This is a genomic window from Pseudoxanthomonas koreensis, from assembly GCF_010093225.1.
Classification (GTDB): Bacteria; Pseudomonadota; Gammaproteobacteria; order Xanthomonadales; family Xanthomonadaceae; genus Pseudoxanthomonas; species Pseudoxanthomonas koreensis.
On sequence record NZ_PDWM01000002.1, the window covers coordinates 1 to 56,985 of the forward strand.

Annotated in this window: 48 protein-coding genes and 2 pseudogenes (1 of these 50 only partly in view); 31 read left to right on the plus strand and 19 right to left on the minus strand. The window is 69.4% G+C overall.

Going from position 1 to position 56,985, the window contains the following annotated elements; all coding sequences use genetic code 11:
* Positions 1-126 precede the first annotated feature (126 nt).
* Positions 127-300: pseudogene (locus CSC64_RS00945) on the minus strand (transposase); the annotation flags it as partial.
* Positions 301-769: 469 nt separating this feature from the next.
* Between CSC64_RS00945 and CSC64_RS00950 the strand changes: the two are divergent.
* The 8 genes from CSC64_RS00950 (at position 770) to CSC64_RS00985 (ending at position 5,918) form a co-directional block, all read left to right on the plus strand.
* On the plus strand, positions 770-1,504 hold the full coding sequence (locus CSC64_RS00950) for a hypothetical protein (protein ID WP_162433458.1): 735 nt from the start codon (positions 770-772) through the stop codon (positions 1,502-1,504).
* Positions 1,505-1,575: 71 nt separating this feature from the next.
* Positions 1,576-1,980, plus strand: coding sequence for a hypothetical protein (locus CSC64_RS00955; RefSeq protein WP_162433459.1), 405 nt, complete (start codon positions 1,576-1,578; stop codon positions 1,978-1,980).
* 441 nt (positions 1,981-2,421) lie between these two features.
* Positions 2,422-2,808: a VOC family protein gene (locus CSC64_RS00960; RefSeq protein WP_162433460.1), complete on the plus strand. Its 387-nt coding sequence runs from the start codon at positions 2,422-2,424 to the stop codon at positions 2,806-2,808.
* Positions 2,809-2,946: 138 nt separating this feature from the next.
* Positions 2,947-4,149, plus strand: a complete 1,203-nt coding sequence (locus CSC64_RS00965; RefSeq protein ID WP_162433461.1) for a serine hydrolase domain-containing protein — start codon at positions 2,947-2,949, stop codon at positions 4,147-4,149.
* Between the two features lie 44 nt (positions 4,150-4,193).
* The gene (locus CSC64_RS00970; RefSeq protein WP_162433462.1) at positions 4,194-4,583 is read left to right on the plus strand and encodes a VOC family protein; all 390 of its coding nucleotides are present in this window, start codon (positions 4,194-4,196) and stop codon (positions 4,581-4,583) included.
* Between the two features lie 19 nt (positions 4,584-4,602).
* On the plus strand, positions 4,603-5,121 hold the full coding sequence (locus tag CSC64_RS00975; RefSeq protein ID WP_162433463.1) for a hypothetical protein: 519 nt from the start codon (positions 4,603-4,605) through the stop codon (positions 5,119-5,121).
* A 70-nt stretch (positions 5,122-5,191) separates the two neighbouring features.
* Complete coding sequence (locus CSC64_RS00980; RefSeq protein WP_162433464.1) at positions 5,192-5,428, plus strand: hypothetical protein; 237 nt, start codon at positions 5,192-5,194, stop codon at positions 5,426-5,428.
* 64 nt (positions 5,429-5,492) lie between these two features.
* Positions 5,493-5,918, plus strand: coding sequence for an MAPEG family protein (locus CSC64_RS00985; RefSeq protein ID WP_162433465.1), 426 nt, complete (start codon positions 5,493-5,495; stop codon positions 5,916-5,918).
* A 12-nt stretch (positions 5,919-5,930) separates the two neighbouring features.
* On the opposite strand, the gene CSC64_RS00990 is transcribed toward CSC64_RS00985, so the two are convergent.
* Positions 5,931-6,893, minus strand: coding sequence for a LysR family transcriptional regulator (locus tag CSC64_RS00990; RefSeq protein ID WP_162433466.1), 963 nt, complete (start codon positions 6,891-6,893; stop codon positions 5,931-5,933).
* Between the two features lie 117 nt (positions 6,894-7,010).
* Between CSC64_RS00990 and aceB the strand changes: the two genes are divergently transcribed.
* The 4 genes from aceB to CSC64_RS01010 all read left to right on the plus strand — a co-directional run bounded on the left by aceB (position 7,011) and on the right by CSC64_RS01010 (position 14,182).
* Positions 7,011-8,705: a malate synthase A gene (gene aceB / locus CSC64_RS00995; protein ID WP_162433467.1), complete on the plus strand. Its 1,695-nt coding sequence runs from the start codon at positions 7,011-7,013 to the stop codon at positions 8,703-8,705.
* Between the two features lie 169 nt (positions 8,706-8,874).
* The gene (gene aceA / locus CSC64_RS01000) at positions 8,875-10,179 is read left to right on the plus strand and encodes an isocitrate lyase (RefSeq protein ID WP_162433468.1); all 1,305 of its coding nucleotides are present in this window, start codon (positions 8,875-8,877) and stop codon (positions 10,177-10,179) included.
* 360 nt (positions 10,180-10,539) lie between these two features.
* Entirely contained in the window at positions 10,540-11,577 is a 1,038-nt protein-coding gene (locus CSC64_RS01005; protein ID WP_162433469.1) for a GGDEF domain-containing protein, read from the plus strand.
* Between the two features lie 16 nt (positions 11,578-11,593).
* A complete protein-coding gene (locus CSC64_RS01010) occupies positions 11,594-14,182 on the plus strand; it encodes a putative peptide modification system cyclase (protein WP_238389700.1) in 2,589 nt (862 codons plus the stop codon).
* Here CSC64_RS01010 and CSC64_RS01015 read toward each other — a convergent pair.
* Positions 14,136-14,447: an NHLP-related RiPP peptide gene (locus tag CSC64_RS01015; RefSeq protein WP_162433471.1), complete on the minus strand. Its 312-nt coding sequence runs from the start codon at positions 14,445-14,447 to the stop codon at positions 14,136-14,138. The genes CSC64_RS01010 and CSC64_RS01015 overlap by 47 nt on opposite strands.
* A gap of 84 nt (positions 14,448-14,531) precedes the next feature.
* On the opposite strand from CSC64_RS01015, the gene CSC64_RS01020 reads away from it, so the two are divergent.
* Positions 14,532-15,704, plus strand: coding sequence for a putative peptide maturation dehydrogenase (locus CSC64_RS01020; RefSeq protein WP_162433472.1), 1,173 nt, complete (start codon positions 14,532-14,534; stop codon positions 15,702-15,704).
* A 74-nt stretch (positions 15,705-15,778) separates the two neighbouring features.
* Here the strand turns inward: CSC64_RS01020 and CSC64_RS01025 are convergent, their stop codons facing one another.
* The 3 genes from CSC64_RS01025 to ubiK all read right to left on the minus strand — a co-directional run bounded on the left by CSC64_RS01025 (position 15,779) and on the right by ubiK (position 19,812).
* The gene (locus tag CSC64_RS01025; RefSeq protein WP_162433473.1) at positions 15,779-17,866 is read right to left on the minus strand and encodes a S9 family peptidase; all 2,088 of its coding nucleotides are present in this window, start codon (positions 17,864-17,866) and stop codon (positions 15,779-15,781) included.
* Between the two features lie 145 nt (positions 17,867-18,011).
* Complete coding sequence (locus tag CSC64_RS01030; protein WP_162433474.1) at positions 18,012-19,526, minus strand: YifB family Mg chelatase-like AAA ATPase; 1,515 nt, start codon at positions 19,524-19,526, stop codon at positions 18,012-18,014.
* Positions 19,527-19,533: 7 nt separating this feature from the next.
* Positions 19,534-19,812 (minus strand): ubiquinone biosynthesis accessory factor UbiK, encoded by a 279-nt coding sequence (gene ubiK, locus CSC64_RS01035; RefSeq protein ID WP_162433475.1) that lies wholly within the window; start codon positions 19,810-19,812, stop codon positions 19,534-19,536.
* A gap of 192 nt (positions 19,813-20,004) precedes the next feature.
* Between ubiK and CSC64_RS01040 the strand changes: the two genes are divergently transcribed.
* Positions 20,005-20,343 (plus strand): P-II family nitrogen regulator, encoded by a 339-nt coding sequence (locus CSC64_RS01040; RefSeq protein WP_162433476.1) that lies wholly within the window; start codon positions 20,005-20,007, stop codon positions 20,341-20,343.
* Here CSC64_RS01040 and speE read toward each other — a convergent pair whose 3' ends face one another.
* Positions 20,344-21,195: a polyamine aminopropyltransferase gene (gene speE, locus CSC64_RS01045; RefSeq protein WP_162433477.1), complete on the minus strand. Its 852-nt coding sequence runs from the start codon at positions 21,193-21,195 to the stop codon at positions 20,344-20,346.
* 165 nt (positions 21,196-21,360) lie between these two features.
* On the opposite strand from speE, the gene speA reads away from it, so the two are divergent.
* Together speA and CSC64_RS01055 are read left to right on the plus strand one after the other, a co-directional pair.
* The gene (gene speA, locus CSC64_RS01050) at positions 21,361-23,250 is read left to right on the plus strand and encodes an arginine decarboxylase (RefSeq protein ID WP_162433478.1); all 1,890 of its coding nucleotides are present in this window, start codon (positions 21,361-21,363) and stop codon (positions 23,248-23,250) included.
* A gap of 75 nt (positions 23,251-23,325) precedes the next feature.
* A complete protein-coding gene (locus CSC64_RS01055; protein WP_162433566.1) occupies positions 23,326-24,006 on the plus strand; it encodes a MarC family NAAT transporter in 681 nt (226 codons plus the stop codon).
* 103 nt (positions 24,007-24,109) lie between these two features.
* Here CSC64_RS01055 and CSC64_RS01060 read toward each other — a convergent pair whose 3' ends face one another.
* The 4 genes from CSC64_RS01060 to radC all read right to left on the minus strand — a co-directional run bounded on the left by CSC64_RS01060 (position 24,110) and on the right by radC (position 28,217).
* The gene (locus CSC64_RS01060; RefSeq protein ID WP_162433479.1) at positions 24,110-24,859 is read right to left on the minus strand and encodes an SDR family NAD(P)-dependent oxidoreductase; all 750 of its coding nucleotides are present in this window, start codon (positions 24,857-24,859) and stop codon (positions 24,110-24,112) included.
* A 10-nt stretch (positions 24,860-24,869) separates the two neighbouring features.
* Positions 24,870-25,628: an SPOR domain-containing protein gene (locus CSC64_RS01065; protein ID WP_162433480.1), complete on the minus strand. Its 759-nt coding sequence runs from the start codon at positions 25,626-25,628 to the stop codon at positions 24,870-24,872.
* 31 nt (positions 25,629-25,659) lie between these two features.
* Positions 25,660-27,348, minus strand: coding sequence for an arginine--tRNA ligase (gene argS, locus CSC64_RS01070; RefSeq protein WP_162433481.1), 1,689 nt, complete (start codon positions 27,346-27,348; stop codon positions 25,660-25,662).
* A 194-nt stretch (positions 27,349-27,542) separates the two neighbouring features.
* A complete protein-coding gene (radC, locus tag CSC64_RS01075; RefSeq protein ID WP_162433482.1) occupies positions 27,543-28,217 on the minus strand; it encodes a RadC family protein in 675 nt (224 codons plus the stop codon).
* A gap of 95 nt (positions 28,218-28,312) precedes the next feature.
* Between radC and coaBC the strand changes: the two genes are divergently transcribed.
* From coaBC to CSC64_RS01090, 3 genes are read left to right on the plus strand one after another with little or no spacing between them, the layout of a single operon-like run.
* Complete coding sequence (gene coaBC, locus CSC64_RS01080) at positions 28,313-29,566, plus strand: bifunctional phosphopantothenoylcysteine decarboxylase/phosphopantothenate--cysteine ligase CoaBC (RefSeq protein ID WP_162433483.1); 1,254 nt, start codon at positions 28,313-28,315, stop codon at positions 29,564-29,566.
* On the plus strand, positions 29,563-30,030 hold the full coding sequence (gene dut, locus CSC64_RS01085; RefSeq protein WP_162433484.1) for a dUTP diphosphatase: 468 nt from the start codon (positions 29,563-29,565) through the stop codon (positions 30,028-30,030). The genes coaBC and dut overlap by 4 nt, the downstream gene beginning before the upstream one ends.
* Positions 30,031-30,050: 20 nt before the next feature.
* A complete protein-coding gene (locus tag CSC64_RS01090; RefSeq protein WP_162433485.1) occupies positions 30,051-32,375 on the plus strand; it encodes a phosphomannomutase/phosphoglucomutase in 2,325 nt (774 codons plus the stop codon).
* A gap of 145 nt (positions 32,376-32,520) precedes the next feature.
* On the opposite strand, the gene CSC64_RS01095 is transcribed toward CSC64_RS01090, so the two are convergent.
* Positions 32,521-33,210: a hypothetical protein gene (locus tag CSC64_RS01095; RefSeq protein WP_425501641.1), complete on the minus strand. Its 690-nt coding sequence runs from the start codon at positions 33,208-33,210 to the stop codon at positions 32,521-32,523.
* A gap of 40 nt (positions 33,211-33,250) precedes the next feature.
* Positions 33,251-33,910, minus strand: coding sequence for an orotate phosphoribosyltransferase (gene pyrE / locus CSC64_RS01100; protein ID WP_162433486.1), 660 nt, complete (start codon positions 33,908-33,910; stop codon positions 33,251-33,253).
* Positions 33,911-34,022: 112 nt separating this feature from the next.
* On the opposite strand from pyrE, the gene CSC64_RS01105 reads away from it, so the two are divergent.
* The 5 genes from CSC64_RS01105 to CSC64_RS01125 all read left to right on the plus strand — a co-directional run bounded on the left by CSC64_RS01105 (position 34,023) and on the right by CSC64_RS01125 (position 37,244).
* Positions 34,023-34,337 carry a type II toxin-antitoxin system RelE/ParE family toxin gene (locus CSC64_RS01105; RefSeq protein ID WP_162433487.1) on the plus strand — a complete coding sequence of 105 codons (315 nt, stop codon included), beginning with the start codon at positions 34,023-34,025 and terminating at the stop codon, positions 34,335-34,337.
* 14 nt (positions 34,338-34,351) lie between these two features.
* Positions 34,352-34,654, plus strand: a complete 303-nt coding sequence (locus CSC64_RS01110) for a helix-turn-helix domain-containing protein (protein WP_162433488.1) — start codon at positions 34,352-34,354, stop codon at positions 34,652-34,654.
* Between the two features lie 135 nt (positions 34,655-34,789).
* Complete coding sequence (locus tag CSC64_RS01115) at positions 34,790-35,608, plus strand: exodeoxyribonuclease III (protein WP_162433489.1); 819 nt, start codon at positions 34,790-34,792, stop codon at positions 35,606-35,608.
* Positions 35,605-36,942 (plus strand): AmpG family muropeptide MFS transporter, encoded by a 1,338-nt coding sequence (locus CSC64_RS01120; RefSeq protein WP_238389701.1) that lies wholly within the window; start codon positions 35,605-35,607, stop codon positions 36,940-36,942. Before CSC64_RS01115 ends, CSC64_RS01120 begins: the two co-directional genes overlap by 4 nt.
* 71 nt (positions 36,943-37,013) lie before the next feature.
* A complete protein-coding gene (locus tag CSC64_RS01125) occupies positions 37,014-37,244 on the plus strand; it encodes a hypothetical protein (protein ID WP_162433491.1) in 231 nt (76 codons plus the stop codon).
* A gap of 95 nt (positions 37,245-37,339) precedes the next feature.
* On the opposite strand, the gene CSC64_RS13895 is transcribed toward CSC64_RS01125, so the two are convergent.
* Together CSC64_RS13895 and CSC64_RS13900 are read right to left on the minus strand one after the other, a co-directional pair.
* The gene (locus CSC64_RS13895; RefSeq protein WP_238389709.1) at positions 37,340-38,320 is read right to left on the minus strand and encodes an isoaspartyl peptidase/L-asparaginase family protein; all 981 of its coding nucleotides are present in this window, start codon (positions 38,318-38,320) and stop codon (positions 37,340-37,342) included.
* 198 nt (positions 38,321-38,518) lie between these two features.
* Positions 38,519-39,280: pseudogene (locus tag CSC64_RS13900) on the minus strand (cyanophycinase); the annotation flags it as partial.
* 125 nt (positions 39,281-39,405) lie between these two features.
* Between CSC64_RS13900 and CSC64_RS01135 the strand changes: the two are divergent.
* From CSC64_RS01135 to CSC64_RS01145, 3 genes are all read left to right on the plus strand, one after another.
* Entirely contained in the window at positions 39,406-39,999 is a 594-nt protein-coding gene (locus CSC64_RS01135; RefSeq protein WP_162433493.1) for an RNA polymerase sigma factor, read from the plus strand.
* Positions 39,977-40,969 carry a FecR family protein gene (locus CSC64_RS01140; RefSeq protein ID WP_162433494.1) on the plus strand — a complete coding sequence of 331 codons (993 nt, stop codon included), beginning with the start codon at positions 39,977-39,979 and terminating at the stop codon, positions 40,967-40,969. Before CSC64_RS01135 ends, CSC64_RS01140 begins: the two co-directional genes overlap by 23 nt.
* A 104-nt stretch (positions 40,970-41,073) precedes the next feature.
* Positions 41,074-44,139 carry a TonB-dependent receptor gene (locus tag CSC64_RS01145; RefSeq protein ID WP_162433495.1) on the plus strand — a complete coding sequence of 1,022 codons (3,066 nt, stop codon included), beginning with the start codon at positions 41,074-41,076 and terminating at the stop codon, positions 44,137-44,139.
* Positions 44,140-44,283: 144 nt separating this feature from the next.
* On the opposite strand, the gene CSC64_RS01150 is transcribed toward CSC64_RS01145, so the two are convergent.
* Together CSC64_RS01150 and CSC64_RS01155 are read right to left on the minus strand one after the other, a co-directional pair.
* Positions 44,284-45,396: an anhydro-N-acetylmuramic acid kinase gene (locus CSC64_RS01150; protein WP_162433496.1), complete on the minus strand. Its 1,113-nt coding sequence runs from the start codon at positions 45,394-45,396 to the stop codon at positions 44,284-44,286.
* 85 nt (positions 45,397-45,481) lie between these two features.
* Positions 45,482-46,897 (minus strand): peptidoglycan DD-metalloendopeptidase family protein, encoded by a 1,416-nt coding sequence (locus CSC64_RS01155; RefSeq protein ID WP_162433497.1) that lies wholly within the window; start codon positions 46,895-46,897, stop codon positions 45,482-45,484.
* Between the two features lie 172 nt (positions 46,898-47,069).
* Between CSC64_RS01155 and tyrS the strand changes: the two genes are divergently transcribed.
* Complete coding sequence (gene tyrS / locus CSC64_RS01160; protein ID WP_162433498.1) at positions 47,070-48,290, plus strand: tyrosine--tRNA ligase; 1,221 nt, start codon at positions 47,070-47,072, stop codon at positions 48,288-48,290.
* 665 nt (positions 48,291-48,955) lie between these two features.
* On the opposite strand, the gene CSC64_RS01165 is transcribed toward tyrS, so the two are convergent.
* Both CSC64_RS01165 and putA read right to left on the minus strand, forming a co-directional pair.
* Positions 48,956-50,107 (minus strand): GGDEF domain-containing protein, encoded by a 1,152-nt coding sequence (locus CSC64_RS01165; RefSeq protein ID WP_162433499.1) that lies wholly within the window; start codon positions 50,105-50,107, stop codon positions 48,956-48,958.
* 334 nt (positions 50,108-50,441) lie between these two features.
* Positions 50,442-53,672 (minus strand): bifunctional proline dehydrogenase/L-glutamate gamma-semialdehyde dehydrogenase PutA, encoded by a 3,231-nt coding sequence (gene putA / locus CSC64_RS01170; RefSeq protein ID WP_162433500.1) that lies wholly within the window; start codon positions 53,670-53,672, stop codon positions 50,442-50,444.
* A 382-nt stretch (positions 53,673-54,054) separates the two neighbouring features.
* On the opposite strand from putA, the gene CSC64_RS01175 reads away from it, so the two are divergent.
* The 3 genes from CSC64_RS01175 to ctaD all read left to right on the plus strand — a co-directional run.
* Positions 54,055-54,537: a DUF2244 domain-containing protein gene (locus CSC64_RS01175; RefSeq protein ID WP_162433501.1), complete on the plus strand. Its 483-nt coding sequence runs from the start codon at positions 54,055-54,057 to the stop codon at positions 54,535-54,537.
* A 19-nt stretch (positions 54,538-54,556) separates the two neighbouring features.
* The gene (gene coxB, locus CSC64_RS01180) at positions 54,557-55,489 is read left to right on the plus strand and encodes a cytochrome c oxidase subunit II (protein ID WP_162433502.1); all 933 of its coding nucleotides are present in this window, start codon (positions 54,557-54,559) and stop codon (positions 55,487-55,489) included.
* 62 nt (positions 55,490-55,551) lie between these two features.
* Positions 55,552-56,985 carry the 5' portion of a cytochrome c oxidase subunit I gene (ctaD, locus tag CSC64_RS01185; protein WP_162433503.1) on the plus strand. Its footprint extends 180 nt past the window's final position, so only the first 1,434 of its 1,614 coding nucleotides appear in the window; its start codon is at positions 55,552-55,554; the stop codon falls past the right edge of the window.

A 56,985-nucleotide genomic window follows, 5' to 3' on the forward strand; every position in this document is an offset into this window, starting at 1 on the left:
GATCTCCAGATCGGTGATCGCCACGCCCGCTCCCGTCGAAGACGACAGCGGCCGAGGCTACGGGGTCGACCCGGAGGTGCGTAAATCTGGGTGTCGCCTTAGCGGAAAGTTAGGGTGTCGTCCTACAAGCTCCTTCAGTCGCTTGGCGTCGGGCACGCTCATGCCCCCGAACTTGCTCCGCCACAGGTAGTACGACGCCTCGCTGAAACCGTGCTTGCGGCACAGCTCCTTGACCGGCAGTCCGGCCTCGGCCTCACGCAGGAAGCCGATGATCTGCTCTTCGGAAAAGCGCTTCTTCACGTCCAATCTCCTCGCTTTGGGGAATTGGACTCCAGTTCGCCGTGCTACTCAAAACCGGGGGGACGTCGGTGGGTACCGCGGAGGGGCTCTATCGCGGCTGCAAAATGGCGCAAGAGTGGCGTCGCAGCGAACGTCCGTCCGAATCTAATTTGCCGCTCGCCTTTGACCTCATGAGCGACTGCACAAACTTCGTTGAAGGTGCTGCGGCAGTTACATTCTTAGAGGTCAAGTTCCTGAGCACATGCTCAACTGCAAGAACTCTAGATTCCGACGAGCTAATTGATGAGATCGTATCAATCGTAAAGAATGACCCGGTAAAGATCGGGCAAGGTCAAAGGCGAGAATGGCTTCTCAGGCTCGCAATGTTCAACTTGGCTGGCTGTAGATGAGGGTTAACGAATCATTCAAGCCGATGTCGCTTCGCGGCACGGATTAATTCCGGCGTTAGGCGTCATACGGGAGGTCTTCGATGCATCAGGTAGAGCAAGAAGGAGCGTCAAGAAGATTCGCGCTAGCGTGGCAAGCCGCCGGAAGACACCTTGGATCACTTGGTGGCGAAGGCCTGAATTGGCTACGTGCCGATCTTGATCCGCCGCTCGCAGAACATCTGTCTTTCAGAATCGGAAATCGCCTGTTCTTTGTCTTCGTGGAGCCGACGGACGGCACGCCTCCTCCAAGCTCAAAGCAACTCTTTCTGTCAGTAGCAGCAGAAGCAACTGCTATCCCAGTCATACTCAAGATGGAGCCCGCCCTATCTGGCTTTCGTCCAACTGAGAGTGATTGGGGATTGCGCCACGCAATCGATCAAACGAAAGTTGATCCATTTTTGATTGTCGATGACACCGATATTCCCATGTCTGCTTGGGAGCTTCATGATTTCGCCGTCCAAGTAGTAAAAGGACAACTCGAATCTTCCGGTAAGAAAATTCTGGCTTCACAACCTTCACCGCACATTGATCCTTCAGTTTGGTTTGAGGATACCAATGGGCCTGCCTTTATAGTAGTTAGGCATGCCCGCTATCCTGAGCCTCGGGCAACACCTCCAGCAAACTTGCACGAAATAGCAGAATCTTGCAGGAGACTGTCTAGCCGCGGTTATTTCTGCTCCGTATCGATCGCCAATGCAGATGACATTGAAGCACCGCCTCTGCGTGGACATGGTTTGTGGCCTAAGTTCTCAGGATTGCAGCAAATTGACGCCTAACAGTTCATTCAATTCGATGCCGCTTAGCGGCACGGCTTAACTCAGGTGTTAGATGCTGCTGGAGCGCTCCAGTGAACCCAAGAGATATTCCGGAAATCCGTGAAGCTGATGCCGCGTTGAAGGTTGCGGAGTCTAGTTTTCCGTCACGCGAATCAGCGGAAATGTTTAGGGATGCATTTGAGTCTCTGGATGACTTCGCTGAGTTCTGCTCGCCAAGAGCGGAAGTTGCGCAATTCATTGACAATCTGAAGCTGTCTTACGCAAGAACAATCGTCAAGCGCCTCAGTCAGATCGACACCAAGGACTTCGACCACTACATCTACTACACGATAATCGTGTTTGTTCGCATGCGACCTACTCTCGACAAGCTCTCAGTAATTGATCCTGAGATTGGCAATATGCTTGCCGAGTGCAAGGTTAGGTTTCGGCCGCAGATCGAAGATCTAGTTCGTCAGTTCCAGTGGGGCAGCGTCTAGCAATTCATTCAAGCCGACGCCGCTTTGCGGCGCGGCTTAACTCAAGCATTAGATGCCAGTGGTAGCAATGCGCAAAGTCCTGTCTCTAAGCTCTCTTACCCTCGCTGCCATCGGCGCCTCATTCGCCGCGACCGCAGTCCTCTTTACGTATCCCTCGAATCCGCTCATCTGGCAGGTGGCCACATGGACACTTGTGGCGGGACTGATCGGCCTACTGGTACTTGTTCCTGTCTCGGGCTACGTCCTTGCCAGGAACCGTGCGGCAAGGAGCTGGCAGCAAATCGCAACGTTTCTATTCGGCTTGGCTTGCCTGGTTGCGGTTGCCGTCGTTTCCTTGTAGACCGCACACTTGCGTGGGCGTCGCCAGCGTGAGCTGCGGTCGGCGCCTGGCGATTCATGCAAGCCGACGCCGTCTCGCGGCGCGGCTTGGCCCGGGTGTAGATGGCAGGAGAGATCATGGGCGCTCAGACAAGATCACTCGTCGCCTTCGCTCATGTCGCCAGCGTGCAGCGAAGCATCGAGTTCTACGCTGACCTTGGCTTCAAGGTGACAAACACTGTTGTCCCAGAAGGCCAGGCCGCTCCTGTTTGGGCTTGGCTCGAGAGTGAAAAAGCCAACCTCATGATCGGCTTGGCGGACGGACCGTTTGAGGCCTCCCGACAGGCCGTCCTGTTCTACCTCTACTTCGACAACATCAAGCAAACTCACGCTGCCCTGTCGGAGTCGGGTCACTCCCCGGGCGAGATCAGGTATCCGTTCTACATGCCCGGTGGCGAGTGCAGACTGGAGGACCCGGATGGCTACGTGCTCATGCTCGCTCAGATCTAGGCGCCATCCAACTGGCCTCGGCTCAGTAGTCGGTCGCTGGCTCGTTGGCCGTCGGGCGTGACAAGTTGGTCAAGCCGAACTGGCTTCGCCAGTCGGCCCACCGGGCGTCAGGTGCCGCGCCATGCATTGGAGGAGTCGATGAAGAAAGAGTGCTTCGCGTTGATTGGTGCCGCCCTGTTGGTCGCAAACCACGCCTTGGCCAAGGCTGGTGAAGCTGCTGAAGAGGCCGCGAGTCCGATGGCGGTGGCCCAGCTCGATGGATTTGCTTTGGGGCTGGCCCAGGCTGAAGCATTCTCAGGCGTACTGCTTGTAGCCAGGGATGGGGAGATCCTGCTTGAGCGCGCATACGGGAAGCGGGACTCGCGCGAAGACCATGAGAACACGGTCGACACCCGATTCAACCTCGCGTCCGCCGGAAAGATGTTTACTGCCGTGGCCATTCTGCAGCAGGTGGCGGCCGGACGAATCACGTTGGACACGAGCGTTGGCGAAGTATTGCGGGACTATCCGAACCAGGACTTCGCGACGCAGGTGACGATCCGTCACTTGCTGACGCACACTGCAGGCGCAGGGGATATCGATCTGTTCGGGGTTGAGAACGCGAAGAACCGGGATAGCGTTCATTCGGTGGCGGACATGATGGCACTGCACGCGCATCGCCCTCCCGCCTTCCCGCCAGGATCCAGCCAGGAGTATGGAAACTTCGGGCACGTCGTCCTTGGTCGCATCGTCGAGGTCCTGTCGGGCCAGTCATTCGAGGCCTATATACAGGATCATGTGTTCGGCCCATCGGGAATGAGCCGCACCGCCTTCGTCGACTGCCCCGACAACGCCGCGGACATCGCCGTCGGGTACGTCGAGCTCGATGGAGAGCAAAAGTTGAATTGCGAGACCCTTCCCCGTCGAGGCTTCCCGGCAGGCGGGCAGGTTTCCACCGCACGGGACATGTTCAAGTTCGTTGAGGCCTTGAGAGCGGGCAAGCTGCTGCCGGCCGCGCTGTTCAGTGAGGCCATCCGTCCTCAGCGGGAGTTCATGGGTCTGGGCTTTTTCGCGACCGAGTATGGACCGGGCTATCCGAAGAGAAATTTTCGTTGGGGACACGCTGGCTCCGCTGATGGGATCTGCACGGACGTACGTACATATCCCCTGACAGGAGAGACTGTTATCGCCCTCTCCAATACCGACGTACCAGGATGCTTCGAGGTCACCAACTTCCTGCACCGTCAGTGGGAGCTTCGGCATAAAGTGGGCGAGGATCACCGGCCGGATAATCAGCCGCAAGCACTCGAAGCGGCACCGGACAGTTCGTTTAGGCCGACGCCGGTTCGCGGCGCGGCTTGACTTGGGCGTCAGCTGTTTACAAGTGGAGTCCAGGAGGGAATGCGGTGAACTTGAATCAGGTGACGCTTCCTGTCGTCGATATCGATACGGCTGTCGGGTTCTATGAGGCCATGGGATTCACGCTCATCGTCCGATCGCCTCATTACGCCAGGTTCGAGTGTCCGGAGGGTGAGGCGACTTTCTCTGTCCACCTGTCCGATCCGCCCGTGGCAGTGAATGGATTTGTCGTGTACTTCGAGTGCGCCGACCTGGATGCACGGGTAGAGGAGCTCCGGGAACGAGGCTTCGTCTTTTCCCGGCTCCCGACTGATGAGCGCTGGCTATGGCGCGAGGCGCGGCTCCACGACCCGTCCGGCAACACGCTCTGCCTGTTCTGGGCAGGGCAGAATCGCAGGAACCCGCCCTGGCGGGTTCCTGCCGTGGCCTGGCAGTGACCTCTTGCAGGAGAAAAGCATGTTCGTGCCAAAGTGGCTTGTTGTGCTGGCGTGCCTGTTGTTCGTGACCCTTGCGGCGTGGACGTACCTGTTGGCGACCTCGCGCAATCCGCTGCCGTTCCCGGACCGGGGTTCGCGCATCTTCACCGCGTCCTCGCCCGAGGCCAAGGCGGCGATCGTGGAGCTTCTCGGGCGCCACGGAGTCAAGGAGCGGTTCCACGCCGACACCAGCGGGATACTCCGTTCGATCATGTGGGACGGGACGATCATCAACCACGCGCCGCCGGACGCCCTGCAGAAACTCGACCACGCCGCGGCGAGCATCGGGCTGGTGGTGGACGATCCTGTCGCAAGCGCCAACGATGCGGCCGAGTTCCTGCGGGCCCGGGGCTTCGAGGCGCGGGTGGTCCTGGACGTGGAGCCGGACCTGCCGATCGCGTTCGTCGTGACCAACGCGATGTCCGGCACGGTATTGAACTTCCGCAAGCACCTGATCCATTTCCCGAAGCCTGTTCCGGTCAGGGCGCAAGGGGAGTAGGTTGAGCGGGCCGGTGCCACGCCGCGTGCGTGGCGAACGGGTGATCCCCGGGGCGGGAGCAGGAGCAATCATGGGCGACGAGCGCACGAAACAGCCGTTCTATGCGGGGACGACCTATCGGCGGGTTTCGGCCGTGGTCGGCACGATCGTCGTCGTGGCCGGCTTCTATGCGCTCCTTTTCGCGGAGACCGATCCGGTGCTGCGGATTCCCGGCGGCATCGGCATCATCCTGATCGGCGGGAACCTGGCGTGGTCCGCCTGGAAGGCAAGGGAGTCATGGCTGTCCAGGATCGGGCCGTTGCCGTGAGCCATGCGCCGGCCCGGCGACACGGGGCGGCTTCATTCCAGCATCGGGTGACAAGGAGGGTTCCATGAGTCCTGCGCAACATCTCGTCGCGGCCTGCACGGCGCTGGTTCTGCTCACTGCGCTGGTCGGGCTGCGCATGCTCTCTGTCCGTGTCGCGGAGATGCGCGCCCGGCGGATCCATCCCCAGGCCGTCGCCCTTTCCGGCCAGCGCGCCGGAAAGTTCGAAGACACCCGTGCATCGGACAACTACAACCACCTGTTCGAGCTTCCGGTGGTCTTCTATGCCCTGTGCCTTGCGGCGATCGGCACCGGCCACATCCCGGCCTGGCTGCCGGCGACGGCATGGCTGTTCGTCGGTCTGCGCGTCGTCCACAGCGCGATCCAGTGCAGCTACAACAAGGTCATGCACCGGTTCATGGTGTTCCTGGCCGGATTTTTCCTCGTTGTCGCGATGTGGCTGGCCTACGCGGTGTCGTACATCGCCGCCTGACGGTGCCGCGGCTCAGCGTTCCGAATGCCCGCTCTGGTCGTATTCGCGCGGCGCCATCAGGTCCGGCTTGATCAGGGAGACGAAAGCGCGCGCCTGCGGCGACAGCACGCGGCCCTTGCGCACCACCACGCCGTAGCTGCGCGAGGGGAAGAACGAGGACAGCGAGCGTGAGCCGAGGCGGTCGCGGTCGGCCTCGCCCAGGCAGACCGAGGGCACGATCGACACGCCCATGCCCATCGCCACGTACTGCTTGATCACGTCCCAGCCGCTGACTTCCAGCGCGACCTTGTACGGCACGCGGTTCTGCTGCAGCACCAGGTCGACCAGGCGCCAGGTGACCTGTCGCTTCGGCGGCAGGATCAGCGCGTGTTCGGCCAGGTCGTGCAGTTCCAGCCGAGGCTTCTTCAGCAGCGGGTGCCCGGGCTGGGCGATCAGGCGCTGCTCGAAGCGGTAAGCGGCCTCGTAGCTGAGGTCGGCCGGCACGTCGAGCAGGGTGCCCACCACCAGCTCCACCGCGTCCTCGCGCAGCAGGTCGGTGCCTTCGCCGGTGACCACGTTGTGGAGGGTCAGGCGCACGTCCGGATGGCGGGCGCGGAAGGCCTCCACGATCTTCGGCAGCAGGTAGAGGATGGTCGAGCTGTTGGCGGCGATCTTCAGCTCGCCGGCCTCCAGCCCGCGCACCCGCTCGCGGAAGCTGGCCTCCAGCCCGTCCAGCTGCTCGACCAGCGGCAGGGCCATCTCGTACAGGACCTCGCCCTCGCGGGTGGGGCTGAGGCGGCGGCCGTTGCGCTCCAGCAGGGCCATGCCCAGGTCCCGCTCCAGGGCCTGCAGCTGCAGGGTGATGGCCGGCTGGCTGACGAAAAGGGCGTCCGCAGCCCGCGAAACCGACCCCAGGCGCACCGTCTGGCAGAACGCGCGCAGCGGCTTGAGCCGGTCGGACTTGTAGGAAAAACGCGGACTTGCGCTCGGCACCACGGAATAGTTGTGTCTGCGTATTAGTTGATCTTATGCAATACATTGCAAAATCTAAATTGTCAAATATTTTGCCGCAGCGCAGCGTGGCTCTCGATCCCGTGCAGCCAGGAGCCTGCCATGTCCGCCACCGCCGCCACCGCAATCCCTCCCTCGTCCCGTCCGGCCAGCCGCCCCGCGTCCGTCGCCGCGGTCGCCCCGCGCGCGGCCGCCGGGCTTGCGTTGACCGAGCGCGTCGCCGGGCAGGAGCAGTTGTTGCCGGCGCCGCTGCTGGGCCTGCTGGTCTCGCTGCACCGGGCGATCGAGCCGGAGCGCCGCGCCCGCCTGGCCGCCCGCCGCGAGCGCCAGGCCTTCTTCGACGCCGGCGGCCTGCCGGACTTCCGCCAGGACACCGCCGCGATCCGCGCCGGCGACTGGAAGGTCGCGCCGATCCCGCGCGCGCTGCAGGACCGCCGGGTGGAGATCACCGGCCCGACCGACCCGAAGATGGTGATCAACGCGCTGAACTCGGGCGCCAACTGCTACATGGCCGACTTCGAGGACTCGACCGCGCCGACCTGGCGCAACCTGCTGGCCGGCCAGCGCGCGCTGGCCGCCGCGGTCGACGGCACGCTGGCGTTCGAGGGCGACAACGGCAAGCAGTACCGGCTGCGCCCGTACGAGGAGCGCGCGGTGCTGCTGGTGCGCCCGCGCGGCTGGCACCTGGACGAGAAGCACGTGCGCATCGACGGCGAGCCGGTCTCCGGCGGCCTGTTCGACATGGCCGTGTTCGCCTGGCACAACGCGCGCACGCTGATGGCCAACGACCGCGGCCCGTATTTCTACCTGCCCAAGCTGCAGTCGATGGAAGAGGCGGCGCTGTGGGAAACCGCGCTGTCGCACGTGGAGTCGATGCTGGGCCTGCCGCACGGGCAGATGAAGGTGACCGTGCTGGTGGAGACGCTGCCGGCGGTGTTCGAGATGGACGAGATCCTGCACGCGCTGAAGGACCGCATCGTCGGCCTGAACTGCGGGCGCTGGGACTACATCTTCTCCTACCTGAAGACCTTCCGCGCCCACGCCGACCGGGTCCTGCCCGAACGCGGCCAGGTGACCATGACCCAGCCGTTCCTGAAGGCGTACTCGGAGCTGCTGATCCGCACCTGCCACCGCCGTGGCGCGCATGCGATGGGCGGCATGGCCGCGCAGATCCCGATCGCGCACGACGAGGCGGCCAACGAGCAGGCGCTGGCGCGGGTGCGCGCGGACAAGCTGCGCGAGGTCACTGCCGGCCATGACGGCACCTGGGTGGCGCATCCGGCGCTGATCCCGGTGGCGCGCGCGATCTTCGACGCGCACATGCCCACGCCGCACCAGCATCACGTGCTGCGCGAGGACGTGCAGGCCAACCGCGATGCGCTGATCCGGCCGAGCGAGGGCACCATCACCCGCGAGGGCTTCGAGAACAACGTCGAGGTCTGCGTGCGCTACATGGCCGCCTGGCTGGACGGCAACGGCTGCGTGCCGATCCACTGGCTGATGGAGGACGCGGCCACCGCCGAGATCGCGCGCGCGCAGTTGTGGCAGTGGCTGCATCACTCCGATCCGCGCGGCCGCCACGCCGACGGCAGCCCGGTGCACCTGGCTGACGGCACGGTGATCGATTTCGCCCTGTTCGAGCGCACCCTGGCCGCGCTGCCGGGCCGGCTGGGCGATACCGCCACGCTGCCGGGCGGGGCGCGGATCGCCGAGGCCATCGGGCTGCTCGACGAGCTGACTCGTGCCTGCCAGCTGGTCGAGTTCCTGACCTTGCCGGCGTACGCGCGGATCGACTGAGGCTCCATCCGTTTCGCGCCCACGCTCTTGTAGGAGCGGGCATGACCGCGACCCGACGCCGTCGGCACGGGCGACGGTTTCATGATCCAGACGACCGTGTCGCGGTCATGCCCGCTCCTACAAGGCACCCCACTGTTGATGTGACAACCATGCCCCACGGAGAAGCAACATGACCACGCTGAAGACCGCCGAGCAGATCCAGCACGAATGGAACACCGACCCGCGCTGGGCCGGGATCACCCGCAACTACACCGCCGCCGACGTGGTCCGCCTGCGTGGCACCATCCCGGTCGAGCACTCCATCGCCAGGCTCGGCGCGGAGAAGCTGTGGCGTTACCTGCACGAGAAGGATTTCGTCAACGCGCTCGGCGCGCTGACCGGCAACCAGGCGATGCAGCAGGTCAAGGCCGGGCTCAACGCGATCTACCTGTCCGGCTGGCAGGTCGCCGCCGACGCCAACCTGGCCGGGCAGATGTACCCGGACCAGTCGCTGTATCCGGCCGACTCGGTGCCGGCGGTGGTCAAGCGCATCAACAACGCGCTGCTGCGCGCCGACCAGTTGCAGCACGCGGAGAAAAACGGGGAAGGGAGTGACGACTCGATCGACTTCCTGCAGCCGATCGTGGCCGACGCCGAAGCCGGTTTCGGCGGCGTGCTCAACGCCTTCGAGCTGATGAAGGCGATGATCGAGGCCGGCGCCTCGGGCGTGCACTTCGAGGACCAGCTGGCCTCGGTGAAGAAGTGCGGGCACATGGGCGGCAAGGTACTGGTGCCGACCCGCGAAGCGGTGGAGAAGCTCAACGCCGCGCGCCTGGCCGCCGACGTGATGGGCGTGCCGACGCTGCTGGTCGCGCGCACCGACGCCGAAGCCGCCGACCTGCTGACCTCCGACATCGACGACAACGACAAGCCGTTCACCACCGGCGAGCGCACCGTCGAGGGCTTCTACAAGGTACGCAACGGCCTGGACCAGTCGATCAGCCGTGGCCTGGCCTACGCGCCGTACGCCGACCTGGTGTGGTGCGAGACCGGCAAGCCGGACCTGGAGTTCGCGCGCAAGTTCGCCGAGGCGATCCACGCCAAGTTCCCGGGCAAGCTGCTGGCCTACAACTGCTCGCCGAGCTTCAACTGGAAGAAGAACCTGGACGACGCCACCATCGCCAAGTTCCAGAAGGAAATCGCCAGCTATGGCTACAAGTTCCAGTTCATCACCCTGGCCGGCTTCCACGCGCTGAACTACTCGATGTTCAACCTGGCCCACGGCTACGCCCGCCGCCAGATGAGCGCCTTCGTCGAGCTGCAGGAGGCCGAGTTCGCCGCCGCGGAAAAGGGCTTCACCGCGGTCAAGCACCAGCGCGAGGTCGGCACCGGCTACTTCGACACGGTGACCCAGGCGATCCAGCAGGGCCAGTCCTCGACCACCGCGCTGAAGGGCTCGACCGAGGAGGAGCAGTTCCAGAGCCGCGCGGCGTGAATGGATGAATGAAGGCGTGAATGCACGGTCGGGAAGGCCGGAACAACAGGCGGGTGCGTCGAAAGACGCACCCGCTTTTGATGGGGGCAGGCCGCGGGCCGCGGCTGGCGCCGTTGGTTCCTGCAGGGACCGGTTGCGCCGGCCCACGGGTGCCGGGTCATGGACCATACTTTTCCCCGTCGTGGCGGACGGTCCGACAGCAGGAACGGCGCGCGATCCGTGACTGGCGGCACAGTTTCCATGCGCCGCCCACGAGACGGCCACGACACCGCGGCGAAGGCTGCCCGCCGCCCTTCACGGACACGGCGCGATGCTATGCTCGGCGTTCACCTGGAGGGGGCCAGGTACGGGAGCCGCGGGATGTCCAGCGACGGCATGGCGAGCAATGGCCGTGACAGGAACGATCAGGATGCCGGGGGTGGCAGCACGGCCGCCCTGGCGGCGCCTGAGTACAACCTTTTCGCCGCCGTGGGCCGCGAGCGGACCATGCGCGCGGGCGAACGCCTGTTCCGCCGTGGCGATCCGGGCGAGCTCATGTTCGTCATCGCCGCCGGCCGGGTCGAGCTGGATTTCGGCAACGACCTGGTCACCAAGCAACTGGGGCAGCGGGAGTTCTTCGGCGAGCTGGGCCTGCTGATCGGCGAGCACACCCGCAGCGCCGACGCGGTGGCGGCCAGCGATGGCCGCCTGGTGGAACTGGGACAGGCCGAGTTCGGCCAGCTGGTCGAGCGCGATCCGGCACTGGTGGCGCAGTTCCTGCGGCGTTCGATCGCCCGGGTGGTGCTCAACGAGCAGGGCCTGATCCGCCAGCTGCGCCGCCGCAACCAGGACCTGGAAACGGCGCTGGACAACCTCTATGCCACCACCCACCAGCTCAACCAGACCGAAGAGCTGATCCGCACCGACGAATTGACCGGCCTCTACAACCGTCGCGGCCTGACCCTGCACCTGCAGGAATGCCGGCGCGCGGGCATGCAGCAGGCGATGGGCCTGGTGCTGGTGGACTGCGACCGCTTCAAGCAGATCAACGACGACCATGGCCACCTGGTCGGGGATCGCGTGCTGCAGAACGTGGCCGGCATCCTGCGCTCGGTCGCCGGTCCCGACGACGTGCCCTGCCGCCTGGGTGGCGACGAGTTCTGCCTGCTGGTGGCCGCGCACGAGCGCGCCGAGGTGATGCGCTACGCCGACTTCGTGGTCGCCACCACGCGCAACCTGCTGCAGCTGCGGCAGGCCGTGCCGACCATCTGCGCTGTCAGTGTCGGCGCCTGCCTGGTCGAGCCGGAGCAGGACTGGAACGACTGGTATGCCCGCGCCGACGCCGCCCTGTACGAAGCCAAGCGGCTGGGCGGCAACCGCGCCTTCTGGATCGACGCCCCGGTCCCGCTGCGGAGCTGAGGCGAGGATGGACGGCATGCCGCAGCACCACGCCGATGCCCCCGAGCTGCGCACCCTGCTGCTCACCGACCTGAGCGACTCCACCGCACTGGTGGAGAGCCTCGGCGATGGTGCCGCCGCCGAGCTGTTCCGCGACCACGACCGGCTGGTGCTGGAACTGCAGCAACGCTGGCGCGGGCGCCTGATCGACCGCTCCGACGGCCTGCTGCTGCTGTTCGAACGCCCGCTGGACGGGCTCGGCTTCGCCCTGGACTACCGGCGTGGCCTGGACGCGCTGGGCCACGCCCACCGCACCGGGCCGCTGCTGGCGCGCGCCGGCCTGCACGTGGGCGAGGTGCTGCTCTGGCGCAACAGCGACGAGGCGGTGAGCGTGGGCGCCAAGCCGGTGGAGGTGGAGGGCCTGGCCAAGCCGTTCACCGCGCGGCTGATGCACCTGGCGCGCCCGGGCCAGATCCTGCTGTCCTCGGTGGCCGAGCCGCTGGTGCGCCGCGCCGCGCGCGAACTGGGCGAGCGCGGCGAGGCCCTGCAGTGGCGCTCGCACGGGCGCTGGCATTTCAAGGGCGTGCCGCAGGTGCAGGAAGTGCACGAGGTCGGCGAGCCGGGCCTGGCGCCGCTGCGCATGCCGCGCGGCGACGGCAAGGCACGGCGTGACCTGCCGGTGTGGCGGCGTCCGCTCGCGCTGGCGGCCGAGGCGGTACTGGTCGCCGGCGTAGCGGTGGGCGTGTGGTTCATGACCCGGCCGGAACCGGCGATCGCCTTTTCCGAGCGCGACTGGGTGGTGCTGGGCGACCTGCGCAACCTCACCGGTCGCAGCGTGCTGGACGATTCGCTGGAACAGGCGTTCCGGATCAGCCTGGAGCAGTCGCGTCACGTCAACGTGCTCAGCGACCTGAAGGTGCAGCAGACGCTGCGGCAGATGCGCCTCGATCCGCAGGAGGCCGAGCTCGACCGCTGGGTGGCCTCGCACGTGGCCGCGCGCGAAGGCGCGCGCGCGGTGATCCTGCCGACGGTCTCGGAGGTCGGGAACAACGTGCAGTTCTCGGTGGAGGTGATCGATCCGGTGACGCTGGATACCGTGTATTCGGAACGCGCCACCGGGGCCGGCCTGGAATCGGTCCTGGATTCGATCGACAAGGTGACCGCGCGGCTTCGCGGCAACCTGGGCGAGGCGATGGCTTCCATCCAGCAAAGCTCCACCCCGCTTCCCGACGCCACGACCTCGGACCTCGAGGCGATGCGGGCCTATGCCCTGGCCGAGATCGCGATGGGCAGGCAGCGCCTGGACGACGCGCGCGGCCTGTACGGGAGCGCGATACGCATCGATCCGAAGTTCGCCCGCGCCCATCTCGGCCTGGCGAGCATCGCCTGGGCCCTGGAAGAGACCGAAGTCGCGCGCCGGCACGTCGCCGATGCGGTGCGGGTGCGCGACACGCTCACCTCGCGCGACCGGCTGCAGGTCGACGCATGGCAGGCCGAAGTTTCGCCGGGAGGCGGCTCGCTGGTGCACTGGCTGACCCTGGCCAGGCTCTATCCGGACCACTTCGGTGCGCAGTCGAACGCGTCCTGGTACCTGCTGATGGAAGCGCGGTTCGATGAGGCCGCCACGCACGCGATATCGGCCGCTGCCGCGCAGTCGCCGCGCAGGAGCTATCCACTCGTGCACCTGGCCCGCGCGTACGTCGCGCTCGGACGCCCCGATGACGCGATACAGGCCCTGGAAGAGGCGCAGCAGGCTGGCAATGCGCCTTCGGTGCTGACCCGTTCGGAGGCCTTGCTGCTCCTCGGCCGCGACGGCGAAGCCATCGCCCTGCTGGAGGCGGTCAAGGCCGAGGAAAGCCCGATCATGTGGCTGCATGCGCAACGGACACTGGCGTCCATTGCGCTCGGGCAGGGCGACCATGAACGCGCCGTGCGGCTTTCGGAACGTGCCCGGGCCCAGGCGGCATCGATGCAGCCGGCGGTGGCGCGACATTACGCACTGGTCGATGCCATCGTGCGATCGGCGGCGGGGACAAGGCCCTCCGCGGCGGAACTGTCCGCGCTGGAACGCAGCTTCCGCACCGCCATGGCGGACAGGGAGATGCCCGCCCGGTACGAAGATCTTTTTCGCTATGCGTTGCTGACCTACCTGGCCCAGCAGGACGGCCATGCGGGCCTGGCGGCGGGCTGGCTGCGCTGGCTGGAGCCGGAGGCCGCCGGAGCGAAGAACCGGATCGTGGACAAGATGCTCGTGGTCGTGCGCGCCAACCAGCTGCGGCTCGAGGGCCGGCTCGAGGAAGCCGGCGAAATGCTGCTGCCGCAGATGGACGGGACCGAGCTGGTGCAGGTACGCGTGGTCATGCGCGAGGTCGAGCGGGACCGCGGCAACCTGGAAGGCGTGCAGGCGCAGCAACGCTGGCTGGACGAGAACCAGGGGCGGGTGCTGGCCGAGGTGGCCGCGTCCCAGGTGATGCAAGTGATGAACGTCGTCGAGGCGGCGCCCGCGGCGGCGGCGGGCACGGCGGAATCGCGCCGGAACGCCCGTGCCGGCCTGGCACGGACGCTCCGGCCGGCAGGCCTCACTCCCTGCCGAGGGACTGCTCGATCCTGCCTGCCTCGAAGTTGAAGATGACGGTCATCGACGTCGCGCTGCTGACCAGGTACTTGGCCAGCGCCTGGCGCGTCTTCGCGATCTCCTCCTTCGGCGCGAGCGTGGTGACCTGGGCGCAACGCAGCTGGGCGTCGGCGCCGGCCTTGTAGCCGACCTTCTCCAGTGCGGCGCGTGGATCCTTGACGAACAGCGCGCGGAAGTCATCATCGCCGGACAGGCCATCGAGAAGCCTGTCGACCACGGCCGGATCCATGGGCGTGCTCTTGGAGTCGCTGATCATCTGGTTATCCTCGGCTGGTTCGCGCACGGGAATGTGCGGTGGTGCATGGTCATACTGCCGGGGCGGGCTTTCAAGGGGAGCGGCATGCGGGTGAGGCGCTGTGCGATCTTGTACCTGGAGCCGCGCGAGCGGGTGGAGTTCGACCTGCACGGCCTGCTGGCGGGAAGCAGCGGCGCGGCGAGGATCGTGGAATGGATCGCGCACGCGCCGCACCTGGCGCGGCCGGTCGCCATCGATGAAGCCGCCCGCGATTGCCTGGGATGCCTGTCCGCCGAGGAGTGGACGACGCGCGAGGCGCTGGCTGCGTGGCCCGCGGACGTGCTGGACCGGCTGGTGGAACAGGGGCTGGCGGTCGCCGATGAAGGCGGTGCCACGGAGCACGCGGCCCGCGATGTGCAGGGGCGCGATGGCCACTGGTGGGGGCCGGCGGCGCTGGTCCACGCTGCCGGGCGATGGAGTGGCGAGGATGCCGCCGCGGCGACCGAAGCGGCGGGCCTGTCCACCGCCGTCGGCCTGCGCGAGCGGCTGGGCGTGCCGCCGCCAGCCGCGCTCACGCGCTGCGATCCGGCGGACCGCATCGCGCTGGCGCGCGCCGAAGCGGACGGTTTCGACGAACTGCTGCAGCGGCGGGCCACGTGCCGCAACTTCGACAGCGACCGTCCGCTGTCGCAGGCCTTGCTGGCGCGGATGATGGAGCGCGTGTTCGCCGCCCAGGCGCAGTGGCGGATGGACGACGAAACCGTGTTCCTGAAGAAGGGTGCGCCGTCAGGTGGTGGCCTGCATCCGACCGAGGCTTACCTGATCCTGCAGCAGGTGGAAGGACTGGCCGCGGGCCTTTACCACTACCACCCGGTCGAGCATGCGCTGGAACCGCTGCCGGGCGCAGGCATGGCGATGCGCGAACTGGCGCTGCAGGCAGTGGCCGGCCAGCACTGGTTCGCCGATGCGCCGGTGCTGGTGGTGATGGCCGCGCGCTTCGCCCGCTGCTTCTGGAAATACCGCCAGCATCCGAAGGCCTATCGCGCGGTCACGATGGACGCCGGCCACCTGTCGCAGACCCTGTACCTGGCCGCGACCGACCTGGGCCTGGGTGCATTCGTCACCTGCGCGATCAACGAGGTGGACATCGAGCGGGCGCTGGGACTCGATCCGCTGGAGGAAGGGGTGATGGCGGTCTGCGGTTTCGGCTGGCGCGCAGGCGAGATGCGCAATGCCGAGTTCGATCCGGCCGGGCGGGTGTGGCCGGCCGCGCGCTGATCCGCTTCGCCACGATCCGTAAACCGTGAGACGTGACGACCGGGATGCCGCTGCGCGGCATCCCGGCGTGGTGCTTACTTGCGTACGTCCTGCGTATGCGCCTGCAGCGCCGCCTGCAATCCCTCCACGCCATCGGCGCCGGCCGGCACGGTGGTGCTGGAGCCCTTGAGGTCTTCGCCGATCGGCTGCGCGCGGCCGCCCAGGCACTTGGCCAGGAAGTTTTCGGTGATCGCGTTGAACGCCTTGTTGTTCTCCGGGCGGGCGAAGCCATGGCCCTCGTCGGGGAACAGCACGTAGGTCACCGGGATGTTCTTGGCCTGCATCGCCGCGACGATCTGGTCGCTCTCGGCCTGCTTCACCCGCGGATCGTTGGCGCCCTGGCCGATCAGCAGCGGCTTGTTGATCTTGTCGGCATGGGTCAGCGGCGAACGTTCCTTCAGCCAGGCGCGGCCTGCCTCGGTGCGCGGGTCGCCCATGCGCCGCGCCAGTTGCTCGTAGAAGCTGGCCCAGTACGGCGGCACCGTGGCCAGCAGCGTTTCCAGGTTGGACGGGCCGACGATGTCCACGCCGCAGGCGAAGGTGTCCGGGGTGAAGGTCAGGCCGGCCAGGGTTGCATAACCGCCGTAGCTGCCGCCCATGATCGCGACCTTGTCGGCGCTGGTGATGCCTTCGCCGACCGCCCAGTTCACCGCGTCGATCAGGTCGTCGTGCATCTTCGCGCCCCACTCGCCGTCGCCGGCGTTGGTGAACTCCTTGCCGAAGCCGGTGGAGCCGCGGAAGTTCGTACTCAGCACGGCGTAGCCGCGGTTGGCCAGCCACTGGTCGTAGCTGCTGTAGCCGTAGCCATCGCGGCCCCACGGGCCGCCGTGGACCAGCAGCACCATCGGCACCGGCTGGTCGGCCTTGCCGTCGCCGTTGGCGTCGGCCTGCGCGGGCAGGGTGAGGTAGCTGGTCAGGGTGAGGCCGTCGCGCGACTTCAGCTCCAGCGGCCACATCGGCTGCAGCGGCTTGCCGTCCAGCGCCGGGCGCGCGGAGAACAGCTTCGTCAGTTTGCCTTCGCTGCCGGGCGTGCGGTCGTAGCGGTAGTAGACCACCGGCGATTCGGCGGCCGAGTAGGCCACGATCCAGGTGCTGTCATCGAGCGTGCGCGCGTTGACGTTCGCCTCGCCCGGACCGATGGCTTCCAGCGCCTTGAGGTCGGTGGCGAGCGCATCGCCCAGCGGCTTCCATTCGTTGCGAAGGTAGTTCACCGACACCGCCTGCAGTTCGCCGGTGCGCGGGTCGCTGAGGCCGCCGCCGATGTCGGCGCGCGCATCCTCGGCCAGCAGCGTGCGCTCGCCGCTGGCGCTGTCGACCGCGTACAGCGCCGAGGTGTTGCGGTTGCGCGAGTCGGCCAGGTACAGGGTCTTGCCGTCGGTGGTCAGGCCCAGGGTGGAGGTGGTGAGCACGTCCTCGAACGGGACGTCGTCGGCCTTCTCCCAGCCGTTGCCGGCGCGCTTGAGGATGTCCAGGCCGCCGTCCGGGCGCGAGCGCTGGGCGAAGCGCAGGTTGTAATCGCCATCGGCGATGTAGCCGGCGATCTCGCTGGTGTTCTTCTCCACCAGGGTGCGCTCGCCGCTGGCCAGGTCGACCCGGTAGAGGTCGTGCCACTTTGCGTCGCGGTCGTTCATCCCGACCAGGATGCTGCCGGGCTGGTCCGGGCTGACCCCGGCCACCTGCGCGGTGGTCTTCGGGAACGGAGTGAGGTCGCGGGTCTGGTTGCCGGCCAGGTCCACCGCGTAGAGGTGGAAGTCCTCGTCGCCGCCGCTGTCGCGCAGGTACAGCAGGGTGTCGGGCTGGTAGGACCAGAAGTAGTTGCGGATGCCGCGCGCCTTGTCGTCGGTGACCGCGCGCGCCGCGGCCGGGTCGCCGGCCGGCGCGATCCAGACGTTCATCACCCCGTCCACCGGCGCGATCCAGCTCAGGTACTTGCCGTCGGGGCTGATCTGCACCGACGCGCGCTCGGGGTTGCCGAACAGCGCGTCGCGCGCGATCAGTTCGACTTCCTTCGGAGGCGCATCCGGGGCGGGCGCGGCTGCGGTGGCGTCGCCCTCCTGCTTGCCCTTGCATGCGGCCAGGGCGAGGGCGAGGGCGGTGACGGCGAACAGGCGGGTGTGGCGCATGGGAGGCGTGCTCCAGGGATGCCGGCGGCATCGGAACGCGCACGCTAGCGCATGTCCCGGCCGGCGTCGTTCCAGTCGCGTTAAACGCACCCCATGACCTATGGCAGGCCCGCGGGGCGGGGTTTGCGCGGCTGCTCCCCTCGCATCAACCACCAGCCCCCGCCAGCGGCGCGCGATACCCGAGCGCTTCGGCCAGATGGGCCACCGCGATCGCCTCGGCGCCGTCCAGGTCGGCGATGGTGCGGGCCACGCGCAGCATGCGGTGCAGGCTGCGCGCGGTCAGCTGCAGGCGTTCGGCGGCCTGCTCGAGCAGCCGTTGCCCGGCCGCGTCGAGCGCGCAGGTGGTGGCGACGCCGGCGGCATCGAGGTGGGCGTTGAGGACCCCGGTGCGTTGAAGCTGGAGCGAGCGGGCGGCTTCCACGCGTTGCCGGATCGCGGCACTGGATTCGCCCGGCGGGGCGTCGGCACGCAGCAGCGCCGGCGGCAGCCGCACCATCGCCAGGTGCAGGTCGATCCGGTCCAGCAGCGGCCCGGACAGGCGGCTCCAGTAACGCTGCACCGCGTCGGGCGTGCAGCGGCAGCGCGCGCAGGGATCGCCGGCCCAGCCGCACGGGCACGGGTTCATCGCCGCGACCAGCTGGAAGCGCGCGGGGAACTCGGCGCTGCGCGCGGCGCGGGAGATGGTGATGCGGCCGGACTCGAGCGGTTCGCGCAGCACTTCCAGCGCGGTGCGGCTCCACTCCGGCAGTTCGTCCAGGAACAGCACGCCGTTGTGCGCCAGCGAGATCTCGCCCGGCCGCGGCGGACTGCCGCCGCCGGCCAGGGCCACGGAACTGGCACCATGGTGCGGCGTGCGCAGCGGCCGCTGGCGCCAGCGCGACGGGTCCAGGCCGCGGCCGCTGATCGAATGCACTGCCGCCGTTTCCAGTGCCTCGGCCTCGCTGGCTTCCGGCAGCAGGCCGGGCAGGCGCGAGGCCAGCAGGGTCTTGCCGCAACCCGGGGGACCGCTCATCAGCAGGTGGTGGCTTCCAGCCGCGGCGATCTCCAGCGCGCGCCGCGCCTGCGCCTGGCCGCGCACGTCGGCCATGTCCGGCTGCGCCAGCGGCGGCGCGGCACCGGCATCTGCGTTCCCTGCGGCACGCGGCAGCGACCGCCCGCCCAGGCTGGCGCAGGCTTCCAGCAGGGTGCGGGCGACGTAGGCCTGCGCGTCGCCCGCCAGCGCGGCTTCGGCACCGCTGCCGGCCGGCCCCCCCAGGCGGCGGCCGTCGCGCGCGGCGGCCAGCCCCGCCGGCAGCACGCCGTCGACCGGCCGCAGTTCGCCGGTCAGGCCCAGTTCGCCGAGGAATTCGCAGCCGGCCAGCGCGTCGCGGTCGATCTGGCCGCTGGCGGCGAGGATGCCCAGGGCGATCGGCAGGTCGAAGCGGCCGCCGTCCTTGGGCAGGTCGGCGGGGGCCAGGTTGATGGTGATGCGCCGCTGCGGGTATTCGAATTGCGCGCAGAGGATGGCTGCGCGCACGCGGTCGCGCGATTCGCGCACCGCCGCCGCGGGCAGGCCGACGATCTGGGTGGAAGGCAGGCCGCCGGACAGGTGCACTTCCACCTGCACCGGTGGCGCGCAGACCCCGGCGCGGGCCCGGCTGTGCACCAGCGCCAGGCCCATGCGCGGCTCAGCCCGGATCGCCCGGGCGCGAGGCGGCGGCGGCGCGCAGGCGCGCTTCCAGTTCCTCGATGTTGCGCTCGAGCGCTTCGAGCTTCTCGCGGGTGCGCAGCAGCACCGCGCGCTGCACGTCGAACTCCTCGCGGGTGACCAGGTCCAGCCGGCCCAGCCCGGCCTGCAGCGCGCTGCGGAAGCTGGCCTGCAGTTCCCCGCCCGATTCGCGCAGGCCCGGCGGGACCAGTTCGCTCAGGCGGCGGGCGAGGTCGTCGATGTGGTTGAGGTCGATCATGGGGGCTCCGGCGGGAAGTTCAGCGTGCGCGCGCGGCGCGGCGCGCGGGATCGGCGCGGGCCGGCGCGCACGGTCGGAAAACTCCGAGGGCCGCGCGGTGGCGCGCATGCGGACATTGGACCCGGCACGCGCCGGCGTGGCAAGCGCGGCCCGCGCTATCCTGTATGCCCCGCAGTGTTCCGGAGTCGCCCGATGAAGATGGTCATGGCCGTGATCAAGCCGTTCAAGCTCGACGACGTGCGCGAAGCGCTGTCGGCGCAGGGCGTCGCCGGGATCACCGTCACCGAGGTCAAGGGCTTCGGCCGGCAGAAGGGCCATACCGAGCTGTACCGCGGCGCCGAATACGTGGTCGATTTCCTGCCCAAGGTGAAGATCGAGGTCGCCGTCACCGAGGACCGGGTCGAGGCGGTGGTCGAGGCGATCGTGCGCGCGGCCGGCACCGGCAAGATCGGCGACGGCAAGGTCTTCGTCTACGACCTGGGCCAGGTGGTGCGGATCCGCACCGGCGAGCTGGACGCCGACGCGCTGTAGTTATTCGCCCAGCGCTTCGGCCACGAACGGCGGGGCGACCAGCACGCCGGTGTGCAGCGGCGCGCTGTAGTACTTCGTCGCGAACGCCTTGCCGGCCGCGTCGGTCTCGCGGAAGCCGAAGCCCTGGCCCTTGCGCGCCAGGGTCACGCTCCACCAGCCGGTCGGATAGCACGGCTGCGGGAACGGCAGGGTCTTGAAGGTCGAGAAGCCGGCCTTGCCCATCTCTGCGCGCATCGACTTGATCAGCTCCAGCTGCGCCAGCGGCGATTCGCTCTGCTGCACCAGGATGCCGTCGTCCTTCAGCGCGCGGAAGCAGCTGGCGTAGAAGTCCTTGTTGAACAGGCCCTCGGCTGGGCCGACCGGGTCGGTCGAATCGACGATCACCACGTCCACGCTGCCGGCCGGGCAGTTGGCCATGTAGGCCACGCCATCGTCGAACAGCAGTTCGGCACGCGGGTCGGCGTTGGAATCGCACAGCTCCGGGAAATGCTTCTCGGCCATGCGCGTGACCTGCTCGTCGATGTCGCACTGGGTCGCGCTCTCCACGCCCGGGTGCTTGAGCACCTCGCGCAGGGTGCCGCAGTCGCCGCCACCGATGATCACCACGCGCTTCGGGGCGGCGTGGGTGAACAGCACCGGGTGGGCGATCATCTCGTGGTACAGGAAGTTGTCGCGGCTGGTGAGCATCACCGCGCCGTCGATCAGCATCAGGTTGCCCCAGTCGGTCGTCCGGTAGATCTCGATCTTCTGGAACGGCGACTGCACCTCGTCCAGCTTGGCCTCGACCCGGTAGCCGATCGCCGATCCGGTCGGCTCGAAGCGTTCGATGTACCAGTTGTCCTGGGTGCTCATGGGATGTCCTTGTGCTTCTTCTCCTCCCGCCGGGAGAAGGTGCCCGGAGGGCGGATGGGGGCCGGCGGAAGAGGGGCCGGCGGCGCGGGGCGCGCATTGTAACGGACCCTCCTGAACGCGGGGGTTAGAATGCGCGTCCTCCATGACAGCCCGAGCCCCACGCCGATGAGCGACTGGTCCGTCGACCACGCCCGCAAGACCTGGTCCATCCCGCACTGGTCCGGCGGCTACTTCGACGTGGCCGGCGGTGCCATGCAGGTGCTGCCGCGCGGCAAGGACGGGCCGTCGCTGGCGCTGCCGGCGCTGGTCGACGCGGCGCGCGCGCAGGGCATGCAGCTGCCGCTGCTGCTGCGCTTCCCGGACATCCTCGGCGACAGGCTGGCCCGGCTGCAGGCCGCCTTCGCCCAGGCCATGGCCGACTGGGACTACACCGGCGGCTACACTGCGGTGTACCCGATCAAGGTCAACCAGCACCGCGGCGTGGCCGGCACCCTGGCCGCGCACGCCGGCGAGGGCTTCGGCCTGGAGGCCGGCAGCAAGCCGGAACTGATGGCGGTGCTGGCGCTGAGCCGCCCCGGCGGGCTGATCGTGTGCAACGGCTACAAGGACCGCGAGTACATCCGCCTGGCGCTGATCGGGCGCAAGCTCGGCCTGGAGACCTTCATCGTCATCGAGAAGCCCTCCGAGCTGGCGCTGGTGATGGAAGAGGCGGCGAACCTGGACGTGCGCCCCGGCCTGGGCGTGCGCATGCGCCTGGCCAGCCTGGGCGCGGGCAAGTGGCAGAACAGCGGCGGCGACAAGGCCAAGTTCGGCCTCTCGCCGCGCCAGCTGCTGGACCTGTGGAAATCGCTGCGCGACAGCGGCATGGGCGACTGCCTGCAGCTGCTGCACTTCCACATGGGCTCGCAGATCTCCAACGTGCGCGACATCGCCAGCGGCATGCGCGAGGCGGTGCGCTACTACAGCGAGCTGTTGCGGCTGGGCGCGAAGGTGCGCTGGATGGACGTGGGCGGCGGCCTGGGCATCGACTACGAAGGCACCCGCTCGCGCAGCGAGTGCTCGATCAACTACAGCCTGGCCCAGTACGCGGCCAACATCGTGCAGCCGCTGGCCGAAGCCTGCGCCGAGCAGGGCCTGGTGCCGCCGCGGATCGTCACCGAGTGCGGCCGCGCGATGACCGCGCACCACGCGGTGCTGGTGGCCAACACCACCGAGGTGGAGACCGCGCCGGAAGGCCGCGTGCCTGACGCGCACGACGACGAGCCGGCGGCGATCCGCCACCTGCGCGCGCTGCACGCCGACCTGGACCAGCGGCCGCCGCTGGAGCTGTTCCACGAGGCCCAGCACTTCCATGCCGACGGCCTGTCCGCCTACGCGCAGGGCCAGATCGACCTGCCGCAGCGGGCGCGGGTGGACGACCTGTTCTACGCGGTCGCCCATGGCGTGCGCGCCCGCCTGGACTGGGGCGAGCGCAGCCACCGCGCGGTCCTGGACGAACTCAACGACCGCCTGGTCGACAAGTATTTCGTCAATTTCAGCGTATTCGAGTCGATCCCGGATGCCTGGGCGATCGACCAGGTGTTCCCGATCGTGCCGATCGAGCGCCTGGACGAAGAGCCGACCCGGCGCGGCGTGATCGCCGACATGACCTGCGACTCCGATGGCACGGTCAAGACCTACGTCGAGAACGGCGGCCTGGACACCTCGCTGCCGCTGCATGCGGTGCGCCATGGCGAGGGCTATCGCCTGGCGTTCTTCCTGGTCGGTGCCTACCAGGAGATCCTCGGCGACATCCATAACCTGTTCGGCGACACCGATGCGGTGGAAGTGCGGCTCACCGCCGACGGCGGCTACGAACTGACCCAGCAGCGCCGTGGCGACACCACCGACGTGATGCTCGACTACGTCGGCTACCGTCTGGACGACCTGCGCGCGGCCTATGCGCAGCGCGTCCACGCCGCCGGCCTGCCGGAGGCGGAGTCGCTGGCGCTGGCCGAAGCGCTGGAGGCGGGCCTGACCGGCTACACCTACCTGTCGGACGCGCCGCTGGCCTGAACCCGCCGCCGCCGCGCCATGCGCCGGCCATAGCGGTCGCGGTAAGGTGTAGTCCCCGTCCCCGTGGAGCGCACGGTGCTGGAACTGCTCAAGGCGGCCGCGGTCGGCCTGGCCACGCTGCTGCCGCTGGCCAACCCGTTGACCACGGTCGCGCTGATGATGGGCCTGTCGCGCGGCATGGACGAGGCCGAGCGCAACCGCCAGGCGCTCAAGGCCTCGATCTACGTGTTCGCGATCATGATGGTCGCGTACTACACCGGCCAGCTGGTGATGAACGTGTTCGGCATCTCGATCACCGGCCTGCGCATCGCCGGCGGCCTGATCGTGGCCTTCATCGGCTTCCGCATGCTGTTCCCGCAGCAGCGCCTGGACGAGACGCCCGAGGTGGAGCGGCGTGGCGAGGAACTGCGCCAGCACCGCACCGAGGACATCGCCTTCATCCCGCTGGCCATGCCCAGCACCGCCGGGCCGGGGACCATCGCCCTGATCATCAGCACCGCCGCGGCGGTGCGCAGCGAGCGGCCCTACGCCGAGTGGGTGATGCTGGCGGCGCCGCCGCTGGTGTTCTTCCTGGCCGCGGCGATCCTGCTGCTGTGCCTGCGCAGCTCCGGCACGATCATGCGCAAGCTCGGCAACAGCGGTGTGGAGGCGTTCTCGCGGCTGATGGGCTTCCTGCTGGTCTGCATCGGCGTGCAGTTCGTGATCAACGGCATCTACGAAGTGGCCGCCGAAGTGCAGGCGCTGCTGTCCTTGTAGGAGCGGGCATGGCCGCGACCCGGACGTCGTAACCATGAGGACGTCGCCTGCGCCGACGACGCAAGGTCGCGGCCATGCCCGCTCCTGTTAAGGGAGGCGCGGCTCAGCCGCGGAACACCTGGAACCCGGCAAAGCTCTGCGTCACCGGCATGATCTCCAGCCGGTTGATGTTGAGGTGCGCCGGCAGCGTGGCCACGTAGAAGATCTGTTCGGCGATGTCCTCCCCGGTCATCGGCTGCGCGTCCTTGTACAGCGTGTCGGAGGCGGCCTGGTTGCCATGGGTGCGGACCAGGGTGAACTCGGTCTCGGCCATGCCCGGCTCGATCGTGGTCACGCGCACGCCGCTGCCGTGCAGGTCGGTGCGCAGGTTCAGCGAGAACTGGCTGACGAAGGCCTTGGTCCCGCCATAGACGTTGCCGCCGGGATACGGATACACGCCGGCGACCGAGCTGACGTTGATGACCACGCCCTTGCGCGCGACCAGCGCCGGCAGCAGGCGGTGGGTCAGGGTGACCAGCGCGGTGACGTTGGTGTCGATCATCACCCGCCAGTCCTCGAGGCTGGCCTGCTGCGCCGGCGTGGTGCCCAGTGCCAGGCCGGCGTTGTTGACCAGCACGTCGATGTCGCGGAAGCCTTCGGGCAGCGCGGACAACGCCGCTTCCATCGCCGCCGCGTCGCGCACGTCGAAGCAGGCCGGGTGCACGTTTGCCGCGCCGAGCTCGTCGACCAGCGCCTGCAGGCGTTCGCCGCGGCGGCCGGTGGCCACCACCTTCCAGCCGGCGGCGACGAAGCGGCGCGCGGCGGCCAGGCCGAAACCGGAGGTGGCGCCGGTGATGAAGGCGGTGCGGGTCATGGAAGGTCCTCTACTGGGCTTTTATGGCCATCGCCGGCAGGCCGCTGCCGGCGAGCTTCTGCTTGGCTTCGGCCAGCTCGCTGGCGGTGGAGTAGGGGCCCATGCGCACGCGGTACACGGTCTTGCCGTTGGCCTGGCCGGTTTCCACCCGCGCACCCAGGCCGAGCATGGCCAGCTTGGCCTTCACTTCCTCGGCGTCGCCGGGCGCGCCGAAGGCGCCGGCCTGCAGGATGTAGCGGGCGCCGTCGCCGGGGGCTGCCGCTGCCTGCACCGGTGCGGGCGCGTTGGTGCCGGAAGCAGTGGCCGTGGATGCCGCCGCGGTGGTCGCGGTGCTGGCCGCCGGCGCGGCTGCCACGCTCGGCGGCTCTGGTGTGCGGCCTTCCAGCGCATCGCGCGCACGTCGGGCCTCGGCCTGCGCACGGCGTGCTTCCTCCTCGCGTGCGCTGGCGGCCAGTTCGGCGTCGCTCATGCGCACTTCGTTGCCGGGGAGCACGGTGTAGAAGTCGTACTGCGGCGCGGTTTCCGCCGGCGCTTCGCCGGCAGGCGTGTCGGCGATGGCCTCGGTGTCGGCGATCGGCGCCGGCTGCGCGTCCGGATCGGCGCGCGGGCCGAAGCGGACGAAGCCGTCGCCATCCTTCTTCAACAGTCCCGGCACCGCCAGGAACACCACCGCGCCGATGGCCAGTCCGGCCACCAGCCAGACCCAGGCCGGCCGGCCGCCCTTGCCGCCATTGCGCCGCGCCTGGTTCTTGCCACGTCTTGCCGCCATTACATCGTTCTCCGTATTGCCGCCGCGCGCGTCACATCCGCTCCGGCGCGCTTACGCCGAGCAGGCCAAGGCCGTTGGCCAGGCCCTGCCGCACCGCCAGCGCCAGCGCCAGGCGCGCATCGCGCAGGTCGGCGTCTTCCACCAGCACCGGCGTGTTTGCGTACCAGGTGTGGAAAGCATAGGCCAGTTCGCGCAGGTACTGGGCGATGAGGTGCGGTTCCAGCGACTGCCCGGCGGCCTCGACCGTTTCCGGCCAGCGCGACAGTTCCACGATCAAGGCCAGCGAGCCTTCGTCGTCGAGCCGGGCCAGCTGCGCCAGCGCGTTGGCCTGGTCCCAGGCGTAGCCCTTCTCGGTGCACTGGCGCAGCAGGGCGGCGACGCGGGCGTGCGCGTACTGCACGTAGAACACCGGGTTGTCGTTGCTCTGCTGGCGCGCCAGGTCGATGTCGAACACCAGCTGCGAATCGGGCTTGCGCGCGATCAGGAACCAGCGGGTCGCATCGCGCCCGGCTTCCTCGATCAGGTCGCGCAGGGTCAGGTAGGAGCCGGCGCGCTTGGACAGCTTCACTTCCTCGCCGCCGCGCATCACCGTGACCATCTGGTGCAGCACGTACTCCGGCCAGCCCTTGGGAATGCCCACGTCCAGCGCCTGCAGGCCGGCGCGCACGCGGGCGAGCGAGCCGTGGTGGTCGGCGCCCAGCTCGGTGATCGCGCGCTCGTAGCCGCGCTGCCACTTGCTCAGGTGGTAGGCCACGTCCGGCACGAAGTAGGTGTAGCTGCCGTCGGACTTGCGCATGACGCGGTCCTTGTCGTCGCCGAAGTCGGTGGACTTCAGCCACAGCGCGCCGCCTTCCTCGTAGGTGTGGCCCTTGGCGACCAGCTCGCGCACGGTTTCCTCGACCTTGCCGTCGGTGTACAGCGAGCTCTCGAGGAAGTAGATGTCGAAGTCGACGCCGAACGCGGCCAGGTCCTGGTTCTGCTCGTTGCGCAGGTACGCCACGGCGAAGCGGCGGATCGCGCCGGTGTCCTCGATGTCGCCGCTGCCGGCGACCTCGTGGCCCTCGATCCGCACCGTGTCGCCGCGCAGGTAGGCGTCGGCCACGTCCTGGATGTAGTCGCCGTTGTAGGCGTCGGCCGGCCAGGCTTCGTCACCCGGGCGCAGGCCACGCAGGCGCGCCTGGGTGGAGCGGGCCAGGTTCTCGATCTGCACGCCGGCGTCGTTGTAGTAGAACTCGCGGCGCACGTTCCAGCCGTTGGCGTCGAGCACGCGGGCGATGCAGTCGCCGATCGCGGCGGCGCGGCCATGGCCGACGTGCAGCGGGCCGGTCGGGTTGGCCGAGACGTATTCCACGCCGGCGGTGCGGCCGTGGCCGGAGCTGTTGCGGCCGTACTCTTCGCCGTGCTTCAGCGCGGCGGCGACTTCGCGCTGCCAGGCGCCGGCGGCGAGGTGGAAGTTGATGAAGCCGGGGCCGGCGATCTCGACCCGGGCGATGTCGTCGCTGGCCGGCAGCGCGGCCACCAGCGCCTGTGCCAGCGCGCGCGGATTGGTCCGCGCGGCCTTGGCCAGGAGCATGGCGGCGTTGGTGGCGAAATCGCCGTGTTCGCGGGTCTTGGGCCGTTCGACCACGAAGTCCGGGGTGGCGGCATCGGCCGGAACGGTGCCGGCGGCGCGCAGGGCTTCGATGCCCCGGGTGATCAGGGCGTTGAGGAGGGTCTTCACTCGGGGAGCGTTTTCATGCGGTCTGGCCGGGCATTTTACCTGCTCCGCCGCTTCGGAGCCGGGGCCGGCGCCGCGCCGCTCCTGTAGGAGCCCGCATGAGGGCGACGCGGCGCGACCATCCGGAGCCGGCGTTTGACGGGACATCCACGAACGGTGCGGAGAGGCGTCGTCGGCGGCCGTGTTGGCCAGCGGGGTCAGACCAGCCCGCGCGCCGCCATCGACACCGGTTCGCCGTCGCCGACGACGAAATGGTCCAGCAGGCGGATCTCCACCAGGGCCAGGGCCTGTTTCAGCCGGGCGGTGACCGCGCGGTCGGCCGCCGACGGGTCGGCGCAGCCGGAGGGATGGTTGTGGCCGATGATCACCGCTGCCGCGTTGTGGCCCAGCGCCCGCCGCACCACTTCGCGCGGGTGCACCTCGGCGCCGTCGATGGTCCCCTGGAACAGCTCCTCGAACGCCAGCGCCCGGTGCCGGGTATCCAGGAACAGGGCGGCGAACACCTCGTGCGGGTACGGGCGCAACCGCCGGGCGAAGTAGCGGCCGGCGGCGACCGGGTCGGTGAGTGCGTCGCCGCGTTCCAGCGCCGCGGCCAGGTGGCGGTTGCCCAGTTCCAGCGCGGCCGCCAGCTGGCAGGCGCGGGCGGGGCCCAGGCCGGGCAGCTTGGCCAGCTCGGCCGGGCGGCGGTCGAGCAGCGCGCGCAGCGGGCCGTGGGCGTCGAGCAGTTCGCGCGCGGTCTGCACCGCGTCGCGCCCGGGCAGGCCCGAGCCGAGGAAGATCGCCAGCAGTTCGGCGTCGGACAGCACCGCGGCGCCACGGCCGAGCAGCTTCTCGCGGGGACGTTCGGCGTGGGGCCAGTCGCTGATGCGCATGGGGCCAGCATGCGCGGCGGCCGCGGTCGCCGGCATCGGGGCCGCAGGGCGCTTGGAGTAAGCTGGCGCTCCCCTCCGGCGTAGGAAAACCCCAGGTGAGTGTTTCGGCCACCGGTCCGCTCGGCGGGCAGCGGATCCTGTTGTGCGTGGGCGGCGGGATCGCCGCCTACAAGGCCCTGGAACTGGTCCGCCGCCTGCGCGACGCGGGTGCGCAGGTGCAGGTGGCGATGACCGCCGGCGCCCAGCAGTTCGTCACCCCGCTCAGCTTCCAGGCGCTGTCCGGCCACCCGGCCCGCACCTCGCTGTGGGACAGCGCCGCCGAACAGGCCATGGGCCACCTGGAACTGGCGCGCTGGGCCGACCGCGTGCTGGTCGCCCCGGCCACCGCCGACCTGCTGGCGCGGCTGGCCCATGGCCTGGCCGACGACCTGGTCACCACCCTGTGCCTGGCCAGCACCGCGCCGCTGACCGTGTGCCCGGCGATGAACCACCGCATGTGGCAGCACCCGGCCACCCAGGCCAACGCCGCCACCCTGCGCGCGCGCGGGGTGCAGGTGCTGGGCCCCGACGACGGCCCGCTGGCCGAGGGCGAATCCGGCCCCGGTCGCCTGCGCGAGCCCGACGCCATCGTCGCCGCGCTGGCTGTTTCCCCCGTGGCGGCCGCCGCGTCCGCCAGCCCGGGCCTGCTGCAGGGCCTGAAGGTGGTGGTCAGCGCCGGCCCGACCTACGAGGACCTGGACCCGGTCCGCTACCTGGGCAACCGCAGCAGCGGCAAGATGGGCTTCGCGGTGGCCGCCAGCGCCGCCCGCCAGGGCGCACGGGTGGTGCTGGTCGCCGGCCCGGTGCAGCTGGACACCCCCACCGGCGTGCAGCGCGTGGACGTGCGTTCGGCGGTGCAGATGCGCGAGGCGGTGGCCGCCGCGCTGCCGGCCGACGTCTACATCGGCGCGGCCGCGGTGGCCGACTACACCCCGCGAGCGTTCTCGCCGAACAAGATCAAGAAGACCGGCAGCGGCGGCGAAGTGCTGGCGCTGGACCTGGTCCGCACCCCCGACATCCTGGCCGAGGTCGCACAGCGCGAAGATGCCGGCCTGAAGCTGGTGGTCGGCTTCGCCGCCGAGACCGACAACGTCGCCGACTACGCCCGGCAGAAGCTCGAGGCCAAGCGCCTGGACCTGATCGTGGCCAACCGCGTCGGCGTGCCCGGCAGCGGCTTCGAGAGCGACGACAACGCGATGACCGCCTACTGGCACGGTGGCGAGCGCGATTTCCCGCCGGCGCCGAAGCTGCGCCTGGCCGACGGCCTGGTCGAGCTGGTCGCGCAGCGGCTGCGGGCGGACGCTCGATGACCGCCGCCAGCCACGAACTGGAAGTGCGCCTGCTCGATCCGCGTTTCGGCGACAGCTGGCCGCTGCCCGAGTACGCCACCGCCGCCAGCGCCGGCATGGACCTGCGCGCGGCGCTGGAGACCGAGCTGCTGCTGCAGCCCGGCGATGCGGCGCTGGTGCCCAGCGGCCTGTCGATCCACGTCGCCGACCCGGGCCTGTGCGCGCTGGTGCTGCCGCGCTCCGGGCTGGGCCACCGCCACGGCATCGTCCTGGGCAACGGCACCGGCCTGATCGACGCCGACTACCAGGGCCCGCTGCTGATCAGCGTCTGGAACCGCGGCCGCGAGGCGTTCACCATCCAGCCCGGCGACCGCATCGCCCAGCTGGTGTTGGCACCGATCGTGCGAGCGAAGTTGAAGGTGGTGGATACTTTCGCCGGCAGCGCCCGTGGCGAAGGCGGCTTCGGCCACACCGGGGTGCGATGAACAGGGGGAAAGGTCCGAGCATGAGCGATACGGTTGCGAGCCGGCAGGTGTCCGGCCAGTTCAGGAAGAGCGCCCCGTTGCTGGCGGTGCTGCTGGCGTTGCTGGCCGCGTGGTTCGGCTGGAGCGGCGTCTCGCAGTGGCGCGCCGATGCGCGCGAATCGCAGCTGTCCGCCGCACGCGACCAACTGGTGGAAGCGACCTCGGCCGTGGTCGCGGCACAGGCCCGCACCCTGGGCGAAAAGCTCGAACTCGAAGCGGTGCAGGCCGCGCTGGCCGCCGGCGATACCAGTGCCGCCGCCGCCGCGCTCGCCAGCAACTGGGAGGGCGTGGAGCAGGCGCATGTCCTGCGCGCCGACCTGGGCGCGGCCTATGCCGACGCCGCCCGCTTCGGCTACGCCCGCCTGGGCCTGCTCGAGCGGGCGATGAACGAAGGCGCGGCGGTGGCCGCGGTGGTGCGCGAGGAAGGCAGCGCGCGCCTCGGCGTGGCCGCGCCGGCCACCCTGGCCGGCACGCCGGCAGTGGCCTACGCGCGCCTGCCGCTGGCCCGGCTGACCGCGGCCCTGGACCAGGCGGCGGTGCCGGGCGGCAGCTACCTGGCGCTGCGCCAGGGCGGCTACAACGTCGCCGAACGCGGCGACACCGCGCTGGCCGGCAGCGCCGACGTGCTGTCCCGTCCGGTCGGCAAGACCGGCCTGCGCGTGGTGGCGGCGGTGCCGGACGTGGCTGCCGGTCCGCTGGGCCTGGGCGCCGTGCCCTGCCTGGTGGCGGCGGTGCTGCTGGCGCTGCTGGCGGTGGCGGCCATGCTCATGGCCCGCGGCAAGCTGCCGCAGCTGCGGCGCAAGCCCGCGGCCGCCGATGGCGACGAGGAACTGCCGACCCTGGGCCAGACCATCCAGCGCGACCAGGAAGCTGCTCCGGCCGCCCCGGTGCGGGTGGCGCCGGTGGTGGCCGAGGCGCAGCTGGAGGCCGGGATCTTCCGCGCCTACGACATCCGCGGCGTGGTCGGCCGCGAACTCACCCCGCAGGTGGCCGCGTGGATCGGCCAGGCCATCGGCAGCGTGATGGCCGAGCAGGGCCTGACCGACATCGTGGTCGGCCGCGACGGCCGCCTGTCCGGGCCGGAGCTGGCCGGCGGCCTGGTCGAAGGCCTGCGCAAGGCCGGCCGCAACGTGATCGACGTGGGCATGGTGCCGACCCCGGTGGTGTACTTCGCCGCCTACCACCTGCGCGCCGGCAGCGGCGTGGCGGTGACCGGCGGCCACAACCCGCCGGACTACAACGGCTTCAAGATCGTGGTCGGCGGCGAGACCCTGTCCGGCGCGGCGATCCAGGATCTGTACGCGCGCATCCGCGAAGGCCGCCTGCTCGAGGCCGAGAGCGCCGGTTCGCTGCAGCAGCAGCCGGTCGACGAGGACTACATCCGCCGCATCGCCGATGACGTGCAGCTGGAGCGGCCGTTGAAGGTAGTGGTCGATGCCGGCAACGGCGTGGCCGGCGACATCGCGCCGCGCCTGCTCGAAGCGATCGGCGCCGAGGTGATCCCGCTGTACTGCGACGTGGACGGCAGCTTCCCCAACCACCACCCGGACCCGAGCGAGCCGCACAACCTCGAGGACCTGGTGCAGATGGTCAAGCGTTTCGACGCCGACCTGGGCCTGGCCTTCGACGGCGACGGCGACCGCCTGGGCGTGGTGACCAAGGAAGGCCAGATCATCTTCCCCGACCGCCTGCTGATGCTGTTCGCGGCCGACGTGCTGCAGCGCAATCCCGGCGCGCTGGTGATCTACGACGTCAAGTGCACCGGCAAGCTGTCCGACTACATCCTGCGCCACGGCGGCAGCCCGATGATGTGGAAGACCGGGCATTCGCTGATCAAGTCGAAGATGCGCGAGACCGAGGCCGAGCTGGCCGGCGAGATGAGCGGCCACTTCTTCTTCAAGGAGCGCTGGTACGGCTTCGACGACGGCCTTTACTCGGCCGCGCGCCTGCTGGAGATCCTGGCCGGTCGCTTCGAGACGCCCAGCGAAGTGCTGAACGAACTGCCCGACGCCGTGTCCACGCCCGAGATCAAGGTGCCCGTGCAGGACGACCCGCACGTGCTGGTGGCGCAGTTCGCGCGCGCAGCGCAGGCCGACGACACGCCGTTCGCCGGCGCCCGCCTGACCACCATCGACGGCCTGCGCGCGGACTGGAACGACGGCTGGGGCCTGCTGCGCGCCTCCAACACCACCCCGGTGCTGGTGCTGCGCTTCGAGGCCGACAACGAAGCGGCGCTGGAACGGATCAAGGCCCTCTACCGCGACCAGCTGCGCACGATCATGCCGGACGCGGCGCTGGACCTGTAGGAGCCCACTTCAGGGGGCGACCCGGCGTGGCCGGATCGTAGCAGCGGTCAACGTGACCGCTCGGTCCCTGGCCGTGGGCGTTCAACGCGGCGCCTGCCAACGGGATCGGGTCGCCCCCTGAAGTGGCCTCCTACAACGGCAGGCGCTACTGCTTCGGCGCGGGCGGCAGGTCGATCGCGGCGGTGTGCGTGCCGGGGAGGTCGCCGGACTTCAGTTCGCGGTAGCGCTGCAGGATCTGCTCGATTTCCACGTCCAGCTCGGCGCGCTGGCGCTCGAAGCTGGCCTGCAGCGTGGTGTGGTAGAGCAGCTGCGCGTGGCGGATGCGGATGTCGCCGGCCAGCTTGTCGGGGATGGGTTTGCCACCGAGTTCGCGCTCACCGGCGGTGCGCAGCAGGGTGACCAGGCCCTCGCGCAGGCTGGTGACGTTGTAGCGCGCGGTCTGGATGCTGTTGTCGACCAGCGTCACCCGTTCGGCGAACACCCGCCGCAGTTCGTCCTCGCTCTGGAACGAAGTCAGCAGGGCCTGTTCGGTGCGGCGGCGGGTTTCCTGGGCCAGCGCCTCGGACCGGCGCTGCGCCTCGGCCGCGGCCTGCTCGGCGCGCTCCTCGTCGGTGAGCGCGCGCTGCACCTCGCCGGTGCGCATGCCGCTGCTGACGCTGATTTCCTCGCGCGCGGCGGCCATGGCCTCCGGCGGCAGCGAGTCGGCGCCCTTGCGCTGGCCGTCCTCGTTCCAGCAGTAGAGCTTCTTGCTGGCTTCCTTCTTGTCCTGGGCCGCTGCCGTCAACGCCGGCAGGACCAGGCCGGCGGCGAGCAGCGCCAGCGCGGAGCGATGCAATGTCGTCTTCGATGGCGTCACGGCAGCCCCCTGCTGACAGTCAGCCTGTTGGATCGCAGCCGTAGCGGGCCCGGTAGGCCAGCAGCGGGGCGCGGAATTCCGCCAGTTTCTCGTTCCCGTCGGCGAATGCAAGCGGGTCGGCCAGCCCGGCCACCGCCAGCACCGGCACGCCGGCCTGCGCGGCCACGGCCTGCGCGGCCGAACGGCGGTCGCCTTCGGCGGCGATCTCCTGGCGGTCCAGCGCGACGACAATGCCGGCCACGCTGCCACCGGCGGCGGTGATGATCGCCAGCGCCTCGCGGATCGCGGTGCCGGCGGTGATCACATCGTCCACCACCAGCACCCGGCGCCCGGCCAGCGGCGCGCCGATCAGGTTGCCGCCCTCGCCGTGGGCCTTGGCTTCCTTGCGGTTGAACGCCAGCGGCAGGTCGCGGCCGCGGCGCGCGTATTCACAGGCCACGGCGGTGGCCAGCGGGATGCCCTTGTAGGCGGGGCCGAACAGCAGGTCGAACTCCAGGCCGGAGGCGTCGATGGCGTCGGCGTAGCAGGCGGCCAGCGCGGCGATGCTGGCGCCGCCGTCGAAGCGGCCGGCGTTGAAGAAATAGGGGGAGACGCGGCCGGACTTGAGGGTGAACTCGCCGAAGCGCAGGGCGTCGGCGTCCAGGGCCAGCTGCAGGAAGCGGGTGCGGTGGGTGGACATCGGGAGAGATGGGGGACAGGGCGGGACAGGATACCGGTCCGCTCCCCGGGGTCAGCTGGGCGGGCAGTGCGACGCTTGCAGGAATATGCAAGTAAGTATATATTTCCGGGCCATGAAGGAGCTGCACTGGATCGGCACGTCATTGGATGACTTGCGCGGGTTCCCGGCGGATGCACGGGCCGAAGCGGGTACGGACCTGCGTCGCGTCCAGCAAGGGGTCGATCCACGGGACTGGAAGCCCATGCCGGATGTCGGTGCAGGTACCCGGGAGATCCGCATCCGCACCCAGGATGGTGCTTTCAGGGTCTTCTACGTGGTCGAGAGCGCCACGGACGTCTACGTGTTGCATGCCTTCCAGAAGAAGAGCCAGAAGACCACGGCCAGAGACATTGAGAAGGGCAAGTCCCGGTACAGACTGATTCCATGAAAGAGAGGTGCCCCATGCGCAAGAGTGCCAGGGACGAAAACAGCATCACGACTTCCAGCGGCAATGTCTTCGCCGACCTCGGGTTCGACGAGGCCGAGGCCCAGGTGCTCGCGCTTCGCGCGGACCTGATGGTGCAGCTCGAGCAGACGATCAAGGCGCGCAAGATGACCCAGGTTGCGGCCTCCAAGGTCCTGGGCGTGAGCCAGGGCCGGGTGTCCGACCTGGCCCGGGGGAAGGTCGAGAAGTTCAGCCTCGACATGCTTGTCACCTTTGCGGCCAAGCTGGGAAAGCCGGCCAGGATCGAACTGTCGGCCTGATGTTCAGGCTGCGCGCGGTGGTTGGTCGCGGGAAGGGGCAGCGGGGCAAGCCCCGCTCTACAGGCGAGGCTGGCGGATACGCCGGGGGGCGGCTGGATTCGCTAGGCTAGGCGCTGGCCTGTCCCGGTTTTTTGCATGCGCATCATCAGCTTCAACGCCAACGGCATCCGTTCCGCGGCGACCAAGGGGTTCTTTGACTGGCTCGACGCGCAGCAGGCCGACGTGGTCTGCCTGCAGGAGACCAAGGCGCAGGAGGACCAGCTGACCGATCCGCGCTTCCGGCCCGACGGGCACCACTGCTTCTACCGCGACGCCAGCACCAGGAAGGGCTACAGCGGCGTGGCGATCTACGCCAGGCGCGAGCCGGACGAAGTACGCACGGCGCTGGGGCGGCCGGACTTCGACGAGGAGGGGCGTTATATCGAAGCGCGCTTCGGCAACCTCAGCGTAGTCTCGTTCTACATTCCGTCCGGGTCGTCGGGCGAGCTGCGACAGGGCTACAAGTTCCAGGTGATGGAGTGGCTGAAACCCATCCTGGACGAATGGCTGGCCAGCGGCCGCGACTACGTGCTGTGCGGTGACTGGAACATCGTCCGTTCGCGGCTGGACATCAGGAACTGGACCTCGAACCAGAAGAATTCCGGTTGCCTGCCGCCGGAGCGGTCATGGCTGAACGGGATGCTTGGCGCTGACGCCGGCAGCGACGGCACGTCGCAACGGCCGGTCGCGCAGGGCTGGGTCGACGCGTACCGCGTGCTGCATCCGGAAGGCCAGGACTACACCTGGTGGAGCAACCGCGGCGCGGCGCGGGCCAACAACGTCGGTTGGCGGATCGACTACCAGTTCGCCACGCCGTCGCTGCGTGAGCGGCTGCGTGGCTGCTCGATCTACCGCGAGCAGCGCTTCTCCGACCACGCGCCGTTCACCGTGGACTACGCGGACGGCGGCAAGTGAGCGCAGGCGTGCCGGAAACGACGGAAACCACGCCCGCGCCGCCGGCGAAGCCCGCATACAAGGGCTGGGCCGGCATCCGCCGCGCCTTCGGCACGCCGTCGGCGCTGACCCTGGCCTTCCTCGGCTTCGGCTGCGGCCTGCCGTTCCTGCCGATCGCGTCGATGACCCTGTCCACGCGCCTGCGCGATTCGGGGCTGGAGCTGCACGACATCGGCCTGATCAGCCTGGCCAGCTTCTTCTACCTGTTCAAGTTCCTGTGGGCGCCGCTGCTGGACCGCTACGTGTTCAGGCCGTTGGGTTTCCTCGGCCGCCGCCGTTCGTGGCTGTTCGCCGCGCAGCTGGGCGTGGGCGCGGGCCTGGCGGCGCTGGCGTTCCCCCGGCCGGAGCTGGGCGTGGCGCCGCTGGTGGGCTGGGTGCTGTTCTGCTCCTTCGCCGGTGCCACCCAGGATTCGGTGGTGGACGCCTACCGCATCGAGGTCGCGCCGGCCGACGCGCAGGCGGCGCTGGCGGCGACCTACACCCTGGGCTACCGCATCGGCCTGATCCTCGGCGGCGCCGGCGCGCTGTACCTGGCCGACTTCGCCGGCTGGAAGGTGGCCTACCTGGGCATGGCTGCGCTGATGGCGCTGCCGCTGCTGGCCACGCTGCTCAGCCGCGAACCGGCGGCGGTGGAACTGACGGTGCAACGCCGGATCGATTTCATCGGCGCGTTCTGGCAGCCGTTCTCGAGCTTTTTCCGCAACAACGGCGTGACCTTCGGCATCGCCCTGCTGGTGTTCGTGGGCCTGTTCACGTTCCCCGACCAGGTGATCGGGGTGATGGCCGGGCCGTTCTACCTGGACTCCGGCTACACCAAGGCCGACATCGCCACGGTGTCCAAGCTGTACGGGATCTGGGCCGGGATCGGCGGCGCGTTCCTGGGGGGGGTGTGCGTGGCCGCGTTCGGCTTCCGGCGGATGCTGCTGGTGGCGGCGCTGGGGGTGGCGCTGTCGAACCTGGCGTTCCTGCTGATGGCGCAGTATCCGTCGCAGATCTGGGCGTTCTACGCGGCGATCACCGCCGACAACGTGGCCCAGGGTTTCGCCGGGACCACCCTGGTGGCGTTCATGTCCTCGCTCACCGACCGCAACTTCACCGCCACCCAGTTCGCGCTGATGGTGTCGCTGGCCAACCTGCCGGGCAAGTTCGCCGGCGGGCTGTCCGGTTACGTGGTGGAGGCCAGTTCGTACGCGACCTTCTTCACCCTCAGCGCGCTGACCGTGGTGCCCACGCTGCTGCTGCTGGCCTGGCTGTGGCGCCGGATCCGCGAAACGGCGGCGCCGGCGGCCGGCTGAACGCACGGCCGCCCGGGTTGGCGGCCTGCGTTCGATCCGTGGCAGTCTTGCAGCAGCCACAGGGGGCCGCCATGACCGATCTTGTGCTCCGCGACATCGACCCGATCCTGGCCGACCGCATCCGCCGGGTGTCGGTGGCGCGCGGCTGGAGCGAACACGAGACCATCCTGCACCTGCTGGAGCAGGGGCTGTTCGCTTCGGAGGAGGAAGTCCGCGGCGGCGGCTTCGAGGACCTGGAAGTGGACGCGCTGGCCGATGCCATCGCCGCGCTGAAGGACGTGCCGGCGGGCAAGGGGTTCTGAGGCCGGCATTCCGTGGTCGCAGGAAGAGCAGCGGGGCAAGCCCCGCTCTACGGTGGTGCGTCGGGCGGGGACACGCCAGGAGCGCCGGCGCGGGGTCAGGGGAGCGGCAGTTCCTCGTTGGCGAACACCGCCACGTGCGGCATGCCGTCGGCGCCGATCCAGCCGCGGTACATGCCTTCGGTGTTGAACGGGAAAGCGATGCTGCCGTCGGCGCCCAGCGCGATCGCGCCGCCGTCGCCGCCGGCTTTGGGGATGTCGACGTTGACCACCTGGTGGGCGGCCTTCGCCAGCGGCTGGCCGAGCAGGCGCACGCGCGCGCAGGTCTCGTGCGCGGCGGCGGCACGGATGTAGTACTCGCCCCAGCCGGTGCCGGAGAACGCGCAGCGTGAATCGGCCCAGGTGCCGGCGCCGATGATCGGCGAGTCGCCGACGCGGCCGTAGCGCTTGTTGGTCATGCCGCCGGTGGAAGTGCCGGCGGCCAGGTGGCCGCGCGCGTCCAGCGCCAGTGCGCCGACGGTGCCGAAGTAGGCCTTGCCCGGCAGCTCCTGCGGCGTGTTCGAGGCCTGAGCGGCGGCTTCCTCCGCCAGCGCCTTCTGCAGCTGCTGCCAGCGCTTCTCGATGCGGAACCACGACGGGTCGACCAGTTCCAGGCCCTGCTCCTTCGCGAACGCTTCGGCGCCGTCGCCGACCATCATCACGTGCTTGGAGTGGTCCATCACCGCACGCGCCAGCTGGATCGGGTGGCGCACGCGGTGCACCCCGGCGACCGCGCCGGCCTTGCCGGTGGCGCCTTCCATGATCGAGGCGTCCAGTTCGTTCCTGCCGTCATGGGTGAACACCGCGCCGCGGCCGGCGTTGAACTGCGGCGCGTCCTCGAGCACGGCGATCGCGGCGGTGACCGCGTCGGTGGCGTCCTTGCCGGCCTTGAGCGCGGCGTGGCCGGCGCGCAGCGCTTCGGCCAGCGCCTTGCGCGCGGCGGCCTCGGCTTCGGCCGACAGCCCGGCGCGTTCGACCCCGGCGCCGCCGTGGATCACCAGCAGCGGCGAGTCCGTGGCCACCAGTACGCCGTCGCGCACCGCGTAGGTGCGGCGGAACGAGGGCCTGTCGACGCGGCCGTCCGGCAGGTGCAGGACCGAACCGGTGCCCACGCCGGTGACTTCGATATGTTCCAGCTGCATCGGCTGGTCTTCGGCCTGCGCGGCGAAACCGCCGGGCACGACCGTGGCGCCGGCGCCCGGCGCGGTCGCGAACACCTTCGCGCGGCCGTCGCCTTCCACCGCCAGCGCCGCATCCTCGTCCACGCCCAGCCCGATCACCTGCTGGCCGCCGGCCTGGTGTTCGGCCTTGGCGACGAAGGCGAGCAGGCGGCCGAGCCGGCCGCGTTCGCTGAAGTGGGTGTCCGTGACCACGTTCTCGAGCAGGTCCAGGTGCAGGAAGCCGGTCTCGATGGTGTTGTCCGGGCCGAGCGGGTCGGCCAGCGCCAGCGGGCTGCTCTGGCTGCCACCGACCATCGCCCCGTAGACGTGTTCGCCCAGCATCGCCAGGCCGGCGCTGGTGCCGCCCAGCGGCTTGCCGGCGCGCACGTGCGCGTCCAGGGCCGCGGCCACCGGGGTGCCGCGCCAGTAGCGCACGTAGCGCGACTGGTCGCCGCCGGCGATGAAGATGCCGTCGGCGCGCTCCAGCGCGCGCAGCACCGCCGGGTCGGAGGCGGTCTCGCGGTCCTTGAACACGAACGTTTCCACCGAGGCGATGCCGCCGACCTCGTTGAAGAACTCCTCGCCGATCTGGCCGCCCTGCGAGGCGCGCAGGACCACGATGTGGCCATGCCCGGCCTTGTCCATGAACCAGCGCAGGGCGTCGTGGTTGCGGTCGCCGCCGCCCATCAGCAGCAGGCCCGGGCCGACCTTGCCGGGGGTCTTCGCGGCAGGGTCGCCGAGCAGGTAGTGGCCGTAGTCGGCGGCCAGCGCCGGGCCCGCGAACGCGCAGGCCAGGGCCAGCACCGCCATGTTCCGCATACCGCCACGCCAGTTCTTCATCTTCGCTCCGGTTCCGGGCCGCGGCGGGGGCTCCGCGACGATCCAAGCCTACCAACATCCTCCTTGGACGAATGGACGCGCGCCTTCCCCCATGCGGTGCGCCCGCGCTGGGCTAGAGTGCGGCCATGGCCACCGAATTCGACGACTGGTTCGCACGCGAGGTCCTCGTCCACGAGCGCGCGCTGGTCCACTACCTGCAGCGCTGCTGGCCGCAACGCGACGAGGTCCACGACCTGCGCCAGGAGGTCTACGTGCGGGTCTACGAGGCCGCCGCGCGCAGCCGGCCGACGGCGCCCAAGGCCTTCCTGTTCACCACCGCCCGCCACCTGATGACCGACCGCCAGCGCCGGGCGCGGGTGGTGTCGATCGAGCCGGTGGGTGATTTCGAATCCTCGAACGTCTACCTGATCGACGAGGTCTCTCCCGAACGCTGGCTGGGCACCCGCCAGGCGCTGCGACGGCTGGTCGAGGCGCTGGACGCCCTGCCGGACCGCTGCCGCGAGGTGGTGTGGCTGCGCCGGGTGGAGGAACTGTCGCAGAAGGACGTCGCCCAGCGCCTGGGCATCAGCGGGAGGACCGTGGAGAAACACCTGGCCAAGGGCATGCGCCTGATCGCCGACCACCTGTACGCAGGTGGCGAGCGGCCGCGCGCGCCGCGCCGGGTGCCACGGGCCGCGGCCGACGGGGAGCGCGGGCATGGACGACAGCAGGAAGACTGAGCGCGCCGCCGCCGACTGGCTGGCCCGCCGCGACGGCGAAGACTGGAACGCGCAGGACGAAGCGGCGCTGCAAGCGTGGCTGGCCGCGTGCACCGCGCACCGGGTCGCCTTCCTGCGGCTGCAGGCGGCGTGGGCCGAGACTGCGCGGTTGCGGGCGCTGGCCGCCGGCCAGCCGGTGGGCACGGTGGCGACGCTGGCGTTCGCGCCGCGCCCGCGCTCGCGGCGGCCGTCGCGCTGGCGCGCCGGCGCGGCCGCCGCCGGCGTGCTGGCGCTGGCCGGCGGCCTGGGCTGGACCGGCTGGCCGCTGGGCGGCCGCAGCCAGGCCAGCCATGCCCGCGCGGTCGGGCAGGTGCTGGAGGTCGCCCTGGCCGACGGCTCGCGGGCCACGCTGAGCAGCGACAGCCGCCTGGAAGTTCGCATGGACCGCGGCCAGCGCCACGTGTCGGTGGTGCGCGGCGAGGCCTTCTTCGAGGTGGCCCACGAGGCCGGTCGGCCGTTCGTGGTCGAGGCCGGCGGCTACCGCGCCGTGGCCGTCGGCACCCGCTACGCGGTGCGGCGCGACGCCGACACCCTGAGGGTGGTGGTGACCGAAGGCCGGGTGCGGCTGGAAAGCGCGCCCGCGGCCGACGGCGCGACCCGCCCGGTGACCCTGCTGCCGGCCGGCAGCGTGGCCACCGCCGGTGGCAACGGCGTGCTGGTGCGCCCGCTGCCGCTGGACCAGGCGCGCCGCTACACCGACTGGCGCGAGGGCTTCCTGGCCTTCGACGACGTGTCGCTGGCGCAGGCGGCGGCGGAGTTCAACCGCTACAACACGCGCCGGCTGGAACTGGCCGACCCGGCCCTGGCCGAGCTGCGGATCGGCGGCAATTTCCGCTGGGCCAACCTCGACGGATTCGTCGGCCTGCTCGAACAGGGCTTCCCGGTACGTGCCGAACGCCAACCGGACCGGATCGTGCTGCATGCGCGCTGACACGCCCACCCACTGCATCCATCCGCCGCGGCCATGGGGGCAGCGGCTGCTTCGTTCGTCCTGACAACAGAAGAGTGCCGTGCCGGCACCGGGGAGAGAGAATCATGCGTCACCCGTCGCGTGTCCTGCTGTTGACCCTGGCCTGTTCGGCCGCGCTGGCGGCGCAGGCCGCCCCGGCGTCCGGACCGATCAACGTGCCCGCCGGCGACCTGGCCGTCGCGCTCAATACCCTGGCCCGCCAGTCCGACACCCAGCTGGTCTACCGCGCCGACGAGCTGAAGGGCCGGCGCACCGCCGGCGTGCAGGGCGCGGACTCGGCCGACCAGGCGTTGCAGCAGTTGCTGCACGGCAGCGGTTTCGGCGCCAGCCGCGACCAGGCCACCGGTGCGGTACTGGTGGCCCGTGTCGACACGCCGAAGCGTGCGCCCGCGCCGCAGCAGGCGGCACCACAGGACGCCGCCGGCGGCAGCCCGGCGCAGGCGCAGGAAGAGGAGGTCACCGAGATCGAGGCGGTGCAGGTCACCGGCTCGCGCATCCCGCGCACGCAGATCGAAGGGCCTTCGCCGATCAGCGTGATCACCGCCGAGCAGATCCGCGCCAACGGCTTCACCACCATGCCGGAAGTGATGCGGTCGATGACCCAGAACAACGGCTCAACCCAGAGCCCGCAATCGCTCAGCAACTCGGACTTCACCCCCGGTGCGCAGCAGGTCGACTTGCGCGGCCTGGGCCCGAACCACACGCTGGTGCTGGTCAATGGCCGCCGCCTGGCCGACTTCCCCCTGCCGATGGATGGCGGGATCAGCGCCACCGACATTTCCAGCATCCCGCTGGGCATGGTGGAGCGCATCGAAGTGCTCACCGGCAGCGCCTCGGCCATCTATGGCTCCGATGCGGTATCCGGCGTGGTCAACATCATCCTGAAGAAGCAGGCCGACGGCCTGACCATGAACTTCCGTTACGGCGATACCCAGGCCGGCGGAGGCGAATCGTACAACCTGACCCTGGCCGGCGGTTTCGTGCGTGGCGGCTTCAACGCGGTCATGGGCGTGGAACTGAACGAGCAGAAGCCGTTGTGGGGCTACCAGCGCGAACGGCAGGATTCGTCCAGCGACATCGTTGATTTCGACAACTACTACAGGCCGCTGGATTACTTCGCCCGCAGCGACTGGTACGACAGCTGGCTCGACCCGGGCGAAGCGGCCTGCAACGACCCGGGCAACCGCGATTCGTACCACATCACCGACAACCGTTACGGCGAATCCTATTGCGGCAGCGATACTGCGGCCGCGCTGCAGACCATCATCCACGAGCGCCGCGGCATCACCGCCTACGGTTCCTTCAGCTACGACTTCGGCGGCGGTACGGAATGGTTCGCCGACGTGCAGCTGGGCTACCAGAAGATGAAGCAGATGGGTCGTTTGCCCACCTGGGAAACGGCGCAGACCGATGCCATCACCGACTACTTCTTCAACCAGAGCACCGGCGAGCTCGAGTGGTGGCGCCGCCGGTTCACGCCCGAAGAGCTGGGTGGCGTGTCCAACAGTTTCACCGAAACCACGAACAAGACCCTCGGCCTCAGTACCGGCCTGCGCGGCACCTTCGCCCAGGACTGGGACTACGAGGCGGCGTTCAGCTACTCGCAATACAAGGCGAGGGTGAGCTGGCCGCGCATCATTTCCGACGTGGCCAACGACTATTTCATGGGCCCGCAACTGGGCACGGACGATGATGGCTACCCCATCTATGACGGCGACCTGACCCGCTTCTACACGCCGCTGACCAAGGCGCAGCTCGATTCGATGCTGGGGCGCATCGTGTACAACCCCGAATCGCACAACCAGACGCTGTCGTTCACGGTGACCAATGCCAACCTGTTCGACCTGCCCGGCGGCGCGGCGGGCATTGCCGCGACGGCTGAACTGGGCAACCAGGGCTACGACCTGAACACCGACCCGAGAGCAACCGGCGACTCCTTCTACTACTGGGGCTGGAAAGACCAGGATGGCAGTGGCAGCCGCAACCGCTGGGCGCTTGCCAGCGAACTGCGCATGCCGGTGCTGGAAAGCCTGAACCTGAGCGTGGCCGGCCGTTACGACCAGTACCGCTATTCCGGGCGCAGCCAGAGCAAGTTCACCTACAGCACCGGCCTGGAATGGCGGCCCATCGACACGCTGCTGGTCCGCGGCTCCTACGGCACCGCGTTCCGCGCACCGGAACTGCACCACCTGTACGCGGGCGTGGGTTACGTCGACAGCGGCGGCATCGACTACTACCGTTGCGCCACCGAGCAGCCGGACGTGCCTGCCAGCGATTGCGATTTTGCCGACGAAGGATTCCAGCTGGATCGGCGCGGCGACCTGACGCTGAGCGCCGAAACCAGCACTTCATGGACGGCGGGCGTGGTGTGGTCACCGGTGCCGGAGCTGGATTTCGCGGTGGACTGGTACGACATCGACATGCGCAACCAGACCCAGTCGCTGAGCGTGAACCAGATTCTGCAGAACGAAGCCGACTGCCGCCTGGGTATCGGGCAGGACCCCAATTCACAGTTCTGTGCCGACACCATCGCGCGCGTCGTGCGCAGCGGCCCTGACAACCGCATCGCCTCGGTCCACGGTGGTTACGTCAACATCGGCATGGAAAGGACCAGTGGCCTGGATGCCAGCGCGAACTACCGCCTGGAAACCGATATTGGCCTGTTCCGTTTCGGCGCCAACTACACCTGGGTGAACTCGCACGAACGCAAGGATGCGCCGGATGCGGCGCTTGTCGACATGCTCGCCATCAACAGTGGCTATGACATTCCGCGCGACAAGTTCAACGCCAGCATTGGTTGGGAACGCAACGGCTGGGATGCCACGCTGTATGCGTCGCGCCTGGGCAAGATCCCCACCGACGAGAACTTCTGGTACCAGGACTGGGATGAAAGCTATCTGCCGGACGTCGAGGCGTACCTGCCCGCTACCTGGCGCTACAATGCATCGGTGGGCTACAGGGTCAACGACCGCGCCCGCGTTTCGCTGGCCGTGAACAACCTCACCAACGCCATGCCGCCGCGCGACTTCAGCAACATCGACTACCCGTTCTACAACTTCAACTGGTACGACACGATCGGCCGCGCGTACTACCTGAACTTCACCTGGAAGTTCGGCGGCGAAAAGCTGTAGGGACGCGGGGAACCCGCGTGGCCGCAACGGCTTCGCGGGTTCCACATCCTGCTGGGCGGGGGCGCCATGGGCACAGGCGACGCCCTCGCGGTTCCGCCACCGGTGTCGCCCGCAAGACGGGCTCCCGCAGGTGGAACCGGCGATCTATGCCGGATGCACCACGCCCAGCACGCGCGGCCCTCGCGCGCCGGTGACGGCGGGCAGGTTGCCGGGGCGGCCGGCCAGGGTTTCGCGCGCCAGCCAGGCGAAGGCCATCGCTTCGACGAAATCCGGGTCCAGGCCATGCGCGGCGGTGTCCTCGATCGCCACGCCCGGCAGGCGCCCGGCAATCCGCTGCAGCAGCTGCGGGTTGCGCACGCCGCCGCCGCAGGCGATCACCCGCGCGGTGCCCGGCTGCTGCGCGCGCAGCGCCTCGGCGACGGTGGCCGCGCTCAGTTCCAGCAGGGTCGCCTGCACGTCGGCCGGTGCCTCGCCGCCGCACAGCTTCGCCTGCACCCAGTCGAGGTGGAACTGCTCGCGGCCGGTGCTCTTCGGTGGTGGCAGCGCGAACCAGGGCTCGTCGAGCAGGCGCGCCAGCAGCGCGTCGTCGACCTGGCCGGAGGCGGCGAACGCGCCGTCGGCGTCGAAGGCATGGCCGGTGTGGCGCAGGCACCAGGCGTCGAGCAGCGCGTTGGCCGGGCCGGTGTCGAAACCGCGCACCTCGCCATTGGCCGGCAGCAGGGTGTAGTTGCCGATGCCGCCGAGATTGAGCACGGCGCGGTCCTCGGCCGGCGAATGCAGCAGCGCGGCATGGAAGGCCGGCACCAACGGCGCGCCGTGGCCGCCGGCAGCGACGTCGCGGCGGCGGAAGTCGGCCACCGTGGCAATGCCGCTGCGCTCGGCGATCACGCTGCCGTCGCCGATCTGCATCGTGAACGGCGCATCTCCGTGCGGGCGGTGGCGGAGGGTCTGGCCGTGCGAGCCGATCGCGACGACCTGCGCCGGTTCGATGCCGGCTTCGTCGAGCAGGGCCAGCGCCGCGGTGGCGAACGCTTGCGCCACCTGCACGTCGAGCCGGCCCAGTTCGTCCAGCGATCCGGGCTCGCCGCCCTGGCCCAGCGCCACCAGCCGCTCGCGCAGCACCGGTGCCCAGGCATGCGTGCGCGCGGCGACCAGGCGCAGCCCGGCGGCGTTGTCGCGATCGGGGAACTCGACCAGCGCGGCATCGATGCCGTCGGCGCTGGTGCCGGAGATCAGGCCAAGGAAAAGGTTCGACATCCGCGCAGGTTAGCCGATGCCTGTCCCGTTGTAGGAGCCCACTTCAGGGGGCGACCCGTCGTGGTACCGGCGCGCGGCGGCGGCCTCAGCCGCCCTTGTTCTTCTTCGCCCTGGCCGTGTCGGCGTGGGCGAACATCAGCTGTTCCATCGACTCCATCCGCGCCAGGGTCGGCGCGGTGGCCGCCTTGAACGCGGCCAGGTCGGCGCCCTTGAGCGGTTCCGGCGGCGGCATGGTCACCGACAGCGGGTTGCGGTGCACGCCGTTGACGCGGAATTCGTAGTGCAGGTGCGGGCCGGTGGCCAGGCCGGTGGAACCGACGTAGCCGATCACCGTGCCCTGGCCCACGCTCTGGCCCTTGCGGACCTTGCCGAAGCGCGACATGTGCGCGTACAGGGTGGTGTGGCCCTTGCCGTGGTCGAGGATCACCACGTTGCCGTAGCCGCGCTGGGTGCCGACGAACTGCACCTTGGCGTCGCCGGCGGCCATGATCGGGGTGCCGGTGCCGGCGGCGTAGTCCACGCCCTTGTGCATGCGCATGCTGCCCAGCACCGGGTGCCGGCGCGCGCCGAACTTCGACGACAACCGCGCGTACGGGATCGGCATGCGGATGAAGCTCTTCTTCAGCGGGCGGCCGTCGGCGGTGAAGTACTCGGCCTTGCCGTTGCGTTCGAAGCGGAAGCCGGTGTAGGTCTTCTTGCCGGTTGTGAAGGTCGCGGCGAGGATCCGGCCGGTGCCGATCCGCTCGCCTTCGCGCCAGGTTTCCTCGACCACGGCGCTGAAGCGGTCGCCCGGCTGCACGTCCTTGAAGTCGATGTCGAACTTGAAGATGTCGTCGGTCATCACCGCGATGGCCGAGGGGCTGAGCCCGGCCTTGCGCCCGGCCGCGTACAGCGAATGGTCGATCTCGGCGCTGGTCACCGCCAGGCGGGTGGTGGTGGCGCGCTCGAGCACCTTCTCGCGCAGCTGCTCGCCCTGCAGGTCCAGTTCCACGCGCTGGGTCGGGCTGCGATCGAAGCGGAAGCCGTGCGCCTCGCCCTGCGGATCCATCCGGAACGCCAGCTCGGCGCCGGGGCGCAGGCGCAGCAGCGCGTCGCGGTTGGCCGGGTTCTCGAGGATCCGGTGCATGGTCGCCGCCGGCACGCCCATCTGCTCGAACAACTGGCCCAGGGTCTGGCCACGCTCGACCTGCAGCACTTCCCAGTAGTTGCCGGGCGCGTCGCCGGGCGCGCGCACGGTCAGCGGGGGCAGCACCAGCGGCAGGGTGGCGCTGGCCTGCGAGGCCGGTTCGAGCTGGGCGGAGAACCCGGGGACGATGGTGGCCAGCAGCGCGCCGAGGGTCGCGAACAGGCTGGCGTGCAGCCAGTGGCGGTGGGTCCAGCGGGTGTTGAAGGCGGCGGGGAACCGCTCCTTCAGCTTGCGGTGCAGGTGACGGTGGTGAAGGATGCCGAGACGGTCGTGGAACTGCTGCTTGCGGACGGGGCCGTGGTCGGTGAGGGGCATCGCTTGGTTTCCTGCACGGGACCCCGGAGTGCGGCCCACTGGGCGGGTAACTTAAACACCTGAAACAAATGCGTCAAACCATTGATGAAGCTGAATTTTCCTCTGGCTTTCCGGTTAACCCGCACGTAACATTTCGTTCAAGTTTGTCATCGCCAGAACTGTGGAGCCGGTCGTGTTTCCTGATGTCCCCCTCGAAGAATCCCTCGCCCTGATCGGCCGCGGCGCCGACGAGGTCCTCAAGCGCGAGGAGCTGGAGGCGCGACTGAAGGCCGGCCGCCCGCTGCGGATCAAGGCCGGTTTCGACCCGACTGCGCCGGACCTGCACGTCGGCCACACGGTGCTGCTGAACAAGATGCGCCAGTTCCAGGACCTCGGGCACCAGGTGATCTTCCTGATCGGCGACTTCACCGGGATGATCGGCGACCCGACCGGCAAGAACGCCACGCGCAAGCCGCTGACCCGCGAGGACGTGCTGGCCAACGCCCGCACCTACGAGGAACAGGTGTTCAAGGTGCTCGACCGCGAGCGCACCGAGGTGCGCTTCAACAGCGAGTGGTTCGGGCAGATGGCCGCGGCCGACATGATCCGCCTGGCCGGCCAGCACACCGTGGCGCGCATGCTCGAGCGCGACGACTTCGCCAAGCGCTACGCGGCGCAGCAGTCGATCGCGATCCACGAGTTCCTCTATCCGCTGGTGCAGGGCTACGACTCGGTGGCGCTGAAGGCCGACGTGGAGCTGGGCGGCACCGACCAGAAGTTCAACCTGCTGATGGGCCGCGGCCTGCAGGAGCACTACGGGCAGGCGCCGCAGATCGTGCTGACCATGCCACTGCTGGAAGGCCTGGATGGCGTCAACAAGATGAGCAAGTCGCTGGGCAACTACATCGGCATCAGCGAGCCGGCGATCGACATCGTGACCAAGGCGATGAAGATCGGCGACGAACTGACCTGGCGCTGGATCGACCTGCTCAGCTTCGACATCTCCGTGGCCGAGGCGGCGAAGCTGAAGGCCGAGGTCGCTGCGGGCGCGCTCAATCCGCGCGAGGTGAAGCTGCGCCTGGCGCGCGAGCTGGCCACGCGCTTCCACGACGCGGCCGCGGCCGAGCAGGCGATCGCCGGCTGGCATGCGGTGGTCACCGGCCAGGGCGACACGTCCACGCTGCCGCTGCAGGACGTGGCGGTGCCGGGCGAGGGCATCCGCATCGCGGCGCTGCTCACCGCCGCCGGGATCACGCCATCCAACTCCGAGGCCAACCGCAAGCTCAAGGAGCGCGCGGTGAAGGTCGACGGCACGGTGGTCGAGGACGCGATGCTGACGTTCGCCCCCGGCTTCGAGGGCGTGATCCAGGTAGGCAAGCGCAACTTCGCACGGGTGCGCCTGGTCGCCGGCTGAGCGGTTCTTGGGTTGTCTTTTCTGCAATAGAGCGTAAAGGCAACTGCAACTGCAAAGGCATTGGCGCGCTGGCTTCGGATGGAGTCCGCCGTTGCAGAGGGATATGGCCCACCCTTCGGGACGACATCCTGTCTTTACTCAGGGCCGTGGCACATTCCTGTGCCACTTGGTCCATATCCCTCTGCAACGACCGCCTTCGGGAACTTCAAGGCTTGTGCCTTCGAATACATGCCGGAAAGCCTCTGCCGGATCACACAACGCGGTTCTGCGCTTCCTGTAGGAGCCCACTTCAGGGGGCGACCCGGCGAAGCAGGAAGGCGCGACGCCATGCCAAGCATGGTTTCCGGAGCGGGTGCGTTGAACGCAGACTGCGTTCCGGCGCCGTCGGGTCGCCCCCTGAAGTGGGCTCCTACAAGAAGCAGAAGCCGACTCGATCGGAAACGGGGTTTGCTTTTTTCCGAACCGTACGGCGCGAACCCCAACGTGCCTGAAGGCCGTCGGCGCATGGGGGTATGGCCCAAGTGGCACAGGGATGTGCCACGGCCCTGAGTAAAGACAGGATGTCGTCCCGAAGGGTGGGCCATGCCCCCATGCGCCGGCGGACTCCCTCCGGAGCCGACGCCACTCACCGCAGTTGCTCCCGCTTTGAGCCCAAAGCCCAAAGCTCAGAGCGTATGCGTCACCACGCAGTCGCGGCCGGCACGCTTGGCGGTGTACAGCGCCTCGTCGGCACCGCGCATCAGCATCGACAGCGGCACCTGGCGGTTGGACAGCGCCACGCCCAGGCTGGCGGTGATCCGTACCGGCGGCGCCGGTGCGTCCAGGCGCATCGTCGCCAGCGCGGTGCGGATGCGTTCGGCCAGGTGCTGCGCGTTGCGCGCCTCCGGGCCGGTGACCACGATGACGAATTCCTCGCCGCCGGTGCGCGCGAACACATCGTGCTCGCGCGTCTGCGCCCGGATCGTGTCGCTGAGCTTCTGCAGGACCAGGTCGCCGATGTCGTGGCCGTAGCGGTCGTTGACCCGCTTGAAATGGTCCAGGTCCAGCGCGATCACCGCCAGGTGGCTGTCGCGGGTGAGCTTCTCCAGCTCCGGATCCAGCCGCGCGAACAGCCCGCGGCGGTTTAGCGTGCCGGTGAGCGGGTCGAGCATCGCCGTCTGCCGCAGCGACTCGGCGGCGCGGAAGCTGGTCAGCATCAGCATGCAGAAGTTGATCAGGTACCAGGTCGACAGGTCGACGTTGATCCAGGCGTCGTTGGGGCCGTACTGGCCGGTGAGCGCCTGCAGCAGGTCGCGGCCGTAGAGGTAGGCGATGACCGCGCCGCCGAGCATCACCAGCCGCGCCGGTACCCGCAGCGGCGGCACGTCCAGCTGGCGGAACTGCCAGAACATCACCCCGAGCATCGCCAGTTCGGCCAGGCTCATCGCCGCGCCCTGGCCGTCGATCGCATCGCCGGCCAGCCAGGCCAGCAGCGACAGCGCGGCGAACGCCGGCACCAGCGCCCACTCGATCCGGGTCAGCGGGCGCTGCTGCACGAACTTGATGATCGAGCCGGTGAGCACGGCCAGGCCGGCGCAGGCCAGCATCCCGCCGAGCGCGGCCACCACCACCGTCGCCGTCTCCGAACCGGCGCGCTCGAGCTGCTGGGCGGTGCCGTCGAGCATCGCCGCGCCCAGCGAATAGAGGAAATGGCCCACGCCCCAAGAGCCGATCCCGCGCACCCCGCGCGCGACCCGCGACACGTACAGGAACAGTCCCAGCAGGATCAGTGCCAGCGCACAGTCGGTCAGCAGGAGATTGTAGAAATCGGTGGTCATCCGCCCCCCCGGAAGGCACTACCGTCACCCGGACTATGCGGCATCGACGCCGATGGTTTCCATCCCGGCGCAACCGGCCGCCCTCGTTGACCACCGCTGGCCCCGGCGGCGCGCTGGACGCTGTGGGCGCTGGCCGGCTCCAGCGCGATCCGGGGCGGGGTGCGCCACGCGATGCCGCTGCTGGTGGCGCTGGCAGCCTAGCCGTGGCAGCCGGGCAAGCCCGGGTCTACGGGGCCGGGCAGCCGTGCAAACGCGGCGCCACGGGGCCGGCGTTGCCCCCGGCCACCGCGAATCGTAGAGCGGGGCTCGCCCCGCTGCCCTCCCTTCCGCGCCGTCAGTCGCCCAGCGTCAGCAGCGACGCGTTGCCACCGGCGGCGGTGGTGTTGACCGTCACCGTCTTCTCGGTGGCGAAGCGCGGCAGGTAGTGCGGGCCACCGGCCTTGGGGCCGGTGCCGGACAGGCCCTGGCCGCCGAACGGCTGCACGCCCACCACCGCGCCGATCTGGTTGCGGTTGACGTAGACGTTGCCGACCCGCGCCCGCGAGGCGATCCGCTCCACGCTCTCGTCGATCCGCGAGTGCACGCCCAGGGTCAGGCCGTAGCCGGTGGCGTTGATCTGGTCGATCACCGCGTCGAGCTGGTCGGCCTTCCAGCGGACCACGTGCAGGACCGGGCCGAACACCTCGCGCTGCAACTGCGACAGCGACTGCAGTTCGTAGGCGCGCGGGGCGAAGAAGGTGCCCGGCGCCAGGTCGGCGGGCATCGGCACGGTGGCGATGTGGCGCGCCTCGCGGTCCATGCGCTGCGCGTGCGCGTCGAGCACGTCCAGGGCATCGGTGTCGATCACCGGGCCGACGTCGGTGGCCAGCGCGCCGGGGTCGCCGACCTTCAGCTCGGCCATGGCCCCGGCGAGCATGGCCGTCACCTTGTCGGCGATGTCGTCCTGCACGAACAGCACGCGCGCGGCCGAGCAGCGCGGGCCGGCGGAGGTGAAGGCCGAGCCGATCGCATCCTTGACCAGCTGCTCGGGCAGTGCCGAGGAGTCGGCGATCAGCGCGTTCTGGCCGCCGGTTTCGGCGATCAGCACCGCGATCGGCGCGTTCTCGCGCGCGGCCAGGGCGCGGTTGATCGCGCGCGCGGTCTCGGTCGAGCCGGTGAAGGCCACGCCGGCCACGCGCGCGTCGGAAGTCAGCGCCGCGCCGACAGTGGCGCCGTCGCCGGGCACGAACTGCAGCACTTCGGCCGGGACGCCCGCCTCGTGCATCAGCTTCACCGCGGCGTGGGCGACCAGGCCGGTCTGCTCGGCCGGCTTGGCGATCACGCTGTTGCCGGCGGCCAGCGCCGCGCAGACCTGGCCCAGGAAGATCGCCAGCGGGAAGTTCCACGGGCTGATGCAGACGAACACGCCGCGGCCGTGCAGCTGCAGCGCGTTCGATTCGCCGGTCGGGCCGGGCAGCTGCTCCGGGGCGCCGACCTGGCGGCGCGCCTGGGCGGCGTAGTAGCGCAGGAAGTCGACCGCCTCGCGCACCTCGGCGACCGAGTCGGGCAGGGTCTTGCCGGCCTCGCGCACGCACATGGCCATGAATTCCGGCATGCGCTGCTCGAGCAGGTCGGCGGCGTGCTCCAGGATCGCGGCGCGGCTGGCGGCCGGGGTGCGGTCCCAGGCCGGCTGCGCGGCCACGGCATTGGCCAGTGCGCGCTGCACGGTGGCGGCATCCGCCGGCTGCCAGTGGCCGACGACCTGGCGGCGGTCGGCCGGGCTGGTCACCGCCACGGCCTCGCCCGCCGGCACCGCGCCGGGCACCAGCGGCGCGGCGCGCCAGGGGCCGGCGTGGGCATTGAGCTGCGCGGCCAGGGCCTGCAGTGCGTTGTCGTCGGCGAGATTGGCGCCCATGGAATTGTTCCTGTCGAAGCCTTGCACGGTGTGGTTTGAGTAGAGCTCGCGCGGCAGCGGGATGCGCGGGTGCGGGATCGAATCGAAGCCGGCCACCGCGGCGACCGGGTCCTGGATCAGGTCCGCCACCGGCACGTCCTCGTCGGTGATGCGGTTGACGAAGCTGGAATTGGCGCCGTTCTCGAGCAGGCGGCGCACCAGGTACGGCAGCAGATCCTCGTGGCTGCCCACCGGCGCGTAGACCCGGCAGGGCACGCCGAGGCGGTTCGCGGGCACCACTTCGGCGTAGAGGTCGTCGCCCATGCCGTGCAGCTTCTGGTGCTCGTACGGGCGGTCCTTGGCCAGCGCGCGGATCGCGGCGATGGTCTGCGCGTTGTGGGTGGCGAACATCGGGTAGATCGCGTCGCCGTAACCGAACATCTTCTTCGCCGTAGCCAGGTAGGACACGTCGGTATTCTGCTTGCGGGTGAACACCGGGTAGCCGGGCAGGCCCTCGACCTGGGCGCGCTTGATCTCCGCGTCCCAGTACGCGCCCTTGACCAGGCGCACCGGGATGCGGCGGCCGACGCGGCGGGCCAGGCCGGCGAGGAAATCGATCACCGCCGGTGCGCGCTTCTGGTAGGCCTGCACGGCCAGGCCGTAGCCCTCCCAGCCATCGAGCGAGGGATCGGAGTAGGTCGCCTCGATGATGTCCAGCGACAGCTCCAGGCGCTCGCTCTCCTCGGCATCGACGGTGTAGCCGATGCCGTAGGACTTCGCCAGCTGCGCCAGTTCCAGCACCGCCGGGGCTAGCTCGGCCAGCACCCGCTCGCGCTTGGCGTGCTCGTAGCGCGGGAACAGCGCCGAGAGCTTGATCGAGATGCTCGGCGCGGCGAACACATCGGTTCCCTTGAAGCTGCCGCTGCGCCCGATCGAGTGGATCGCGTCGCGGTAGGCCTGCAGGTAGCGCTGCGCGTCCTTCATCGTCAGCGCGCCTTCGCCGAGCATGTCGAAGGAATAGCGGTAGCCAGCGTTGTCGCCCTTCTTCGAGCGCGACAGCGCCTCGGCGATGGTGCGGCCCATGACGAACTGGTGGCCCATGATCCGCATCGCCTGGCGCACGGCCAGGCGCACCACCGGCTCGCCGACCCGGCCGACCAGGCGCTTGAACGCGCCGGGCACGTCGTGGCGGGTGAGGTCGTTGAGGTTGACCAGCTTGCCGGTGAGCATCAGCCCCCAGGTCGAGGCGTTGACCAGCACCGACTCGCTCTGGCCCAGGTGCTTCTCCCAGTCGGCGTCGCCGAGCTTGTCGCGGATCAGCTTGTCGGCGGTCTGCTGGTCGGGGATGCGCAGCAGTGCTTCGGCCACGCACATCAGCAGCACGCCTTCCTCGCTGCCCAGGTCGTACTGGCGCATGAACGCTTCGATCGCGCCCTGGTCCTGGGCGCGGGTGCGCACCCGGAGTACCAGGTCGGCCGCCAGGGCGTCGATCTCGGCCTGCGCGGCCGGTTCCTGCCGCGCCTGCAGCAGCAGCCCGCGCACGTGCGCGGTTTCGTCTTCCAGCCAGGCGGCGGTGATCGCGGCGCGCGCCGGCGCGGCGTCGGTCGGCGCGGGGGCCACCACGATCGCGGGCGCCGTGGCGGGGCGGGGCGGGCCGGAAGTTCCGGCGTCGGGAACGGGCGTGGAATGCATGGTGTGGCTCGGTGGAGTTTCGGGGCGAACGGGCGCCCGGCTTGGCGCGTTCCGTCGCGCCCGTTCGTGGACGGCCCGGCCCCCGTGGGGACGGCCGCCAACAGCCCGCCATCATCGCTTCCCGGGGCGGGGGCTGGCTTGACGGATTTCGGCACCGCCGCCGCGGCCGGCGGCACAAACGCCGGCCAGGCCGGTCCCGCGTCCGGGCCGGGCGCCGCCGCCGGGGCGGCGTGGCCTGCCGGCGGTACCCCCAAGTATGGCGGCCCGGCCGGGCCGGCCCGCGATTCCGGGCGCGCCGGGCAAGCCCGTTCGGGTTGCCGCCGCGCGGTCCCGCGCTTACCATCTTCAGGGTTTCCGCAGGCGGCAAGCGGCGGTCGGCGACATGATCGAGGTGGTTCAGGCAGGGTCCGGCGAGGCCGGCGCGCAGCTGCGGTTGCGCCCGCCACGGGCCCTGACGGCCTCCCAGTTCAGGGCGCTGTTCGCCGGGCTGGCGGGGGCGATGTGGCTGGCGGCCGGGCTTGGCTGGCTGGCCGGCAACGTCTTCGCCCCGGCCTTCGCCCTGCTGCACAGCGCGGGGGTCGCGCTGGCGCTGCGCTGGCTGTGGCGCAGCGGGGAACGCGGCGAGGAGATCGCCATCGGTCCGTCGGCGGTGGAAGTCCGCCGTGGGGCCGAAGCCGTGTTCAGCGCCCATCCGCACTGGGTGCGGATGCGGGTGGAAGGGGACGACGGCAGGGTCACGCTGTCGTCCAGCGGCAGGCGGGTGGAGGTGGGCGCTTTCCTGGGCCCGGCCGAACGCTCGCAGCTGGCGAGGTGTTTGAAGGAATTCCTGGCGGCCGCCACCGAAGGCGACGGCCGCAACCGATGACGCAACCAGGGTCTAGGCAATGATGCAAGCGAAGGGATGGTGGAAGCGGGGTGTGGCGGCGGCCGCGATGCTGGCGGCGACGGCGCAGGCCTGGGCCCAGTCGGCGGATCCGCACCGCTGGCAGCTCAACATGGGGCGTGGCGTCACCGCTTCCTCGCAGAACGCCTATGAAGCGCACATGATCGTGCTCTGGGTGTGCGTGGTCATCGGCGTGATCGTGTTCGGCGCGATGGCCTATGCCATGTTCAAGTTCCGCCGCTCCAAGGGCGCAGTCGCGGCGCAGTTCAGCCACAACACCACCGCCGAGATCATCTGGACGGTGATCCCGGTGGTTCTGCTGGTCGCCATGGCGTGGCCGGCCACGGCCAAGCTGATCGCCATGTACGACACCCGCGACGCGGCCATGACGGTCAAGGTCACCGGCTACCAGTGGATGTGGAAGTACGAGTACCTGGGCGAGGGCGTGGAGTTCACCAGCCGCCTGGACCGCGAGTCCGACCGTATCCGCCAGAGCGGCGAACAGCCCAGCCACGAGGCCAACCCGCACTACCTGCTGGACGTGGACAACCGCCTGGTGCTGCCGGTGGACACCAAGGTCCGCTTCGTCATCACCGCCGACGACGTCATCCACGCCTGGTGGGTGCCGGCGCTGGGCTGGAAGCAGGACGCGATCCCGGGCCTGATCAACGAGGCCTGGACCGAGATCAGGACCCCCGGCGTGTACCGCGGCCAGTGCGCCGAGCTGTGTGGCAAGGACCACGGCTTCATGCCGATCGTGGTCGAGGCGGTGTCGAAGGAGGAGTTCGCGCAGTGGCTGGCGGCGAAGAAGCCGGCCGCGGCCGCCGAGCCTGCCCCCGCCGATGCCGCTCCTGTCGACGCCGATTCCGCCGCGCCGGTCGATGAAGCGGCCCCGCAGGCCGCCGCCCCCGACGCCGGTGCCGCGCAGGGCTGACCCGAACACGCAACGGCCGCGCCGCGGCCGCCACGCATACGCATTCCAGAGGTAGCAACGCCATGGCCCACTCCGCCGCCGACCACCACGACGACCACCACGGTCACAAGCAGGGCTTCGTCGAGCGCTGGTTCTTCTCCACGAACCACAAGGACATCGGCACGCTCTACCTGCTGTTCTCCTTCACCATGTTCATCGTCGGCGCGGCGATGAGCGTGGTCATCCGCGCCGAGCTGGCGACCCCGGGCCTGCAGCTGGTCAGCCCCGAGTTCTTCAACCAGATGACCACCGTGCACGCACTGGTGATGATCTTCGGCGGCGTGATGCCGGCGTTCGTCGGCCTGGCCAACTGGATGGTGCCGCTGCAGGTGGGCGCGCCGGACATGGCGTTGCCGCGGATGAACAACTGGTCGTTCTGGATCCTGCCGTTCGCCTTCACCCTGCTGCTGATGACCCTGTTCCTGCCGGGCGGCGCACCGGCCGGCGGCTGGACCATGTACCCGCCGCTGTCGCTGCAGGGCGGCTACAACGTGGCCTTCACCATCTTCGCCATCCACATGATGGGCGTCAGCTCGATCATGGGCGCGATCAACATCATCGCCACCGTGCTGAACATGCGTGCCCCGGGCCTGGACCTGCTGAAGATGCCGATCTTCTGCTGGACCTGGCTGATCACCGCGTTCCTGCTGATCGCGGTGATGCCGGTGCTGGCCGGCGCGGTGACCATGCTGCTGACCGACAAGTTCTTCGGCACCAGCTTCTTCTACGCCGCCGGCGGCGGCGACCCGGTGATGTACCAGCACATCTTCTGGTTCTTCGGGCATCCCGAGGTCTACATCATGATCCTGCCCGCCTTCGGCGTGGTCAGCGAGATCATCCCGACCTTCAGCCGCAAGCCGCTGTTCGGCTACCAGGCGATGGTGTACGCCACCGCGGCGATCGCCTTCCTGTCGTTCATCGTCTGGGCCCACCACATGTTCACCGTGGGCATGCCGCTGGGCGGCGAGATCTACTTCATGTTCGCCACCATGCTGATCTCGGTGCCGACCGGGGTGAAGGTTTTCAACTGGGTCAGCACGATGTGGAAGGGCTCGCTGAGCTTCGAGGCGCCGATGCTGTGGGCGATCTCGTTCGTGATCCTGTTCACCATCGGCGGCTTCTCCGGGTTGATGCTGGCGATCGTGCCGGCCGACTTCCAGTACCACGACACCTACTTCGTGGTGGCGCACTTCCACTACGTGCTGGTGACCGGCGCGGTGTTCGCGCTGATCGCCGCGGTGTACTACTGGTGGCCGAAGTGGACCGGGCGCATGTACAGCCAGAAGGCGGCGGCCTTCCACTTCTGGTGGACCATGGTGTTCTCCAACCTGCTGTTCTTCCCGCAGCACTTCCTCGGCCTGGCCGGCATGCCGCGCCGCATCCCGGACTACAACGTGGTGTTCGCCGACTGGAACCTGGTCAGCTCGATCGGCGCGTTCGGCATGTTCGTCACGCCG

Coding starts and splice junctions, on each gene's coding strand:
- CSC64_RS01140 (WP_162433494.1), top strand. CDS start 39,977: ATGGACGACAGCAGGAAGACTGAGCGCGCCGCCGCCGACTGGCTGGCC.
- CSC64_RS01155 (WP_162433497.1), bottom strand. CDS start 46,897: ATGCCCCTCACCGACCACGGCCCCGTCCGCAAGCAGCAGTTCCACGAC.
- CSC64_RS01025 (WP_162433473.1), bottom strand. CDS start 17,866: ATGCGCCACACCCGCCTGTTCGCCGTCACCGCCCTCGCCCTCGCCCTG.
- CSC64_RS01145 (WP_162433495.1), top strand. CDS start 41,074: ATGCGTCACCCGTCGCGTGTCCTGCTGTTGACCCTGGCCTGTTCGGCC.
- CSC64_RS01040 (WP_162433476.1), top strand. CDS start 20,005: ATGAAGATGGTCATGGCCGTGATCAAGCCGTTCAAGCTCGACGACGTG.
- CSC64_RS01105 (WP_162433487.1), top strand. CDS start 34,023: ATGAAGGAGCTGCACTGGATCGGCACGTCATTGGATGACTTGCGCGGG.
- speE (WP_162433477.1), bottom strand. CDS start 21,195: ATGAGCACCCAGGACAACTGGTACATCGAACGCTTCGAGCCGACCGGA.
- CSC64_RS01090 (WP_162433485.1), top strand. CDS start 30,051: ATGAGCGATACGGTTGCGAGCCGGCAGGTGTCCGGCCAGTTCAGGAAG.
- speA (WP_162433478.1), top strand. CDS start 21,361: ATGAGCGACTGGTCCGTCGACCACGCCCGCAAGACCTGGTCCATCCCG.
- CSC64_RS00960 (WP_162433460.1), top strand. CDS start 2,422: ATGGCAGGAGAGATCATGGGCGCTCAGACAAGATCACTCGTCGCCTTC.
- CSC64_RS01030 (WP_162433474.1), bottom strand. CDS start 19,526: ATGGGCCTGGCGCTGGTGCACAGCCGGGCCCGCGCCGGGGTCTGCGCG.
- CSC64_RS01010 (WP_238389700.1), top strand. CDS start 11,594: ATGCCGCAGCACCACGCCGATGCCCCCGAGCTGCGCACCCTGCTGCTC.
- CSC64_RS01005 (WP_162433469.1), top strand. CDS start 10,540: ATGTCCAGCGACGGCATGGCGAGCAATGGCCGTGACAGGAACGATCAG.
- CSC64_RS00950 (WP_162433458.1), top strand. CDS start 770: ATGCATCAGGTAGAGCAAGAAGGAGCGTCAAGAAGATTCGCGCTAGCG.
- CSC64_RS00980 (WP_162433464.1), top strand. CDS start 5,192: ATGGGCGACGAGCGCACGAAACAGCCGTTCTATGCGGGGACGACCTAT.
- CSC64_RS01115 (WP_162433489.1), top strand. CDS start 34,790: ATGCGCATCATCAGCTTCAACGCCAACGGCATCCGTTCCGCGGCGACC.
- CSC64_RS01020 (WP_162433472.1), top strand. CDS start 14,532: ATGCGGGTGAGGCGCTGTGCGATCTTGTACCTGGAGCCGCGCGAGCGG.
- CSC64_RS01135 (WP_162433493.1), top strand. CDS start 39,406: ATGGCCACCGAATTCGACGACTGGTTCGCACGCGAGGTCCTCGTCCAC.
- CSC64_RS00985 (WP_162433465.1), top strand. CDS start 5,493: ATGAGTCCTGCGCAACATCTCGTCGCGGCCTGCACGGCGCTGGTTCTG.
- CSC64_RS01065 (WP_162433480.1), bottom strand. CDS start 25,628: ATGGCGGCAAGACGTGGCAAGAACCAGGCGCGGCGCAATGGCGGCAAG.
- pyrE (WP_162433486.1), bottom strand. CDS start 33,910: ATGTCCACCCACCGCACCCGCTTCCTGCAGCTGGCCCTGGACGCCGAC.
- aceA (WP_162433468.1), top strand. CDS start 8,875: ATGACCACGCTGAAGACCGCCGAGCAGATCCAGCACGAATGGAACACC.
- ubiK (WP_162433475.1), bottom strand. CDS start 19,812: ATGATCGACCTCAACCACATCGACGACCTCGCCCGCCGCCTGAGCGAA.
- CSC64_RS01125 (WP_162433491.1), top strand. CDS start 37,014: ATGACCGATCTTGTGCTCCGCGACATCGACCCGATCCTGGCCGACCGC.
- CSC64_RS01165 (WP_162433499.1), bottom strand. CDS start 50,107: ATGACCACCGATTTCTACAATCTCCTGCTGACCGACTGTGCGCTGGCA.
- putA (WP_162433500.1), bottom strand. CDS start 53,672: ATGCATTCCACGCCCGTTCCCGACGCCGGAACTTCCGGCCCGCCCCGC.
- aceB (WP_162433467.1), top strand. CDS start 7,011: ATGTCCGCCACCGCCGCCACCGCAATCCCTCCCTCGTCCCGTCCGGCC.
- CSC64_RS00975 (WP_162433463.1), top strand. CDS start 4,603: ATGTTCGTGCCAAAGTGGCTTGTTGTGCTGGCGTGCCTGTTGTTCGTG.
- dut (WP_162433484.1), top strand. CDS start 29,563: ATGACCGCCGCCAGCCACGAACTGGAAGTGCGCCTGCTCGATCCGCGT.
- CSC64_RS01175 (WP_162433501.1), top strand. CDS start 54,055: ATGATCGAGGTGGTTCAGGCAGGGTCCGGCGAGGCCGGCGCGCAGCTG.
- CSC64_RS00965 (WP_162433461.1), top strand. CDS start 2,947: ATGAAGAAAGAGTGCTTCGCGTTGATTGGTGCCGCCCTGTTGGTCGCA.
- CSC64_RS01015 (WP_162433471.1), bottom strand. CDS start 14,447: ATGATCAGCGACTCCAAGAGCACGCCCATGGATCCGGCCGTGGTCGAC.
- CSC64_RS01150 (WP_162433496.1), bottom strand. CDS start 45,396: ATGTCGAACCTTTTCCTTGGCCTGATCTCCGGCACCAGCGCCGACGGC.
- CSC64_RS01110 (WP_162433488.1), top strand. CDS start 34,352: ATGCGCAAGAGTGCCAGGGACGAAAACAGCATCACGACTTCCAGCGGC.
- radC (WP_162433482.1), bottom strand. CDS start 28,217: ATGCGCATCAGCGACTGGCCCCACGCCGAACGTCCCCGCGAGAAGCTG.
- coxB (WP_162433502.1), top strand. CDS start 54,557: ATGATGCAAGCGAAGGGATGGTGGAAGCGGGGTGTGGCGGCGGCCGCG.
- CSC64_RS01060 (WP_162433479.1), bottom strand. CDS start 24,859: ATGACCCGCACCGCCTTCATCACCGGCGCCACCTCCGGTTTCGGCCTG.